We start from the raw sequence: 57,671 nt of genomic DNA, 5'->3' as shown, positions 1-57,671 counted from the left end.
AAGGTTCGGCGTCCGCAAGGACGGCTTCCCTGCTCACCAATCCGCCGAACGAATGGCCCAGCAGATGCACTCCACCAGCATGGCGGGCGAGGTCCAAGACATCGCGTCCCCAGCCGGTGAGAGAGAAGCTACGGTCTTCGGCTGGCCCGGTGCTTTGATACTGGCCGTGTTGATCGATGGCCCAACTCGACCAACCCCGTTCCGCCATCAGGGGGAGCAACGGCAAGAAATCTTCCTTGCTACCGGTGAATCCGGGCACCATTAAAATATCCGGCAGTGGGGCCTCGCCCGAGCGCAAAGCGGCCAATTCACCGGTGTGTGTCGTGACCGTTAGCGGTTCGACACCAGAAGGTAATCGCAATGAGGGTGGGATACTCATGAAAAGCAGAATATGATCAGCGATGGAGGGTTTGTCGGACCGACCCTTTTGCAGGTCCGGCGCACGTGAGGGGTAAGCAGATATGACGCGAATAATCGCTGTCGCCAACCAGAAAGGCGGGGTGGCCAAAACCACCACCGTCGCTTCCATCGGCGCCGCTTTGGCTGAGCAGGGTCAGAAGGTGCTGGTAGTGGATCTGGATCCGCAAGCATGTTTGACCTTCTCACTGGGTTTGGATCCAGAGACCCTGGATATGAGCCTGCATGACGTGCTGCTGGAGCGGGTCGGCGCCGGGATGGTGGTGACCCCCACCGATGACGGCATGGACCTGCTGCCCGCCACGATCGATCTGGCTGGTACCGAAGCGCACCTACTGACCCGAACTGGCCGGGAGCACACACTGCGGCTGGCCCTTGAGGACATTGCCAGTGACTATGGCTATGTCATTTTCGACTGCTCGCCCTCTCTCGGAGTACTCACGATCAATGCGCTGACCGCTGCAGATGAGGTCCTGATTCCGCTGCAATGCGAGACCCTGTCCCATCGCGGGGTCGGTCAACTATTAGATACCGTCAAGGACGTCCAGCGGCTCACTAACCCGAAACTGCGGGTGCTAGGGGTACTCCCGACGTTGTTTGATGCCCGCACCAATCACTCCCGTGCGGTCATTGAGGACATTGGTGAACGTTACGATTTGCCGGTGCTGGACCCGCCGATTGCGAAGTCGATTCGGTTCGCTGAGGCTCCGGCACAAGGCCGCTCGGTGCTGTCGACGGCCAAGCGTGCCCGAGGGGCGGAGGCCTACCGCACCCTAGCCCGCAATTTGATTGATTCCGAGGGGGACCGCTGATGACTGCCTCCTCCTTCGATCGAGTGCGCCGTCGTAATCTCGAAGAGCGCGACAGCCTCATCGAAAACGGTGAGGTGCGAGTACCTGATCGAGAAGGAAAGCGGGCGCTGTTTTCTGCGGCCCCGGAGCCACCCACCTTCGGGTCGGTCGCCATCACCTGTACCAAGTGCGAAGGGCGCACGGTGGTTAGCTGGAGTGGAGCGCTGAAGTTGGCGTTCCCGAGTATCCCGGCGATTGCGCCCGGATCCGGGGTGCGGATGTGGTTGAAGTGCCCAGCGTGCAAACAGCGCAGCTGGGTCAGTCTGTCACTGACCCACTGACCCACTGACCCACTGACCCACTGACCCACTCGCCGGCAGCCTACTCATCTCGGCGGCCACAGAGCAGGAGTTACTGATCCTTGGGCACCGGTGAGGATGCACTTTCCGATCCCGAGTACCGGCGGCGCCGCTTCCGGTTGCGCTTCGGCTTACTGCCCGAACCCTCACCCTGGTTACCAGCACCGCTGCTCTGAGTCGCCGACTTATTGTTACCGGACTTTTCCGAGTTCCCGTTTCCGCCTTGGCCACCGGATTTTCCGCCACCGGAGCGGTTCCGATTTCGGTTCCGGTTTCGGCCCCCCTGACCCTGGTTGCGGTTGCCCCCGCCGGAGTTGTCCGACTTCTTCGGTCCGCGTCCAGTCTCACCGAGATCCTCGATCTCTTCCGCGGCTAGGCCAGCGCGGATGCGATTCTGCTTCGGCAGCGTGCCAGTAGCTTCCTTGGGAATTCCCAGGCCGGTGAAGATGTGATCGGAGGTGGAGTAGGTCTCGATGGGCTCCGCGAACGGAAGTCGAAGCGCCCGGTCAATCATCGCCCAGCGGGCCATGTCCTCCCAATCCACCAACGTGACCGCGACCCCGGATGAGCCGGCGCGCCCGGTGCGGCCGATGCGGTGCACGTAGGTCTTTTCGTCGTCGGGACATTCGTAGTTGATGACGTGGGAGACGTTATCAATGTCGATACCGCGAGCGGCGACGTCGGTGGCAGCCAGGATGTCGATCTTGCCGCTGCGGAAGGCACGTAGCGCCTGTTCCCGAGCTCCCTGGCCGAGGTCACCATGCAGCGAGCCCACGGCGAAGCCCCGTTCGGTGAGATCGTCCACGATGCGCTGGGCCCGTCGCTTGGTTCGACTGAAGATGATCACCAACTGCCGGTCCTTCGCTTGAAGTACTCGAGCGACGACCTCCATTTTGTCCATCGGGTGAGCACGCCAGACGTGCTGCTCGATGGCGTCTACGGTGGCCGCCTCATCATGGATGTCGATCGCCCGGATGTGGGTCGGCTTATCCATGTAGCGGCGGGCCAGAGACACGATTTGGCCGGGCATGGTGGCGGAGAACAGCATTGTTTGCCGCTCCGTTGACACGTTGGACACGATCTTCTCAACGTCAGGGAGGAAGCCCATATCTAGCATTTCATCGGCCTCATCGAGAACGAGGTAGCGCACAGCCGATAGGTCGAGATGGCGCTGCTGAACCAGATCGATCAATCGCCCGGGTGTTCCCACCACGACATCGATTCCCTTGACCAAGGCTTCAATCTGCGGCTCGTATGCCCGACCACCGTAAATGGTAAGCACTCGGACGTTACGCACGCTGCCGGCCTGTTCGATGTCTTTGGCAACCTGAATCGCCAGTTCGCGAGTGGGAACGACGATCAACGCCTGTGGTCGCACCTGCGGCGCGTCACTTTCACCCGGAGCAATCAGCCCCTGCACGATCGGCACTGAGAAGCCGAGAGTCTTGCCGGTGCCGGTTTTAGCTTGACCTATCAGGTCGGCTCCGCCAAGGGCTAGCGGCAGGGTTTGCGCTTGAATGGGGAAGGCGCGCTCGATACCTGCATCTGCCAGCGCGCGCACGGTTTCTTCGCGCACGCCCAGCTCAGCAAAGGTGGGTTGTTCTTCAATGGTGGGTTTGTCTTCCGACACATGTTCTCCGAAAATCGTGGGGCGCCGGCCTGTCCGGCGAGAAGACGTCTCGCGTGGATATTTGATCCGCGGTAGCGGCGCTGTTAGGCCTAGTCTACGCCGTTCGCCATACCGGGGGCTGAGATGGCTAGGCTGCTGCCATGTCACCCACCCCAGATGACCCTGCTGTCCTCGATTTGTTGGGCCTAATTGCCTGCGGGGAGTTGTTTGCTTTCGAGAACCTGACCAAGGACTCCGCGCTGTCTGCCAGCTTGTCTGCCAAGGCCCAACTGGGAGCTATCGCCTGTGGCGAGTTCGCCCATTTCACCCAAGTGCGGGATCGCATTGTGGCGCTCGGTGGCGATCCAGATGAATTGGTTAACAGTTACATCCCGATTCTGGCGGAGTTTCACAACAACACCGCGCCCAGGGATCTGCTGGAAGGGCTGCTGAAGGTGTATGTCGGTGATGGCATCGCGGCCGACTTCGGGCGAGAGATTGCCCAGTTGGTGGACCCTGACACGAAGGCATTCATTGATGAGGTCCTGTCGGGCAACGGTCAGGGCGAGTTCGTCGTTCCCTACGTTCAGCAGGCGCTGTCGGAGGATCCTGGTGCAGCCGGCCGACTGGCGTTGTGGGGGCGACGGCTCATGGGGGAGGCGTTGGCGCAGGCGCAGCGGGTGGCGGCTGATCGGCCAGCGCTTGCGCAACTAGTGATCGGTGGCGTTGGTTCTGACGGTGCCGGGCTGGCAGATTTCAGCAACATGTTGGCGAGGCTGACGGAGCGGCACAGTGAACGGATGGTCAGTCTGGGGCTGACCCCCTGAGCGCACCCGGGAAAATGCTGCCGGTTACAGGGTTGCGCGTGGGTAGTTCTTCCGAGCTGGGCGATGGCTGACTAGCCCGCGCCAAAGCCGACGCGCGGCTTGCTGGGAGCGCCTAGTTCCACATACGCCAGTTTGTCGCCTGGAATCAGCAACTTGGCACCGTGGACGTCGGTGATTTCCACTAGTCCGCCGGCGGTCAGACCATCCTGAACCGCCTTCTCCACTCCGGCTGGGTCACCGCTTTCCAGTACGAGTTCGCGAGCGGCGTGCTGCACTCCGATGCGAACTTCGACGCGCTCGCCGGTGCTGGCTTTGGCGCTGGAACGGCTAGTGGTCCTTTTACGGGTGGTCATGAGGTTGCTCCTATTGTTCCGGGTTGGGGTTCTTGGGGAAACCAGAAATGCCACGCCAGGCGAGAGAGGCCAGCAGTGAGCCAGCGTCAGGTCGGGCGATGGTGTGTGGGTTGCGCAGCCACTGTCGGGCGGCAGTTTGCGCGAGTCCGATGAGACCGAATGCCAGCAGGGTGGATTCTTCCGCCGACAGCCCGGTGTCTTCTGCGATGACTTGGGAAACCAGCTGGGCGCACTCTGCGTTGACGCTTTCCATCCGGTCACGGACAGCGGGCAGGTTCACCAGATCGGATTCAAAGACTAGGCGATAGACGCCATCGTCGCGGGCCATGAAACCGAGGTAGGCATCCATAGTCGCCGCGACTCGGCTGCGGTTGTCCGGGCTGGACTGAAGTCCCTTACCCACCGCTGCTAGTACATCTTCCACTCCCTCGTCGAGAACGGCGAGGTACAACTCTTGTTTGGAGCTGAAGTGCTGGTAGAGCACGGGTTTGGTGACTCCGGCGCGTCGCGCGATGTCGTCCATGGCTGCTGAGTGATAGCCGGAGTCGACAAATACTTCCCGTGCGGCCTGCAGCAATGACTCGCGGCGCTCGCCGCGGGGTAGTCGAACAGCCCGTCCGGGTGTGGTGGTCACTTGGCTATCTTACTCGCCAGTAACAAGTTGTTCCGCTTTGCCGTGGCTTTGGCCCGGTTTGCTACTCCCGGAGCGGGCGATAGCGTGACCTCATGTCCGATGAGCAGTCGCTAGTCCAACCACCACCGGTCACAGAAGAGTGGCTGGCCAATCGAATGGTCTCGGTGCGACGGGTTGACCGAGGTGGTGCGCCGGCCGTCTTCGTGCATGGATTGGGCGGTTCTGCCCTGAACTGGACCGACTTGGGGCAGTTGATGGCAGGGCGGTTGGATTCCTGGGCGATCGACCTGCCTGGCTTCGGATGGTCGCCGCCACCGCGTGACGGCAACTATTCCATGCCCGGGCACGCCTCGGCGGTGCGTGACTTGATCACCGAGCGAATCGGCTCGCCCGTCCACCTGTTCGGCAACTCGATGGGTGGTGCGATATCGGTGCTGCTCGCTGCGCGTCATCCCGAGTTGATCCGTAGCCTGACGCTCATTTCACCGGCCTTGCCGGGTGGTCGGATCACCAAGAACAACGTGCACCTACCGGTAATTGCAGTTCCCGGTGCCGGGGAGCGTATCGTCTCGCGGTACTTGCAGGTGCCGGCGGATCTTCGAGCGCGCGCCACGGTAGAGGTGTGTTTCGGGGATATGGACCGGATGCATCCACAGCGCATGGACGAGGCTATTGAAGAGGTGAAGCGACGCGACAAGTTGTCCTACCCGGCCGATGCCTTCGCCCGATCCACTCGTGGCCTGGTCCAAGCCATGTTGGGTCGCAAGGGAGTTGATTTGCACGAAGCGGTCAGCAAAGTCACCGCACCCACTCTGCTGCTGTACGGCCGTCGGGACCGGCTGGTCGATCCGCGGAATTCCTCGAAACTTGCGGCCAGCTTCCGAGACGCCCGGGTCGTGGTCATCCCCGATTCTGGGCACGTCGCACAGATGGAGCATCCCGAGATGGTGGCGGGCGTGTGGCGAGATTTGATCGGATCGCCCCGTCCGCAGGTAGCGGCGGAACCGTCATAGCTGCGTCGCTGCCTGGTTGTCATTTCTGGTGTGTCGAAGATGTTTCGTACACTTTCGGTAGTTCCGCGGACCGGTGCACCGCGTACCGACTACCGGACGCCGCTGCGATCTGCGGGTCACGGGAATATTGCCGACTGCGGTGCTGTTGATCTGCAACAGGCGAGGCCGGTGCCCGACTGGAACGCAACAAGCAAGGAGAAATCGTGTCGCTGCCCCCACTGGTGGAGCCCACCGAGGAGTTGACCGTCGATGAGGTGCGTCGCTACAGCCGTCATCTGATCATTCCCGATGTTGGTATGGCTGGTCAGCGCCGACTCAAGAGCGCCAAAGTTCTATGTGTCGGTGCCGGTGGGCTGGGAAGCCCCGCCTTGATGTATCTGGCGGCAGCTGGCGTGGGCACGCTGGGCATCGTCGAGTTCGATGTGGTGGACGAGTCCAACCTGCAGCGGCAGATCATTCATGGTCAGTCCACGTTGGGTATGTCGAAGGCGGAATCGGCCAAGCAGCGCATCAAAGAGATCAACCCGTTGATCAATGTGCAGGTCCACGAGGAACGGCTCGACTCCGACAATGTGATGGAACTGTTTGGGCAGTACGACCTCATCGTGGATGGCACGGACAACTTCGCCACGCGTTACCTAGTCAACGACGCCGCTGTCCTGCTCGGCAAACCCTACGTCTGGGGTTCTATCTACCGATTCGAAGGACAAGCCTCAGTCTTTTGGGCAGAGCACGGTCCGTGCTATCGGTGCCTGTACCCAGAACCGCCGCCGCCCGGCATGGTGCCGTCCTGCGCAGAGGGTGGGGTGCTCGGCGTGCTGTGTGCCTCGATCGGGTCCATCCAGGTCACCGAGGCCATCAAGGTATTGACCGGTATTGGGGAAACCATGGTCGGGCGACTGATGTTGTACGACGGCCTCGATATGGCCTACCGCTCCGTCAAGATTCGTAAGGACCCCAACTGCGCCATTTGCGGCGAGAATCCGACCGTTACTGAGTTGATCGACTACGAAGCATTCTGTGGCGCCGTTTCCGATGAGGCGGCCGAGGCGGCCAAGGACTCCACTATCTCCGTGGTGATGCTGCAGCAGATGTTGGCGGAACGCGAGGCCGGCGAACGAGACTTCGAGTTGATCGATGTCCGCGAACCGAACGAGTACGAGATCGTGAACATCCCTGGTGCCACGCTGATCCCCAAGGGGGAGTTTCTCAACGGCACGGCGCTGTCGTCGTTGCCCAACGACAAGCAGATCGTGCTGCACTGCAAAGTAGGTGGTCGCTCGGCTGAGGTGCTGGCCGTGGTCAAGGATGCCGGTTTTGCCGACGCGATTCACGTGGGCGGCGGCGTGGTCGCCTGGGTCGATCAGATCGAACCGCACAAGCCCAGCTATTGAGCCGCCCCGCCGCGTGGGTTAGCCGCCGTGATCATCGCGCGGGTCAGAGAACTCAGCCGTACGGTGTGAGCCATCGCAAAACGGCTTGTTTTGGCTGTTGCCGCAGCGGCACAGCCACGTCTTGTCCGTGGTTTCAATGCAGCCGCCATCGTCGTCCAGGATTCGAACCGGGCCCGCTACCTCGTAGGGGCCATCGGCGGTCACCTTGATGGCAACGTCCACTTGCGCGGCGGTTGCGGGTGCCTCCGCACCGGTCGGGCGGCCTTCCTGGTTGTGCCAGGTATAGGAGATTGCTCCAGTCGGGCAGGTATCGACGGCTACGGCGATCGTTTCGGCGTCGGCGCCAGACACGTCAATCCACGGACGCTCTTTCGGACGGAACACTTTGGCCGCAGCCCGAATGCAGTTAGCCGAGTGAATACATTTACCGCTATCCCAGTGGACAGTCAGTTCGCCTTGGTCATAGTCGCGCGTTGCCATGTGCCGAGCCTCTCGCTCTCTGTGCAGCGTCGCAACCGGATCGGGGCTACAGATAGCCCTTGCGCTGCAACAGGTTGAAGGTGAGATACCCGGGAGCCACCGGCAACCAGAAGGTGATGACCCGGTACAGCAAGACCGATGAGACTGCGATGCCAGCATCGAGGCCGGCGAAGGTGAGGCCCGCGACGATAGCGGCTTCCACCGCACCCAAACCGCCGGGAGTGGGTGCCGCCTGTCCAATGACTGAGCCAGCCAGATAGGCCAGTGCTACCAGCGGCAAGCTCAGTTCACCGCCAAAAGCTTCGACGCAAGCGGCGAGGCAGAGGATGTAGCCGACATTGACCAAGGCGCTGCCGCCCACGCCCTCCACGATTTTCCAGGGTCGTTGTGCCACCGTCACCATTCGCGGCACGACTTCCTTCATCAGTGGGCCAATACGCTTCCACACCACTGTGCGGACTGGCCGCAGCATGGCCAACACCACGATGACGACCAGAACTGCGAGAACTGCTATCACCGCGACCGGTGGCAGTTCAAAGCTGAAACCGCTGCTAGCTGCCTGGGTACCGGCAGCGATACCAAAGCCGATCAGCATCAGCACATGCACCATAAACGCGCCCACCTGCGACACCCCGATGCTCGCGGTGGCGAGGACTGGATGGATACCAATCTTGGTGAGGTAGCGCATGTTGACCCCGACTGAACCAAGCGTTGGTGGGGTGATCAAGGTGACAAAGTCGCCCGCCAGTTGGACTGCGGTTGTGGGCAGCAGTTTGAGCTTCTCTGGCACGAAACCGCTGAGTTGCCAGGCTGTCGCTGGGTAGGTGAGTAGCGAGGCCGCGAAGGCGAGCCCGACCCACCACCACGAGGCGTCCCGGAACAGGCCAACCAGATCAACATTGGCCAACTGCGACAACAGTACGTATACCGCGATCGTGCCGCCAGCAATCATCAGTACCGTGCGCGGCTTGATCCGCTCCAGTTCAATCTGTTCGACGGTTGCGTCCGGTTGCACCTCAATGAGCGCATCTCGGATGTGTGCCAGCAGGTCCTTGTTCTTACGCACCGCCTTTTTGGTCTCGCTGCTGAGCGCAACTGGCTGCAGCACCGGAAGTGCCTTAGCGATGACGTCGCTGCCCAACACCCGACGTCCGGATGCGACAGCTCGATCTGCGCCGACCAGGAGCCCTAGCGAACACAGCAGTTCCGCGAGGTCAATGCGCAGGGATACATCGCTGGCGGCCACGCTGCCGTTGTCGATGCGTAGTAGCTCGACACTGCCGGCAGTGTCGAGCTGAATGTTATGGGAGTTGAGAGCGCGGTGAGCGATACCTGCAGCCCGTAGTTGTGCCACTGATTGCCAGATTTCGTCTAGCATCGCATCGGTGATTTCATCGACGGCCAGTTCCTGCAGTCGGCGGCCGGCGGTCTTTTCGTAAACCAATAAGCAGGAGTCAGCTGAGACTTCGCGAGCGGCCAACAACTGTGGTGTGGCGACACCCGCGATCTGTGCTGAGTAAGAGAGCAGCGCCCGCTGCTCCAGCGTGCGGCGCATGTTGAAACTACGACTGCCGGCATCCTCGCGCAGGCGCAGCGACCGCCAGAAATCTTGGATCAGGCCAGCGCCTTCCAAGTCGCGGTCGAGCACGATCACATTTAAGGCGGGGCCTGAGGTTCTCGTGGCCAGATACATCCGACCCATGCCGGTTCTTTCGGTGGCCCGCAACACCACTACCGGCAGGTCGGCCCGTTCGAGAGTCTGTGCGACCTTCACACCACTCGGTCGAGTGGTCGGGGTACCGAGCGCGTACCGCGTCAGCAGGCCCGCTGCCCAGCCGACCAACACCGACAGGCCGAGCCCCGCCAGAGCTGTGCTGCCCGCGGTGACAATCAGTACTCCCAGCGATACAACGACCAGAATCGAGAAGGCGTTCCAGGGTCGCCGAGCCATCAACCGTGCCACGGTGATGTAAGCCACCAAGCCGCCGAACAGCGGAATGAGTGGAGTGTCGTTGGGGCTGGTGCTGCCCGCCAGCGCGACCTGCCACCGGGACAGCTCAAAGTACTCGATGGATAGCTGCGCGCCGAGGAGTAGAACTACTGCGAGGAAAAAGCCCGCGAGGGCATCGACCAATTGCCGACCGCGGCCGCGCAGGAGCAGGTCGACGGCGGATGCCACCGGCAGCGCCAGCAATCCTAGGTTCCCGATGAGGCGTAGGAGGCCCACGAGGATTTCCGGCAGGCTGCGGGAGGCCGCGGAGACCTCCTCGCCCAGGCTTGAGGTGGCATTAGTCGCGAAGTAGGCCAGCGCAGCGACGGCGATACTGGCTGCCACCGCCGCGACCAGCCGAACCAGATCCATGGGGCGGCGTAGTCGCTTACTAATAACCCCGTCTTCGATGACCAGCGTGTTTTCGCCGGTATCACCATCTGCCGAATCGGGTGTCGGGGTGACTGCTTGGCCGGAGTTCGGCTGGGTCGCTGTCCCGCTCGGCTGGATCACTTCGGTCATCGCAGTGTCAGTTGCATCGCCGTCAGCGGGAGCCGCCAGTGCCTCATCCGCCGATCCGGAAGCCGCAGATTCTACTGAATCTGCGGGGGGTCGGGACCCCTGATCGGCGGTGGTCATTCCCTGATCTTTGCACGCTCGACTTGTGAAAGCCGAGGCGTGTCGGACCGTCGTGTTGAACTAGGGCCGTTGCGGAAGGCGGCTGAGGAAAACAACTGAGGAAAAAGCTGAGGCAGGCAACAGCGGGACGCAACCAGCGGGCAACCAAGGAAAGCCTGGCATTGGGCCATGCGGGTAGTCATTCCCCCAGGCGAAAAGCTGGCAACGGGAGGCACTGGCGTTCTAGGGTCGCAATGGTTGCTCCTAGGACAGGGCAGTGAAGCACATCACCCAGCGCGGCTAGCTCTGGGCCTGCTGTGCTGCCGCAGTGGAAGTCGTCTAGCCGGTGACCGGAGAAGTGGCTCATCGTTAGCGAGGGGCTGTCAGGACAGAGATCGGGAATGGGGTGCTAGTACTATGGCGGCAGAGCCTTCCCATCGTTCGCCGGATGAGCTGGCCCAGGCGGCGGCCGGTGGGCTCGCGACGGCCGAGATGCAATTGGATGACGTCCAACAGGCAGTTGTCGACACGACTACCTCCGTTCTACTCCTCGGCGGTGCTGGCACCGGGAAGTCCGCTACCGTGCAAGCGGCCAGCATCGGATTGACCTCGCGGCTCGGTGCAGATCGGGTACTAGGCATTACCCATGACCGATCAATGGCGCGCTCCTGGCAAGCCAGAACAGCTCAGGAACTTCCTGGGATCGCGCCGCGGATCTCGACCGTCGTCGGACTTGCGGGAACCATCCTGGCCGAAACCGGTCAGCCGCAACCAAGACTGTTGACTGCTCCGGAACAGGAGGTTCGGATCCGGGAACTTCTCGCTGGTGCAGCACCCGCGGACGCAGATCTGGGCGCAGATCCGGAGCAGCCGAGCTGGCCAGCCGAGTGGTCCACCGCCGTGGGTACCCGAGCCTTTGCCCGGCAACTGCGCCGAGCAGTGTCCCATGTGCGTTTGCGTGCGTGGGATCCTGCGGAACTGGCGCGGGTGTCAGCCGCGCAACAGGATCACGGCTGGCTCGCGGTTGCGAGATTCGTCGACGAATACCTGCAGGTGCTGGACTGGGAAGGGTCGGTCGATTACGTCGAGGCGGTGTTGCGGGCGCTGCGCTATGTGGAGTCAGGGGTGTGGCGGGGGCAACCCTTCGCCGCAGTTGTCATCGATGACGCGCAGGACCTAGCCCCGCTGGAACTGAAACTGCTGCGAGCCGTACTAGTCACGGACGGTCAGTTGATTGCCGCTGGTGATCCCGACCAGAGCATCTGGTCTTTCCGAGGCGCTGACCCGGCGGTCTTGGCGGACTTGGCCCGCAGTAGCCACTGTCAGGTGTTGTCTCGCTGCTACCGGGGACCTGCAGAATTACGGGATGCCCGAGCTCAATTGCTTGGTAATCGCTGGTATCCCGGGTTGCCGGCGGACCTAGCTCGGCCGCTTCGCAGTCCGGCCATCATTGACGAAGTGCCAGGTGAGTTGGCGCTACTGGAGTTCGATGATCCAACCTCGCAATCGGCTCATATAGCCGCTCGGCTGCGGGCGGCGCGTGCGGCCGGAGTTCCCTGGCGTGACATGGCGGTGCTGTCAGCCTCCGCCACGCAAGATCTACCCGAACTCATCCGCAGTCTGGGTCGGGCGCAGATACCGGTGAGCGTGCCAGGCGATGATCTACCGCTGGTGATGCAACCGGCAGTGGCGGCAGTTATCGCGGCCGCCCGACTCAGCTTGGATTGGGGGCGAGATTCGTTGTCTTCCCAGGAAGTCGAACACGTACTGAGTTCGGAACTAGGTGGGCTGGGGCCGGCCGATCTGCGGGCATTACGTCGCTGGCTGCGGACGCGACCTACAGATGAGGTCTTGGACGCGGATCCAGTAGCGCCAGTGACGTTGGCCCAGGTCTGCACCGATGCCGAGCTGCGGGCTGAACTGACCGAGCGGCTCCCGTATCTGTCGCATCGGATTGAGGCGTTAGTGGATCGGCTCGCGACTGCGGCCCGGTTCGAACGACAAGGTCGACCGCCAGCGGAGGTTTTGTGGGCGTTGTGGGATGGGCCCTGGCCGCGGCGACTGCGGGAACGTGCGCTGCAGTCGGGTGCCGCCGGGATAGCAGCGGATCGCGACCTGGATGCAGTGATGCAGCTGTTTCGGATGGCACAACGTGCACCGGAACGCTGGGGCGGGACCCGAGGGTTGCGAGCGTTCCTCGCTGAGGTGGAATCCCAGCAAATCGCCGCCGAACCAGACCTACAGCAGCAGTCTTATCGGGATGCAGTTGCGGTGATGTCGCTGCGCCGCAGCAAGGGTAAACAATGGCAACTGGTCATGGTGACCGGTGTGCAGGAATCGGTCTTTGGTGGCGGCCATCCGGCTGATGGACTGTTCCAATTGGGTCGATTGACGGACTCAGAGTTGCTGCCGCTGCCAGCACCGGCGCCGCTGGGGGAAGATCGGCGACTGTTGGGTATGGCGCTGGGACGCAGCAGCGCGGATGTGGTCTTATGTGCCGCAGGAGGCGTGGACGATCCACCCGCCACTCTGGTGGCTGAACTCGGTAGCGGGTGGCAGCGAGTGTCCGGACACCCTGCCGAGCCGCAAACCCCGATTGAACTCATCGCGAGGTTGCGCGATGTCGCCGCGGATCCAGCACAACGCAGCGCGGCAGCGCGGTCGCTCGCGCGACTCGCACATGCGGGCGACGGAGCGGCCGCCCTCGTGCCGGCAGCAGATGTTAATCGCTGGCCGGGAGTCAGTGATTGGACTTCTGCGCCGGCGCCGATTCGCCGTGACGACGCGCCCATGCGCTTGTCTGCCTCAGCCATCGAGGGGCTGACCGACTGTCCACTGCGGTGGTTTTTGGGTCGTGAGGCCAAAGGCGGTCGCCCGCTGGGAACACCGGCCCAGTTCGGCTTGATCGTGCACGAGGCGGTGTCTGAGCTCATCAAGGCTCGACAAGCGGGACAAGACCTCGACCCAGAGCAGTTGCTGGCGCAGTTGTGGACCGATGATGGCTATGAAGCCGAGTGGAGCGCGGCGATGCAACGAGACGAAGCGCTCGCAGCCATTCGTCGAGCCGAACTGTGGCTGACCGACCGCTGGCATTTAGTGGAATCGGAACGCGCTCTGGACAAACTTTTCACCCTGCCCGACTCCGAGTCACAAGTGCGGCTACGAGGCGCCATCGACCTGGTCGAGCGGGACGAGGATGGCACGGCCAGAGTGTGGGACTTCAAGACTCAAGGCACTGCGCACTCCAAAGCTGATACGGCCAGCAATCAACAACTAGCTACCTATCAGTTGGCGCTAGCGCTGGAACAGGATGACGGTCAACCGGTTGACGGGGCAGGTTTCGTTTATCTGCGTCTCGATGCCGGTAAGAACAATCCGCAGCCAGCCACAAGGCAGCAGGAGTCGGTGGACATCGACACGCAGCTAGCTCACACCGCCGATCTCGTCCGAATCGTGGGTGAGGAAGAGTTTCCTGCGCACCCCGGCGCCCAATGTGCCAGATGCGATTTCCGCGACAGTTGTCCAGCACAGGGAGGCCAGTAGTGACGAACCAGAATCGTGATGGTTCCGCCAGTGACGGGCCAGCACTGCAGCGACCAGAACAACTGTCCCAACTGTTCCGGTTGTCGTACAGCCAAGAGCAGTTGGCAGCGGCAACCGCGGAACTTGCGCCACAACTAATCGTGGCTGGCGCGGGTACCGGTAAAACCGCAGTCATGGCCGCACGAGTGGTTTGGCTGGTCGGTAGCGGGGCGCTGCCACCAGGGCAAGTGTTGGGGTTGACCTTCACCAATAAGGCTGCGGCAGAGTTACGCAGTCGAGTGCGGCGCGGGCTCGAACTGCTGCCAGGGAATCGAAGCGCTGACGAACTAGAACCAACGGTGCTCACCTACGACGCCTTTGCCCGCCGGGTGTTGAACGAGTTTGGTGCGCTACTGGGGGTAGAGGAAGAGGCGCAGCTGCTCACCGACGCTCAGCGCAGTCGGTTGGCCTACCGGGTTGCCTGTCAGCCCGCTGACGCTACCGGGTTGACCGGTTCGGTAGTGGGCCTCGCCGGAAAAATACTGGCGATGGACGACGCCCTAGCCAATCTGGATACCGATACTGCCGAACTGCGTGAGTTCGACCAAGAACTGCTGCAACTGATGGCGACCGGGAGCGCTCCTGACTCCATCCGTAGTTCGGTGTCGGAGGCGGCTGCGGAACGCATTCGGCTGAGTCGCTTGGTGGATCAACTACGTGACAGCAAGATTGCAGGTGAATACCTCGACTTCGCTGATATTCAACGGCTCGCGGCGGAGCTCATCCGTGCCATTCCGCTGGTGCGACAGCGGCTGCGGCAGCGATTCGGTGTGGTGCTGTTGGATGAATACCAAGACACCTCGCGGGTGCAACGCTGCTTCCTGCAAGACATCTTCGGGGAGGGGCATCCGGTCACTGCAGTCGGCGACCCCTGTCAGGCGATCTACGGTTGGCGTGGGGCTAGCGTGACCAATATCGATGAGTTCCAACATCACTTCCCGCGAGCCGATCAGCAACCCGCCGCGGCTTACAACCTGACAATCAACCGACGTTCCGGTCCGGAGGTGTTGACTGCAGCCAATCTGATTGCTGCCGAACTGCAACAGCTACATCACCAAGTGCAGCCGCTAGTGCCGGCTACCGACGCGCAGCCCGCTGCGTTGCGGTGCGCGCTGTTGGCTACTGAAGCGGACGAACTGGCGTGGGTCGGGGAGCAAATCACGGAGCAAATAACCAAACGACGCTCCGCCGATATTGCCGTGTTGTGCCGTACCAACAGTCAGGCTGCGGCAGTAACCGCTGAACTGCGGGAACGGGGTCTACCGCTGCAGATTGCCTCTAAGCAGGAACTGTTGGCCACCCCGGAAGTTGTTTGGGTGACCGACCTGTTGAAGTTGCTGGTTGACCCGTACGCGAACCCGGAGTTAGTGCATCAACTCAGCGGCCCGCGTTGGCGGGTGGGGCCGCGTGATCTGGCGCTGCTGGGTCGTCGCGCTGCGTGGCTGACCGAGCAAGCGACCGGGTCGAGTGTGGAGGTGTCGCTCCTGGACGCGGTATCCGATCCCGGCCCAGCTGACCTCTACCAGTACTCAGCGGTGGGTCGGCAGCGATTCGCCGCCTTCTTGGCAGAACTCGACTTGTTGGGGAAGTTTCGGGAGCGTCCGGTCGCTGAGATCGTCGCAGAAGTCATTGAGCTCCTAGCGCCACTGATCATTCCGCCGGGGTCTGGACGATTGCCGCAGCCGCTGATTGGGTTGTTGGAGCTGGCGCGGCAATTCCGTTCACTAAGCGGTGGTCGTTCGCTGGGGGAGTTTGTCGCCTACCTTGCGGACTGCCAGCGATTCGATGACAGTCCCGGCTCACGAGAGGTGCCCAGTGGTGACGGGGTACGAGTCATGACGGTGCATGCGGCGAAAGGTTTGGAATTCCCGGTAGTCGTATTGCCGTTCCTGCGGGATAAGCAGTTCCCCACGAGCATGCGCGGTGGTCGCTGGGCCACGAGTAGTCGTGCCATCCCGCCGGTAGCCCCCGATGAACCGGACGTGGGCCGGAAACTGGGCTTCCCCGCAGCCGATTCCACCACCGCGGATGAGAAGGACTATCGGGAGGCGTGCGCTGAGGAACATCGGCTGGATGAGGACCGGCTGGCCTACGTGGCAGTGACTCGAGCCGAACACGAGTTGATCGCCTCCAGCCACTGGTGGGGTGATCAACAGAAACCCCGAGAGCCGTCGCCGTACCTGCTCCGGATTGCTCAAGCGTGTCGCGAGACCGGCGGAGTGATTGACACATGGCAGGACGAGCCCGGTGATGATCCACGAGCTGTAGGACCGGACCAGCCATTGATTACCTGGCCGGCGACGTCGTTAGCGGACGAAGCGGTCAGTTTGGCCGACGAGGTAAATCGCACCCTCACTCAGTTGCAGCAGGATCCAGAGGTTGCGAATCAACTGCTTGCTGGTCCGTGGCAGGACGAGATCGAAGGGTTGCTGCGGCTGCGGCAAGCTGAACGAGACACAGCCGCACTCGTTCGACTCCCCGAGGTGCTGTCGGTCAGCAGGTTGCTGCAGTGGCGCAAGGATCCGGAACGATTCCTAGCGGATCTGATTCGACCGATGCCCACGCGCCCGTCAGCAGCAGCTGAGCGCGGCACCCAGTTTCATGCCTACGTCGAGCAGCGAATGGGCCAACAGGAGTTGTTCGATCTGGCCGACTGGATGGGGGATGAGACCGAAGCAGCACAGAACCGTGAGTTTGAGGAACTCTTCGCGCAGACCCGATTTGCGGAGATGGAACCAGCCGCCGTCGAGCATTCCTTTGTGATTGAAACGGCTGGAGTGGTGTTGACGGGGCGGATCGACGCGGTGTTCCGCTGTGATCATGCTGACTTTGATTGGGAAGTGGTGGACTGGAAGACCGGTTCGCTGAAGCGGGCTGACCCGCAGCAACTGTCGGTCTACCAAGCCGCCTGGGCAGCAGCTACTGGCAGTCCACCGGAGCGGATTCGAGGCGTTTTTGTACAGCTCGATGACGGCAGTGAACGAGTCTTTGACGATTTGCCGGCCGTCGATGTCCCTGAGCTGGTGTTCCCAGTCACCGAGTAGCGATGGGGTTACCCGACTCCGGGCTTCCGCGATCGCGCGCTGCTGTCTAGGCTGTGCGGATGGAAAGCCAGATCGGTTCGGTGCCGCCCGGCCCGCAGTGGGACCCGGTGGCGGACAAACGCGGTGAGACCGATTGGGTTGAACAACGCTGGCAAGACCCAGACAGCCGAATCGTTCTGATTCGCGAGGGGCAGATCGCGGTGGGAGACGATGATCGTCCCCAGTGGTTGCCGACTTCAGCCGCGCCGGACGAGCGGCTTTGCTGGGTGTTGCTGGGCGTTGACGCTGATGGGCACGCTCGCTTTGCCGTCGCCCTTCCCACCGACCCCGCCAGCGTGCTGGCCGAAGATCCAACTGCGACCGGATCGGCTGCATGGTTGCCGCTGCGGGAGCTGCAGCGCAATGATGCCGCGGAGTTGTTCGGCGCGGTCGCGCTGGCCAACTGGCATGGCAGTCATGGCTACTGTCCCCGATGTGGCACCGCTACCGAGCAGGTAGAAGCGGGCTGGCAGCGCCGCTGCCCCGCGGACGGTACTCGTCATTTTCCGCGGGTCGATCCGGCCGTGATCATGTTGGTGCATGACGGTGGCGACCAAGCGTTGTTGGGTCGCCGCAAACGCTGGCCAACGGGATGGTTTTCCACCCTGGCAGGGTTCGTGGAACCCGGCGAAACCTTGGCGGCAGCAGTGGCTCGCGAGGTTGCTGAGGAAGTGGGCTTGAAGGTTGTGGCGGTGGAACATCTGGGTAGTCAGCCGTGGCCATTTCCCAACTCATTGATGGTTGGATTCCATGCCCGAGTGGATTTCACCGAGCCGCAGCCGGATGGCGACGAAATCGAGGAAGCGGTCTGGGTCACTCGTGATGCTCTCGCGGCCGCCAGCGCAGCCGGGGACATTCGGCTACCACCAGCGTTGAGCATTTCCCGTTGGTTGATTCAGCAGTGGTACGGCGCGGAACTGCCCGGGGAGTGGTCACGGCCATGAGCGACCCAGCGGAGATCTTGAACGGGTTGAACCCAGAACAACGCGAGGCCGCCACCGCGCACGACGGGCCGGTACTGATTGTCGCCGGTCCCGGTTCCGGAAAAACCAGGACGGTCACCCGGCGTCTGGCTTACGGGGTCCGTACCGGTGCGATCGAGTCACACCGAGCAATGGCACTGACATTTACCGCACGTGCCGCTGGTGAGGTGGGAGGCCGATTGGCTGCGCTGGGGGTAACCGGGGTGGCAGCTCGAACCTTCCATGCCGCAGCGCTGCGGCAACTTCGGCACTTTTGGGGTGAGGTCATCGGCGGTGAACCAGCTCGACTGGTTGGTGATCGGTCAGTCTTGCTAGGACAGGCCATCAAGCGAGCCGGCACCGACATTCCACCAGAACTGCTCGGCGAGGAGTTGGATTGGGCGAGGGCCAGGTGCATCGACCCAGCCGATTATGCGGCTGCGGCCGCCGGCATGCAACGCGATCCAGTAAGTATCGATCCGGGCAGTATTGCTCAGGCCATGAGCGCCTATGAAGAGGCCAAGAGCGCCGCCGGAGTCATTGACTTTGCTGACGTGTTGCTCATCACCATCGGCATGCTACAAAGTCGCAGCGACGTGCGGGAAAGCGTTCGTCGGCAATATCGGTGGTTCACTGTCGATGAGTATCAGGACGTCAGCCCGCTGCAACAGCGGCTCTTGGACTTGTGGCTCGGAGACCGTGGTCAATTGTGTGCCGTAGGTGACCCGGCCCAAGCGATCTATGGTTTCGCTGGGGCTGACGCTACGTTGATTGCGTCGTTCCCGCAGCGTTACCCCGGTGCCACCGTCGTTCGCTTACCAACTACCTATCGGTGCGCACCGCAGATCGTTGAAGTAGCAAACACCGTTGGGGCCGGTATCCCTCGAGCCACGCAACTGCGCCCGGACACAAGTGATCGGGCTGGTTCAGTCCAAGTTTTGCAGTACCCCAGTGATGCGGCAGAGGCGGCTGGAGTGGCGGCAGAAATCGAAGTGCTGGGCGCCGGCGGCCACGACTATCGCGAGATGGCGGTGTTGTTTCGCACCAATGCCCAGGCCAGACCGGTGGGGGAGGCGTTGCGGGCCCGCGGAATTCCTTATGCGGTGTATGGCTCGGAGCGATTCTTCGACCGTGCGGAGGTGCGGGAAGCAATCACTCGGATTCGAGGGGAGTTGCGCACCGGGCCAGCGAAGTCTGCGGCCGAATGTTGGCAAGAAGTGGCTACAGCGATGGCGCATGGCAGTGAGCCAGTTGACGGTGCGGCGGGCCGAAAGCGGTGGGAATCGCTAGCGGCCCTAGCCGGGCTAGTGCCACAGATCGGTACCGGTGCAGAACTTGTGGCGGAACTAGAGCGACGTGGCGCTGACCGAGATCCGCCTCGACCGCCAGGCGTCTCCCTGTTGACACTGCATTCGGCCAAGGGACTGGAATGGGACACGGTTTTCCTGATTGGCGCCTGGGACGGCATGTTGCCGCTGTCGGCTGTCAACGCGGAGGAACTGGAAGAGGAGCGACGACTGGTCTACGTTGGCGTCACCCGGCCCCGTCACCGGTTGATGATTACCTGGGGTGCTGCTGGCCGACCCGCCGGACGACGTCGAATCTCGCCACTGCTTGATCGAATCGCACCAGTCGGTACTCCAGCGGACGCGGTGCTAGATCTGTCCGATCGCGTGACCCCCGCTGGTATGGACAGCCGAGCCGGTGAGCAGCGCCCACCCGCCCGCTGTCGAGTCTGTGGCAGTGCGCTGGTCACCGGAATCGAACGAGGGCTAGGGCGCTGTCGCAGTTGCCCAGGTAACGCTGATGAGTTGTTGCTCGCCCAGTTGGAGCAGTGGCGGCGGCTGACCGCGATTGCCCTAGGTGTGCCCAGTTACGCGGTGCTCAGTTCTACGGCGTTGCAAGGCATCTCAGAGACCCTGCCACAAGATGCAGCCGCACTTGCGCAGATCCCTGGGATGAATACCGACCGGATGACCCGCTACGCGGACGACTTACTGGGAATGGTGCAGGCGGTCGGTACGCAGACGCCCGAGCCACCGTCTCGATGAGTTGCCGTGGACCGATCGTTAGTCGGTAACGTCTACTGGTTCTCGAACCGGCGGCAGTTCTCCGTCGGTGAAGCCAGGTAGCCAGCGCTCCATCTCTGCCCGCATGGGGACATATGCGTCTAGTTGGCAGGCGACCCCGGTAGCTCCCACCCACACCCGATGTACTAGCGCGTAGGAGGGAGGGAGGTTCATTTTCAGGCCCACGGCGAAGTCAGGTCGGGTCGGGTCTTTCACACGATCGAACAGCCCCCGCAGCCACTCCCGAGAGTAGTGAAACTCTTCAACCTCGGCAGGTTCGATGAAGGGACTGAGGTAGTCCAGTAGGCGCTCGGAATCGATGGTGATGTGAGGTCGGATGAAGCCCTCTTCCTGCAACCCAGCCATCACCGTTTCGGCATCACCGTGCAAGGCGATGCGCAACATCCGGCCGATAGCTGGCGGCAGTCCGCCGGGCATATGGGCGACGGCACCAAAGTCGAGTACGGCCAACTTTCCGTCCGCCGTGAGTCGGAAGTTCCCGGGATGAGGATCAGCATGAAGCAAACCTGCTCGGGCCGGGCCGCACAGCAGGAAACGTTGGTACAACAGGCCCGCACGATCCCGTTCGGCTCGGGTTCCTTCCGCAATGATCCGCGACATCGGGGTGCCATCCACCCATTCGCTCACGAGTACCTGTGGCGCAGCCGCCAGTATGTGTGGCACTAAGAAGTCGGGATCGCCCTCAAAGGCCACCGCGAATTTTCGTTGGTTGTTCGACTCTGCGAGGTAGTCGAGTTCCTCCAAGACCCGTTCTCGGAGTTCCTCCAGCAGCGGTTTCATTTCGATCCCAGGAATCCATGAGCCCATCAATCGACCCATACGCACCATCTGGTTCAGATCGCTGGCTAGTGCCTTCGCGGCGCCAGGGTACTGAATCTTGACTGCCACGGTTCGGCCGTCACGATAGGTCGCGCGGTGGACCTGACCAATAGATGCAGCGGCGGCTGGATTCTCGTCGAACTCCGCGAACCGTGACTGCCAGTCCGCTCCAAGTTGATCGGTGAGTACGTCATCCACCGTGGACATCGGCAGTGGCGGTGCTGCTTCCTGCAACTTAGTCAACGTAGCCCGGTAGGGGCCCACCATTTCCTCCGGCAGCGCGGCCTCGAAGACGCTCATCGCTTGGCCGAGCTTCATCGCCCCGCCCTTAAGCTCTCCTAGGACTTTAAAAACCTGGGCCGCAGTGCGCTGCTGCATCTCCGCAGTGACCGCCTCAGCTGGCTTACCACCCAGGCGCTTACCCCAACCGGCGGCCGTACGCCCGAAGTGGCCCAACGGAAGGGCAGCCATCTTGGCGCTACGGCTGATCGCACGCTTTGGGACTTCGGCCATAGCCCATTGTTACCCAATCACGCCGGTTGCGCTCATCGTCGTGCTGCGGCGACCGGAGCGGTCATATTTGTCCTAACCAGAACAACCCGGTGGCGGCCGCTGCACCGACGAAGGGACCAACGATCGGGACCCACGAGTAGCTCCAGTTGGATGAGCCTTTGCCCTTGATCGGCAGGATCGTGTAGATGATTCGGGGGCCCAAGTCGCGGGCGGGGTTGATCGCATAGCCGGTAGCGCCACCAAGAGACGCACCGATAGCTAACACTACGAAAGCAACGGCGGCGTAGCTCAATGCCGATTGGGTGTTGTCCGCCACGATCGCGTCACCGATACCAATAGTGAACGGGGAACTTTCCAGCACCCAAATGATCAGCACGAAGGTACCGATCGCCTCAGAAACGATGTTCCACGGTGGTGAAGGTACTGATGGCCCGGTGAAGAAGATGCCACCAGTGTTCTCGGGCTCGTCGTGAGTGTCGAACTGTTTCTTGTAGACCAAGTAGGCCAGCACTGCACCGGTCATGGCACCCAGCAGTTGCGCCACTAGGAACATCGGCACCAGCGACCACTCCATGGAATCGCTCATAGCCTGTGAAATGGTCACGGCGGGGTTCAGTTGCGCCCCGGACCGCCAGGCGACACTGGCGCCGACGAAAACGCCGAACGCCCAGCCCATCGAGATAAGCAGCCAGTCGCGGCCATACCCGAACGCTTTCTTTAGCGTCGTGTTCGCGCAGACACCGACACCGATTAGCAACAGCAGTGCGGTCCCTACGAATTCGCTGAGAAACAGCACGCCGTTGGAGTACTTATCCATGGCGGCAGATTAGTGAGATTGGCACTCGTGATGCCTGTTGGCGCCATGCCTTGCTGAAACAGAATGGCCGCTTATCACGGTGGTCGGCTGAGAATGAGCGTCGGCACGCGACGTCGATGGGAATCTGACATCTTGAAGCAAAGTCGTTGAACTGCGCGACCGTCTTGCTCTGGATTGAGTATTTGGATGGCAGCAGTGTGAGGTAGGGCGATGTCGCAAAGTAAGCCGTCAGCATTGCATTCACATCGAACGCCGCAGAGCGCTATCGATGCCACAATCATGGAGGCCGATGCCGACTCCAGCGGTCTGCGCCGTTCTATCGGCACCTTCTCACTAGTCGCTATGGGGGTTGCTGCGGTGGTCGGGGCTGGCATCTTCGTCGTGACAGGTGAAGCGGCAGCGACCCGAGCTGGGCCTGCGGTGGTCATCGCTTTCTTGATTGCCGGGGTAGTGGCGGGGTTTAGCGCGCTGTCCTACGCGGAACTGGCGGGGATGATTCCGCTAGCGGGTTCAACGTACTCCTATGCCTACGCGGCGTTGGGTATTTTTGTTGCCTGGGTGATCGGTTGGGATCTGCTCGTTGAGTACCTCTTTGGTGCGGCCAACGTCGCCAGTGGTTGGTCTGCCTATTTCGCTAACCTCATGGAAGAGGTGGGACTGCCACTGCCGCAGGAACTCCTAGCTGCTCCAGTCGCGGGATCAGGTGATCAGCCCACTGGCTGGATTAATCTGCCCGCGGTACTTTTGGTGCTGCTCGTCACCTCCCTGTTAGCGTCCGGAGCCAAGGAGTCCGCCCGGGCAACGACCTTCCTGGTGTTGATCAAAGTCGGGACGCTGCTGCTGTTCATCGTCGTCGGTGCCACGGCCATCAGCGGTGACAACTATGAGCCCTTTGTTCCGGAGAACGACGGTACCTTCGGGGACTTCGGCTGGACCGGGGTGCTCTCTGCGGCTGGCCTGGTCTTCTATGGCTTCATTTCATTTGATGTGGTGTGTACCGCTGCTCAGGAAGCAAAGAACCCGCGCCGAACCGTACCCATTGGCATCCTAGGTTCGTTGGGGATCGCGACCGGGCTGTACGTCATGGTTGGTGCGGTTCTGGTTGGGCTGGTCTCCTATACGGTCCTTAACGAAGCCAATGCCCTATCTGCTGCGCTTGATGCGGTAAATCTTGGCTGGGTCGGGGACGTCGTTGATGTCGGCGCGGTCATTGGACTGGGTGCTTCAGTGTTGGCACTGCTGTACGGGCAGACCAGGATTTTGATGCGCATGTCGCAAGACCGGATGTTGCCGGCAATGTTTGGTCGGGTTAGTGGGAAAACGGGAACGCCGGTGCGAAGTATTTTGCTGTGTGGTGTGGCAGCGGCCGTGATGTCCGGAGTCTTGCCGTCAAGTGTCCTTGTCGAGTTGGTGTCCATCGGCACGTTGTTGGCATTCATCATTGTCGCAGTCGCGGTCATGGTACTTCGGCGGACTCGGCCAGATTTGCCCCGGAATTTCAAGGTTCCCGGTGGCTACACCATCCCTATCTTGGCGATCGTGAGTTCACTGCTGATTATGGCGACACTGCCGCTGAGTACCTGGCTGCGGTTGTTTGCCTGGCTCGCTATCGGGATGGTCGTCTTCTTTTCCTATTCCCGTACTCGTGCTGGTGCCCTGATGGATGAACGCGTCGCCGAGCAAGCCCTAGCTCAGACCGACGAGGTGAAGGCTGCGGAAGCGCGCGAAGAAGAAGCCTGAAACGTCAGCTCGCGACGGGAAGTGGCTGCCACCAACACGGGCATAACGGGTGACGCGCAAGCGGAGTCGCCCGATTTTCTGGGCTCCGGGTCGTCACGGTCCAGCACCGTCCGATCATGTCGGTGAGATCGTTGGGTAGTTCCCCGTCGCTGGCGCTACCCCAACTCCCGTTGCCGACCGCATCGACAGCGCGGCTGACCAATCGGGCACTTGCGAGTGACGCTTGTTCGACGAGTACCTGATCTCGTTCCACCGCCAGGTAGTTCTCCAGCCGCAGTGATACCACGGGAAAGTGCTGATCCCGCTCGGTGCGGGTCAACTGCAGGCATTGCAGACAGGCGCTTTTGCCAGGAACGACCAGCGGCCCAATTCGAATCGAGTCCGTTCGTGGCGACACCGCCAGGTGGGGCGTGCCGTTGCGCATCAACGAACTAATCTGTTGGAACCCGGTGGCACCGACGAGTACGGCAATGCTGGCGTCGGCAGCAGTCGTCGCTAAGGAGAGGTTCAAACGCTGCAAGCCGCTATGCAGGGTGTCCCAACCGGTAGGCGCGCTGACCCACACCCGGTGTTGGGATCGCGCTGCCACCAGATCGGCGGCATCGGTACTCGCCAGTGAGTTCACTAAACCACGCAGTCGCGCGCGATCGGCGTCTGGATGACGATCCCAGCCTGTTGGCCAACGTCCGGATTGTAGGGCTCCGCAGCGTTGCAGCAACGCCAATCCCGCAAGCTTTTGGTCGTCGTAGTCGCGGAGTCGTCGTTGTTGCTGCAAGGGTGGCAGGCTAGCCGTCACGGCGGCGGCTTCCGCCCCGAAGAATCGATAGCGTCGCGACCATCCCACTTGGATGACCCCGTCTGCCAATGGAATAACCGGCACGGCGGGGTTGAGGCGGGGACGACTGGGTAGAGGAGCTGCGGTGTGGAACGGTTGAGGCATGCGGCATGCTGCCACGCGATCTGCTGACACCACCAATAGATATCCACAGGTTCTGGCGCGACCAGCAGATGGCTGCTGCCGGTGAGATAGTGACGGAAAATGCCCCAGTGCGTATCACTGGTGGGTTGGTGCGTAGGATTTCAGCGGTAAAACTACCGTTTTGAGGAGGACGCATGGCTGAGGAGTACAGCGGTACCGCCTACTGCGTGAAGTGCAAGGAAAAGCGCGATTTCACTGGCCAGGTTGTCGTTAACGCCAAGGGCACCCGCATGGCCCAGGGCAAGTGCCCCGAGTGCGACACCAAAGTGAATCGGATTTTGGGCAAGGCATGAGTTCGCGCGGAGCGCTTCGGGGGTTGGCCTCGGGCGCTCCGCCGGCCCGGCCCTCGGACAGGATGCCGGACTTCGCTGCGGCTGCCGCTGTGGCTAGTCGGACGGTGGCTGATTGGCCTGCGGATCGCCCAATCCGACTGAGCAAAAAGACCTCTAACCTCTTCCGGTATCGGCGCGACGCTGAGGCAGCGCTGGACCTTTCCGCCTTCGATGGCGTTTATTGGGTTGATCCCGACATTCGGCGAGCCATGGTTGGTGGGCTCACCACCTACGAGAAACTGGTGGCTCGCACACTTCCCCACGGCGTTTCGCCCATGTGTGTGCCGCAGTTGCGCACCATCACACTCGGCGGAGCCGTGACCGGCCTCGGCATTGAATCTCCGAGCTTTCGAAACGGCTGCCCGCACGAAACCGTAGTGGCGATGGACGTGCTCACCGGAACAGGAGAGGTAGTCCGCGCAGAACCGGGCGGCGAGTACGCCGACCTGTTCTACGGCTTTCCTAACTCGTATGGCAGCTTGGGTTACGCGCTACGGCTAGAGATCGAAGTCGAGCCAGTTGCCGACTACGTCGCGCTAACGCACGTGCCCTGTACCAGTTACACCGAAGCAACCGCCGTGCTGACCCAAGTCGCCCGTGAACGGACCTGGGACGGCCTACAGGTGGACTTCATCGATGGCACCGCTTTTGGTCCAGGCGAGACCTATGTGACCTTGGGGCGGTACACGGATGATCCCGGCCCAGCGTCGGACTACACCGGAATGCAGATCTACTACCGGTCGCTGCAGCAGCGCAGCAGTGACCGGCTGACTACCCACGACTATCTGTGGCGTTGGGACACCGACTGGTTCTGGTGTTCCCGGGCGATGGGTGCGCAAAATCCGATGATCCGTCGGTTCTGGCCGAAATCGCTGTTACGCAGCGACGTCTACTGGAAATTAGTGGCGCTAGACCGACGGCTGCAGTTCTCTGCCCGATTGGACTCTCGTCGCGGCCTGCCGCCACGGGAACCGGTCGTGCAAGATGTGGAAATCCCGATCGAGGCACTACCCGAGTTCTTGGAGTTCTTCGATCGGGAAGTAGGCATCTCACCGGTATGGCTGTGCCCGTTGCAGCAACGTGATCCGGATGCCTACTGGTCGTTGTACTCCTTTGACCCCAGCAAGATCTACGTCAATGTAGGTTTCTGGTCCACAGTGCCGCGCACTGACGGTGGTGACCCCGAGGATGGTGCCATCAACCGGGCTATTGAAGCCGAGGTGACCAGACTGGGTGGCCGCAAATCGTTGTACTCAACCTCGTTCTACGACCGAGACGAGTTCTACCGAATCTACGGTGGCGACGACTATTGGAGACTCAAGCAGCGCTACGATCCAGACAGTCGGTTTGCGGAGCTGTACGACAAGTGTGTGACGCCGGTTTGAGCTAGGGATCCCGGGCGCGGCAGGATAGGCATACAAGGAGGACGATATGAAGCTAGGCGAAGTTTTTGAGTTACTCGTTGAACCCGATTGCGGAGTGCAGTTCGTTGCATATGACGGCAGCCGCGCTGGTGACCCCGACAGTGACGTCCGTGTTGTGGTCAAGTCGCCTAAGGCTGTGGGAGCGTTCATGTCCGCCCCCGGTCAACTGGGTATCGCTCGCGCCTACGTGCACGGCGACCTCGACATCGAAGGGGATGTCTACGAGGCCTTTGATCGGCTCTACACCAGCCGCCGGATGCCATCGAAGAAAGAGTCGTTGGCGCTGCTGCGCGATCTCGGCCCACACGCGTTGAAGCGGGTGCCGCCGCCGCCGGAGGAAGTGAAGTTAGGCGGCCGGTTGCATGGCCGTCGTCGCGACGCTGATGCGATCAGCCACCACTACGACGTCTCCAACACGTTCTACGAATGGCTGCTGGGCCCGACGATGGCTTACACCTGTGCGGTCTATCCCAAGCTGGATTCCACTCTGGAGGAAGCTCAGGACGAGAAGTTCGATCTGGTCTGCCGAAAACTAGGGCTGCGCTCGGGCATGAAGCTGCTGGACGTCGGCTGCGGTTGGGGTGGAATGACCCGTCACGCCGCTAAGCATTACGGCGTCGAAGTTATTGGGGTGACGTTGTCCAAGCAACAGGCGTTGTGGGGACAGCAGATGTTGGAGCGGGAAGGTCTCACCGCCACCGCACAAATCCGGGCCGGTGACTATCGCGATGTGCCAGAGACGGGCTTTGATGCGGTGTCTTCCATCGGGCTTACTGAGCACATCGGTCGGGATCAGTACGACAACTACTTCACTTACCTGCGTGGCAAGCTCAACTACGGAGCTCGTCTGCTCAACCACTGCATCACTCGTACTGATGCCAAGGCGCGGACCAAGACCTCACGTGGTTTCATCAACCGCTACATCTTCCCCGACGGAGAGCTAGTCCACGTGGGGCATCTCATCGACCGCATGGAGCACCAGAACCTGGAAGTGCGTCACGAGGAGAACCTGCGTGAGCATTACGCGATGACGTTGCGGGACTGGTCACGCAACCTCGACGATCACTGGGATGAATCCGTTGCCGAGATTGGCTTGCGCAAAGCCCGGGTATGGCGGTTGTACCTCAACGCGTCGCGCTGGGGGTTTGCCCACAACCTGATTCAGTTGCATCAGGTGCTGGCGGTGCACACGGCCCCAGACGGATCGTCTGACATGCCAGTACGCCCGGATTGGTGATCTGCGGGATTGATCGCTAGTTGCGGTCAGCCGGGTAGACCGTGGCGTAACCGCTACTGGCACCGAAGGCGATCAAAGAGTCCCACAGCAGGTTGTGCAGCGTGCAAACTTCGTCTTCGTTTTCGTTCTCGGCGTCGGCGTGAGTGGTGCGGCTACGGTGCGGGTCAGGTGACATGGTGTCCTCCAGATATGTGTGTCGCGGTGCGACATCTGGAGAATCCCCAGTCCCGGAGCGCCAGAAACGGCTAGTGGCTGCCGAAGCGGTTCGGCGCTATTTTCGCTTGATCCACTTGCAGTTGCCCATCACGGTGTCGCCCTTGTCGGCCAGCACTCGGGTCTTGCTGCCCCGACATTCCACGGTGTCATTGGGCTCACCGTCACGGGCGTTGACTCGATCGGGACCGTAGCCGCTGATCATGGTGTCTGGTCCGGGGCCCCCGATGAGCAGCGCCCGGCCGGCCTTCTTGCCGTCGGCATTCTTCGGCTTGGTGGCGGACTTGATCATGTCAGCACCGGGGCCGCCGTCCCCGGCGGTGTTGGCAGCTTTGAGGTAGACCCGATACCGGCCCAACGCGCCATATGCGGAACCCTTCTTGGCTTTCACGGTCACTTCATCCTTGCCCGGACCGGCAAAGGTGGGTCCCGCCTTCTTCTGCGTCAACTCGTCAGCCCGTACAGTGCCGAGTCGCAGTTTGCCGAGACCGGTCGGTTTTTCCGCCGGAGGCCGGCAGACCACCTGCAGATTAAGTTTGGTGCCGTCCTTGGCCTTGCCGATGTTCAGCTTGGCGCCGTTCTTGGTCCAAGTGAGGTGATCATTGTCGATGGACTTCTTGGGTGAGAAGCCTTCGACATGGATGGGGCGTTCTCCGGACTCGCAGGTGGCCTGCGGCGTCTTCGGATACTCGGTGCTGTCATTCACCACCGACATCGGCAGCGGTTTGCCGTCTGCTATCGGTGCTAGGTCGTAGGTGGGATCCAGAGCTGCGCCCTCGGTGGTAGTTGTATTCAGACCGCTATCGATAGTGACGGCGATTGTGCCGGACAGCGAGGGTAGCCAACCGCGCTGGGTTGGGATCAGGTCTTGGGGCGAAACCCGTGGATCCAGGTCCGCACCAGAGCCGCCGTAGACGGCATAGAAGGTGTAATCGCCAGCCGCGAACGGCAGGGGTGATGTGACACTCAGCGCCCCGTCGCTCAGCGCGCCTTCAGCTACACCCTTGTCGGTGGTCGGATCTGGGGTGTCGCCGAGCATCTGAAAGACGAAAGCGTCGCTACCCGCCGGGGCGTTGCCCTCGGGGGTCACAGCGATATCAAAGGTAGGAGAACCGGTGGTCTTGTTGTAGCCGACCAGAGTGACGGTCGAGGAGGTTTGCCAGAACTGGTTGGTGGGGTAGCCGCCCCAGTTGCAGGGACTGGTGGTGTATTGACTGCCAGCGACGTTGTCCGTTGCCCAGAAGATTCCCGAGCCGACGTGGCCAGTCTTGCTGAAGTCCCAGTTGGTATTGGTTTGGGTCCAGGACGAGCCCATTGCGGTCTGGGCGTAGGCCGGTGTACTGCTGATGTTCTTACCCTCGACCTGAGTGCAGGTCTTCATCCGGTAGTAGCCCTTGGCGGTATTCGAAGTGAAGGACTTGGTCTGCCACGGTTTGAGGCTGGTCTTACCTTGGCTGCGCTGGTAGGCGCAGGTGTAGCCATTTGTTGAGTTCCCACTGGTCTTGCCGGTGTACGCCAGGCTGCTCGTGCTGCCTCCGGTCGCTTTTTCACAGGAGCTTTGCGCCATAACCGCTGGGGCAGCGAGCGCGATCATTCCGGCGGCGAGACCGGTAGCGGAAAGGGTGGCAATAGCAATACGGCGCATGAGTCGCCCTCTAGTTCGTTACTTGATGAAGCTCCACATTTAGGCAAGGGAACCGAGCGCAAGCAGTCGACCAAAGTTGGGCTGGCCGGTCACGAAGTTTGCGGCGGATCCTCGTCCGTGTCAGGACCGGTACCTTCATCCTCGGAAATATCGTTCTCGGCAACTGGCCAGTCTCCGGGTTCCAACTCCGGCACTTCCAAGCCCGCGAAGAACCCATCAAGGTCATCGAGATCTTCAGACGTGGGCAGTAGGTCGGGATGCTCCCAGCGGTTATCCCGAGTCTCCACGTCGCCATCGGTCACGCGGTTCCAGTACGCCGCGGCCTCTCGCAAGCGGCGCGGGCGCATTTCCAAGCCGACCAGGTTGGCGAAGGTCTTTTCCGCAGGTCCACCAGCAGCGCGACGTCTCCGCATTGCTTCGGTCAACTGCGGTAGCGAGGGCAGTCGCTCTGCAGCAGCGCCGGCCACGGCGATCTCGACCCAGCCCTCGACCAGCGCAAGCAGCGTCTCCAGACGGGCCAAGGCAGCTTTTTGCTCCGGAGATTCTTGTGGCTTGAACATGTCTTCCGACATCAGGTTCTGCATCGACTCGGGGTTCATCGGGTCGACCTGACCCATCATCTCTTCGATCGCGCTGGTGTCGACTTTGATACCGCGTGCGTAAGCAGCAACAGCCTCTTCCAGTCGAGAACGCAGCCATGGCACGTGAGTGAACAGTCGTTGGTGAGCACATTCCCGCAAAGCGATGTACACCAGAACGTCTTGCCGCGGCAGTTCCAACTCGTCGGCGAATGCATTGATGTTGGCTGGGAGTAGCGATGGGCGACCGTCAGGAGTGAGCGGAATGCCGATGTCAGAAGAGCACAGCACCTCTCCGGACAGCATGCCCAAGCCTTGTCCCGCCTGGGTTGCGAACATCGCTGAGCCCAGCTGCTGGGTGATGCCGGACAGTGGCCCCAGGAGTGCTTGAATCTGCTCGGAGTCCATGCCCGGTATCTCACCGCCACCTGGCATTCCTTGACCGCCCATCAGGTCAGACATGGTGGAGGTCACCTGTTCCGCCACCGGCGTCACATATTGCTGCCACGCGGGCAGGGTGTTGTCCAGCCATTCACCGCGACTCCAGGCGATGGCGGCAGCGTTACTTGCGGCGAAGCTGCAGGAGTCGTCTAGCCAGTGGTTGGCCAATTGAACTGCGTCGTTGACTGCGGTGGATTCCGTCGGGCTGACACCGGGGTCTTTCCGTTGGGCTTCGTGTTGCCGCCCGACTTGTTTGGCCATCTCCCAGTTGACCGGACCAGCGGAACCGCCGGTCTGCAGCATCCGGCCCAGCGACTCTAAGGCTGCGCCTAGATTGCCCAGGTCGAATCCGCCCGGTGGCTGGTTGGGTTCTTCTCCCTCACCGGGTGGGTGGAATCCAAAGGGAAGGTTGCCGCTCATGTGACCTCCTGCTCAGCGGTTTACACCGCACTTCTCACGGTAACGGCGACATCGCGGATCTGCTAACGCGCGGCCGTGCTGTCCGCTGACAGCGGACGAACCCAAGACTTGGCCGCGCCGGATGCCAGCCGACTGGGCGCCATACGCGATACTTGCGGAGTGGAACCGGTCTTGTGGCTTGTCGCGCCCGTGCTCGTGACGGTGATTGTGGCGGCATTACTGCTATGGCGAGACCGCGCGCCGAGCCCAGCCGACGCCCAAGAATTGCAGCGGGAAAAACTGACCCGTATCGAACAGGTGCTGCGCCCGGACGAGCAAAGCGACCCAAGATGACGTCTCGGGGGAGGTTCTGGTTCTGGCTTGTCGGGGGACTGGTACTGGTGCTGGCTGCTGTGGCCGCCTTTGCCCCAGTGCCGTTTGTTGCTCGGTCGCCAGGGCCGGTGTTTGACCTGCTCGGTGAGGTGGAGGGCGAGCCGGTGCTGGAAGTCACGGGCACGACGACCTATACGGCCGACGGCGTCATGGATCTGACCACAGTCTCGGAGTACGGCGGATCAGGCGGAAGCATCACCAGCGGGCTCGCCGTACTGGGGTGGCTCAGCTCCACCACCACGGTGCTCCCCGACGAGGATCGTGGTGATGCCCAGGCGCGCGAGTTTGAAGAAGCAGTGTTCGATGCATCGCTGTCCACCGCCCAGGCTGCGGCGGCCAACTATCTGGATCGCCCGGTCACGTCGGTGCCGGTGGTCGTATCAGTCGCGTTGGACACCCCAGCCGAGGGAGTACTGCAAGCCACGGACGAGATCGTGGGCATCGACGGTAAGTCCGTCGGTAACTCTCAGCAGGTTGCGAAACGGATACAAAGCCAGCCCCCCGGAACCGAGTTTCAACTGATCATCGTCAGAGATGGTGAGGAGTCCGAGGTGACTGTCGCCTCGGAATCCGCGACTGACGAAAATGGTGATGAGGTGGCTCGCGTCGGAATCGTTGTGGAGAACGTGTACTCGTCAGACTTTGAGGTGGCCCTCAATCTAGACGGAATCGGTGGCCCCAGCGCGGGACTCATGCTCGCCGTAGCCATCATCGACAAGCTCACGCCGCAAGATTTGGTGGCAGGACGGCACATTGCCGGCACCGGCACTATTTCCTCGGAAGGTGATGTAGGGGAGATCGGTGGCATCGCGAAGAAAATGATCTCAGCGCGAGAAGATGGCGCTGAGTTATTCCTCGCTCCGGTCGGGAACTGTGACGAAGTGGTTGGGCAGATCCCGGACGGCTTGGCAGTTGCGGCCGTGGAGACTCTCGATCAGGCTATGAAGGCGATCACGGAGTGGCGGGCTGGGAAATCAGTCGCTGACTGCCCCTCTGGCTCGCCGTCAGCGGAAAGGCGTTAGGTTCAGACCATGGGCTACACCATGCCGGGAGATCCCAACGGGCCAACAGGCCCCAGCGGATCACAGGGCGGCACTGATCTACGGGAACCACCTTCGCGCGGAAGGGTATTGGTCCCCACTGTGCTGGTGCTCAGTGGGCTGGTGCTCGCATTCATCATCTTTTCCGGCATCTACAGCGACTGGTTGTGGTTTGGCTCGGTTGACAAACCGTCGGTCTTCACCACGACAGTGCTCACCCAGATCGGGCTATTCCTCACCTTCGCGGTGGTGATGTTCGCCGCCTTGGCGGCGAACGCTGGTATCGCATTCCGCGCCCGGCCGATGGTAGAACGCATCACCCCCGAACAGGCGTCGTTGGAGCGGTATCGCTCCTCTATCGAGCCTTACCGGATTCCCATAACCATCGCGCTAGCTGGACTGTTGGGGGTCATGACCGGGCTGTCGGCAAGTTCGGAATGGCAGACCTTCCAGTTGTGGCGTAGCGGCGGGGACTTTGGCACCACCGACCCGCAGTTCGGTCTTGACGCGGGCTTCTTCGTCTTCCAACTGCCCTGGCTGCGGTTCGTACTTAGCTTCCTCTTTGCGGTACTGATCCTGTCGATCCTTACTGCCGTGGTCGTGCACTACCTTTACGGCGGCATCAAGATTCAAAGCGACGTTCGCAGCGCCAGCCCAGCCGCGCAGACTCAACTCGCGGTGCTCGCTGGCTTGTTCATGTTGGCCAAAGCGGTCGCCTACTGGCTGGATCGATTCGAGCTGGCGACAGCAAGTCAGTCACTCGTGCCCGGGTTCACCGGCCTGAAATACGTCGACGTGAACGCCGTACTTCCGAGTAAGGTGATCCTCGCAGTGGCCTCGGTTGTGGTTGCGGTGTTGTTCTTCGTCACCGCTTTCCGCCGCGTCTGGGCATTGCCGCTCATCGGGTTGGCGTTGCTGCTGCTCAGCAGCATCGTGATTGGGTGGCTCTACCCAACGATCGTGCAGACCTTCCAGGTTCAGCCCACTGAAGAGGTACGTGAGCGGCCGTATATTCAGAACAACATCAACGCCACTCGAAGTGCTTACGGTCTGGATGGCGTCGAAATCCAGGAGTACAGCGGTCGCGAGGTTGCGCCCGCTTCGGTGATCAAGAACGATTCGGGAACCCTGAGCAACATTAGGTTGCTGGATCCGTCCATCGTCAGTCCAACCTTCCGGCAGCAGCAGCAGATCAGGGGCTTCTACGCCTTCCCTGATGCCTTGGACGTCGACCGGTATCAGCTGGAGGAAGGCAAGCAGCGGCAGGGTGCGGTCGTGGCCGTGCGTGAGGTTGACTTGACTGGTCTGCCAGACGGGCAGCGCAACTGGACCAACGACACCACCGTCTACACCCACGGCTACGGCTTCGTGGCCGCACGCGACAACGTGCCGAGTTCCACTGGCGCCCCGAACTACCTCGAATCCGATATCCCTCCGGAAGGGTTGCTGGATATCACTGAGCCCCGGATCTACTTCGGGCAGCTGTCACCGCCTTACTCGATTGTGGGTGCGCCAGAAGGTGAGCCACCGCGAGAGTTGGACTTCCCGGATGACACCAGCCCGACTGGTCAGCGCAACAACACCTACACCGGTGATGGTGGGATCGAAACTGGTTCCTTCCTGCATCGCTTGGTCTTTGCCACCAAGTTCCAGGACGCTAACATCCTGCTATCTGACCTGGTCAATAATGAGTCCAGGATTCTTTACGATCGAGATCCCCGCGACCGCGTTAAGAAGGTCGCCCCGTGGTTGACCCTGGATAGCGATCCCTACCCGGTGGTCGTCGACGGTCGGATCAAGTGGATCGTGGATGGTTACACCACCTCGGATCAGTTCCCGAACTCTGCTCGGACGCTGCTCAACGAGGCCACTAGCGACTCGATCACCGAGACGCGGCGATCAGTGAACGCGTTGAACCGGGATCAGGTCACCTACATCCGTAACTCCGTGAAGGCCACCGTGGATGCCTACGACGGCACCGTAGATCTGTACCTGTGGGATGAGAACGATCCGGTGGCTCGTGCCTGGGTGGAGATCTTCCCCGACACAGTGAAGCCGCGTGGGGAGATGCCGGATAGCGTCCTGCAACACGTGCGCTATCCCGAGGACCTGTTCAAGGTGCAGCGCACAGTGTTGAGTCGCTATCACGTGACCGACGCGCAGTCGTTCTACTCCGGCCAGGACTTCTGGGTGATCCCCTCTGACCCCACCAAGGCTGGGGTGGATGTTCAGCAGCCGCCATACTTCCTGACGTTGCAGATGCCAGGAACCAAAGCGCCAGCGTTTTCGCTGACCACGGCTTTCTCGCCGAGTAGGCGGCAAACCTTGGCGGCCTTCATGGCCGCAAGTTCTGCCCCAGGGGAGGACTACGGCACGATCCGGGTGTTGCAGTTACCTCGAAACACAACCATTCCGGGTCCGACTCAGGTGCAGAATAACTTCGAATCAGACCCAGTTGTTGCTCAGCAGTTGAACCTATTGCGACGGGGTGGCTCAGACGTAGTGCTCGGCAACCTGCTGTCGCTGCCTGTGGCCGATGGCATGCTCTATGTGGAACCGGTCTACGTGCGTGCTGCCGGACAAGAAGGCTTCCCACTCCTGCAGAAGGTGCTCGCCGGCTACGGGCAAGAAGTCTCGATGGAGAACACCTTGCAGGAAGCGCTGGCCAAGGTCTTTACTGGTTCGACAGATGCCGGTGGCGGCGGCGGCGGCAACAACGGCGGTGGCAATAGCGACAGCACTCCGGAAGAGCAGTTGGCTGCTGCGATTGCAGCAGCTGATGCCGCCTATCAGCGGGGCGAAAAGGCTCTGGCGGAGGGCGACTTCGCTGCCTATGGCAAGGCACAGGAAGATCTGAAGAAGGCTCTTGACCGGGCCGCAGCTGCGCAACGCCAGTTGACTGGCCAGAGTTCTGGCGGTGGGTCGAACAGTCCGCCTCCCACTATCGAAGCGCCGCCGGAGGAGAGTCCGCCCGCCGAAGAATCACCCGCTGAGGAGGTGCCGCCGGCTGAGGAGGTGCCGCCGGCCGAAGAAGCGCCGGTCGCCCAAGCCTCGGCGCGCGACTGAAGACTCGGATCGATTGAAGTTGCTATCGCGGGCCTCACGGCGCGGTAAGTTCTAGCCTTGTTTTGGTCGCGATTTGGCGCGTTCCGTGAATGGTTCGGGCGAGCGTGACCGGAGAGGTAGCTATGGAAATCGAAACAAGTACCCACGTGTCGCGGAACTCCCCAACTACTAACGCTGGCTTCATAGCCGCAGCGATGTTCAATGCGAGTACGAATGCGATTCTGCTGGCGATCATCGTCTTCGGTGATCTGTCCGAGACGCCCGTGAAGTACATGATGTTGGCAGGTGTGCTGAGCTTCAATCTGATCGGCTTCCTGTGGACGTCGGACCGGATGAAGGCGTTCGCGGACTTGTCCAAGGATCAAACGGCAGAAGAAGCGGCAACTGTTTCTGGTCAGGCGTGGTCCGAGACCCCGTTCGGTGCCTATCAAGGTGTGATTCTGCTGACCACTCTTGCGTTGGCAGGAACGGAAATCTGGGCGATCTTCTCCTAATCGGCGAGGACTTGCTTCGGGGGAATGCGCCACATGATTTGCTTCGCACCACCGCTTGAGGGTGCTACGCCCTTGGGCGAGGTAGGTAACGATCGAGCGAGTTGGGCCGAAAGCCTCTTGGCTGCTACCCTGAGGCGGTCGCAATCGCGAATGCCGCGGGGTGGAGCAGTTCGGTAGCTCGCTGGGCTCATAACCCAGAGGTCGCAGGTTCAAATCCTGCCCCCGCTACTCAAGAAAATGAGGTCCCTTCGGGGGCCTTATTTTTTTGCGTGAATTGGCTGAGGATTTTCCGAGGAGCGAGCGGTAGCGAGTGACGGTTCCTGCCCCGAGAGGACTTCAGTTACTCCTTCTCTTGCTCAGTGAGCGCGGCGAGGTCCGCGGCATCCTGTAGTGCGGCGGCGCCTTCAGCTGACTCCGCGTACTCCTGTGTGTCGAAGACTTCATGATTCAAGGGATCACTGGGGGTGGGGTCTTCGGTAAAGGCCAGGTTTCCGGTGGTGCGGTGTAGGTCCACCACGCTAGCCGGCAGATCAGCGATTGCGACAACTAGTTCGGTCTCCGTCGCCCCGGACTCCGGCGCGACTGTCTTACTGGCCTGGTCATCGGGTGCTTCGGCAACCGGTTGGCTGACCTGTTGGGGACCGCCCACGATACGCACGAAGTCCGTGCGTATGGCGAGTTCGTACTTGAATGCACGCAACAGGGAAATCATTGCAAGTGCCATGATGATGGAAATCGGAACCGCAGTCAGGATTGATGCGGTTTGTAGCGCAATCAATGCTGCGCTTCCACCCGCAATCAGCAGAACGCCGGCGGCAATACCCTCGAGCAAGGCCCAGTAGATCCTGGTCAGTCGCGGCGTATTCGTCTTGCCGCCGTGCGCCAGTATGTCAATCACCAACGAACCAGAGTCTGAAGACGTGATGAAGAACAGGCTGATGACGAGGACTGCCAAGACCGACGTCAGCGTGGTCAGTGGGATGGTTTCCAGGAGCAGGAATAAGGATAAGTTGGTGTCCACGGTCCCGTCGGGTCCCACTAGGTCCCCGATAGTCAGTTGCCTAATGATGGCGGACTCGCCAAAGACGGTGAACCAAATCGACGCCACGATTGTCGGGGCGAGCAGGACGCCAAACACGAATTGCCGGATGGTGCGCCCCCGCGAAATACGGGCGATGAACATGCCCACAAACGGGGCCCAACTCATCCACCAACCCCAGTAGAAGATGGTCCAACTGTTGAGCCAGGTGTCGTTAATGGGCTCAAGGCCATCTAGCGGCGCCATCCGCAACGAATTCTCCGGGAGGAAGGCGATGTAGCCGCCCAAGTTGTCAACCCAAGACTGCAGCAGCAGCAGAGTGGGACCGGCGAGCAGAACAAAAAGCAACAATGCGGCGGCTAGACCCATGTTGATATTCGAGAGCCATTTAAGTCCCTTATCCACACCACTGGCCACCGACAAGGTGGCGATACCGGTGATGACAGCAATCATGGCGATGATGAGGCCGGTGCTTGACCCTTCCACCCAGCCGAGGCTGGTCAGACCGCCAATGATTTGCTGAATCCCGAGCCCCAGGGACGTGGCAATGCCGAAGAGGGTTCCGACGATGGCCATAGCGTCGATTGCGTGACCGATGGGGCCCTCGACCCGGGCGCGACCCAGTAACGGTTCCAAAAGCCAACGAATCGACAGCGGCCGACCGCGCCGGTAGGTCATGAAGGCCAGCCCAAGACCCACGACCACATAGATTGCCCAGGCGTGCAGCCCCCAGTGGAACATGGTGAGGTTCATGGCGTCGTTGGCAGCGGCGATGCCTTCGGCCTGTTGCCCATCGATGCTTGGTGGACTGACCATGTGACTCAACGGTTCTGCGACGCCCCAGAACACCAGCCCGATCCCCATGCCCGCGCTGAACAGCATGGCAAACCAGGCGATCGTGCTGAATTCAGGTTTCTCGTTGTCCTGGCCCAGTCGAATTTTGCCTATTGAGCTGAAGCCACAGTAGAACGCAAAGACCACAAAGACGGTGACGATAAGGATGTACCACCATCCGACGCCTTCCGTGATCCAAGTGTTGAGCGTTCCGAAGATGCCCTCGCTATCGCTGGCGGCGAGAGCCGAAAGGGCAATCATGGCGAAGATGATGAGCGAAGCAGGGATAAAGACCGGCTTCAGAAATCCGCTCCAGACTGCTGACTCTTTGGCGTCTTCTTGGTCGGTTACGGTTCGGTCCGAGCTGGACATTCGTACCTTTCATGAAATCTGGTGTTGCATCCTAGGCAGGATACGGATCGACGGCAGATTTAGGTGGACCTTTTGGTTACGGTAGCGAGGTTGGGGTTCCTGTTGCAATCAGTGAGGACTGATCGGCTTTCTAGTCCGCGTTCGAGACTCAGAAGATTTTGGCGCCTCGCATGTGGGCGCTAAGTGGCCTAATTTTCCCATTCTGGCGCGTTGACCGGCTGGTGTGGGTTAACCCGTCGGCGTCGAAACAACGCGAAACACGGTTCTTCGTCAGATTGAAGGTGGAGGGTGGAGAGTGCGTAAAACACCTAGTCCTTGGCCCAATTGTCGCCTTCACGTCAAGTTCGCGCACCGTCAACTCCACCCCCAACAAGCCTGCTTGCCATTTCTGTAACGACGATGTCGTGGATGAGCTGCGTCATCAGATGAGACCAGCCCCGCCGCGGGAATACTGAAATCCTAAATAATCCTGCTTACGTTGAGGAGAACGATGTCGTACACCGGTCACGTGTATCCAGGCGGACCAGTTGCCGCACTTGAGTTGGATCATGTCGTACTGACGAAAATGTCAGTAGGTCCCTTAGACAACAACGTTTATGTTTTCCGGGATCGTCAGACCGGACAGCAACTGCTCATTGATGCCGCTGCCGAGCCTGAGCGCATTCTTGGCGAGGTAGATCTTGCTGCCCTCGTCGGTGTCATCACGACCCATGCTCATCCCGACCACTTCGCAGCGTTGGGATCGGTGATCGACGCCACTGAGGTCGACACTATGGCGTCCTCAGCCGATGCTGTAAAGATTTATCCTCGACCGACACGGATTGTTGCGCATGGTGAGTACATCAATTTTGGCGCAAGCAGAGTGGAGGTCATTGAACTGCGCGGACATACCGAAGCTGGCGTTGCACTGTTGTATAGCGAAGGCGAGGAGCCGCCAATCGTGATCACAGGTGATTCACTATTTCCGGGTGGTGTCGGAAAAACCAGTGGTGGGAAAGATTTTGATCAGTTGATAGATGATGTCGAGGCACGACTTTTTCGAAGGCTTCCTGATGAGACTCGAGTTTTGCCGGGTCATGGTGATGACACAACTTTGGGAGCCGAGCGACCTCAGCTAGCGTCGTGGCGTAGGCGTCGATGGTAGCCGCCTGTGTGGCGATGAATACTGAGTTCGGCAACGTGGGGATGCCGCCAACGATCGAACTTTGGGCTTGGATGGAAAGATGGGGTCATGCGAATCGGTCTGGTGTTGGGTGGCGGTGGCTTGACCGGTGGGGCCTTTCACGCTGGCGTCCTGAGCGCTTTGGCTGAAGCTGGATCGTGGGATGCGCGAGATGCCGACGTGATTGTGGGGACTTCCGTGGGATCCATTACTGCGACGTCTCTGCGGGTCGGAATGCCGCCCACCGACATGCTTCGGCGCCACCTTGGTCAGCCCCTGTCCTCAGCGGCGGAGCGACTCGTTTCGCGAATGCCCGGTGGGGCAGCGGATCCCCCGCGCGCGGAGGGAAGTCTTCGGCCTGCGGCGCCGCACCTGTTGAAAATGTTTGCGCGTTCACCAAGTTCTGCGACGTTAGGAAAGATGGCGGCGGCGACCTTACCGGAGGGCCGATCCTCCACAGCAGGTATTGAGCGCAGCATGACGGCGCTGTGTTTGGGGGAGTGGCCACATCCGATGCCGTGGATAACCGCACTGCGGCTCACTGATGGCGAGCGAGTGGTGTTCGGTCGGCAGCGGGCGGAGGCTTCTGCTGTGCCGGTTGGGTCGGCGATTGCGGCATCCTGTGCGATTCCAGGCTACTTCGCACCCGTGGTTATCGACGGTGAACGTTACGTGGATGGTGGCGTTGCGTCGGCCTGCAATGCCGACGTGCTCGCGGATGAAGATCTAGATGCGGTCATCATCAGCGCCCCGATGGCTATCCATTCGGGTCCCCGCTGGGCGGCGGATGCACTTCTTCGGCGGGCGCTGCGGCGACAGGTCAATAAAGAGATGTCGTCGTTGAAGAAGTCTGGCAAGCAGGTCTTCCTGTTCGCACCTACTGAACAAGATGCAGCCGTAATGGGGACTAATCCCATGGGTGACGGGAAAGCGGCGGCTGTCGCAGAGTCAGTGCACCGCAGTGCGCTCGTTCGAATTCAAGCCGACAGTCGCCTGCGATCGCTGCAGGGCTAGCTGCGATAGTGCCTCGCAGCCAGATACTGCTGATGACGCTCCCCGTAGTCACTCGCAGGGGTTCGACTGTCGACGAAACATTGCCTCGCGAAGATGGTCTTGGCCGATCACGTTGCTAGCCCCGGCCGGGAGGGGTGCTGGACGAGGATTCGCCTAGGTTCTGATGCGCAATGGGGGATCGCGTCTCATCAGCGTCTCGGTGTGATGCATTGTCGCCCAGCGGCAATCGGATGCTGAAAACGCAGCCGTCAGCTGAGTTGGCAACAGTCACAGATCCACCGTGGGCTTCGACCACGCTGCGGGTGATCGTCAGGCCAAGCCCGGCGCCGCCGTCACCGGGGGTCCGAGCGGTTGTTCCTCGCCACCCTGGGTCGAAGAGTCGTCCGATCTGATCTTCTGGGATGCCACCACATTGATCGACCACCTCAATGCAGGCCTCGCCAGCTTGTTGGGACACCCCCACCCTGACAAATCCTTCTGGGCGGGTATGGCGCAACGCGTTAGCAATCAGATTGCTCACGGCCCGGCTAAGTTCGCTGGGGTCCGCCTGCACATTGATGCCACTTTGCCCTACTGCCTCCAGCTGGATACCCAGCTGATCGGCCACTGGCTGACTGGAACTGACGGTGTCGGAAACCAAGTCAGACAAGTCTGTGGTTTGGCGATCCAGTTTCGCGGTGGGACTGCGAAGTCGTGACAGGGTGGCAATGTCTTCCACGATGACGGTCAGACCATCTACCTCTCGCATCATGCGGGTGCTGTAGTCGACCGGCGCCAGGCCGTCTTCCTGGGCTTCGGTAAGCGCACGCATCCGGGCCAGTGGGGTGCGTAGATCGTGGCTGAGCCAGGAAATGAGTTCCCGACGACGTTCCTCTATCTCACGATCTCGTTGCAGCGCTGCCTCATGCTCGGCTGCACGTCGCTGCAGGTCCGCCACCCGACGCCCACCGATAACTCCGAAGATCACAGCGATGGAGGTAGAGACGGCCAGGACAAGCACCATCAGCAGGACCTGCTCGGCATCCAGCAACATGGCCATACTTGCGGCAGTGACCCCCGCGGCTACCGCGACGACCGCAGTAATGGGTGCTAATCGGGCCGCCCAGGTCGGCGAAGTGCTCGACAGCCGGAAAACGACGGCTAGACCCACACCGCCGACAACAGCGGTAGTCCCAGCAGCAGCGACTAGCGCGCCGGTGGATAGTCCCATTTCCATAGTGTCAGCTCCTTCCCGTGGTCGTTGTCGGTGCTTCGGCTGTGGGCTGCGACACCACAGGCTTTGGAGATTCTTGAGACGAAGACGCAGTCAGCTGAGAAGTCGACATCGGGTTCCAGCGGTAGCCAACTCCCCACACTGTTGTCAGCCTGGTGGGCGAACCTGGGTCTGCTTCGATCTTTTCCCGGAGCCGGCGTACGTGAACGGTCACCGTGGTCTTGTCGCCGTAGTCCCAGTCCCAAACCTCAGTGAGCAACTCGTCCCGAGTGAATGCGCGATTGGGGTGCGCCATCAGGTGAGCCAGTAGATCGAACTCTCGCGAGGTCAACGACAGATCAACAGTTTCCAACCTGGCCTGATGGGAACCACGATCGAGCACAAGGTCACCGTCCTGCAGGACTTCGTTGTGTTCAGGTTCTGATGACTGTTGGTTGGCTCGGCGCAGTACTGACTGGATTCGTAGCACCAACTCACGGGGGCTGAACGGCTTCACGACGTAGTCGTCGGCTCCCGCGGTCAGACCGGCGATCCGATCCGATTCTTCGGTGCGCGCGGTCAGCATGATGATCGGTATCTTTGGATATCGGGAACGTACCTGGCCGCACAGGGTCACACCATCGCCATCGGGAAGCATCACGTCGAGGACGAGCAGGTCTGGGTTCTCGACCGACAGAAATTGTTCTGCCTCTGCCACAGCGGTGACGTGGCTGCCCTGCATACCAGCCTGCTGCAGGTACGACAGCAGTATTTCAGCGACGGTGTAATCGTCGTCCACGATCAAGATGTTGGCCACTCTCTGAGAGTAGGAGGACTGCGACACAAACGGAATCGGTGTGCGGCGGACGTAAGATAGTCGTAAGCGGCTGAGGCTGGCCTGTAAGCAGGTTGATGGGTTTCCATAGAGGAGCGGACGGATGAGCCGTCCCGGAGCACTGGAGCAACTCATGACCCACTCACTGACCAAGCGTCGTCGCCTCGCGTTGATGCTGACACCCGTCGCCACCGCTCTCGTGCTGGCCGGCTGCGCTAGTGGGAATGACACAGATGCAGCGTCGGAGTCAGCAGCTCCCTCACCTGCCACCTCGAGTCCGGCAGCTGAGGCCAGTAAGGATTCGTCGAAGAAGTCCGACTCCAAATCTCCGGCGGCACCGGCGGGCTATGTGTCTTACAGCGACTACAGCAAGAACAAGGCGCAGTACGACGATGCCGATGTAGTGCTGTTCTTCAACGCCTCGTGGTGCTCCACCTGCGCCGAAGCTGACCAGCAACTTTCGAGTGAACAGTTCCCTGACGGGCTCGTGGTGGTGTCGGTGGACTACGACGCCAACGAGGACCTCAGACAGCAATATGGTGTGACCGTCCAGCACACGTATGTGCAGGTAAACCCTGACGGATCGGAAGTCACCAAGTTCAGCGGTGCCACCAGCGTTGGTGAGATTTCGGAGCAACTCGCATGACGCTCGCACTACTTGGCGCGGTTGTTGCTGGCGCGCTGACGACCCTAGCGCCCTGCGTCTTGCCGCTGCTGCCCGTCATTGTGGGTGGGTCAGTGGCTCGCGGAGCCGAGGTGAACCGCGGCAGCACCGCATCCGCTCACACACTGGATGCTGTTGTGAGCACGTCGAGCAGCGGCTCGAGTGGGCCGCCATTGGCGGCTGAGGGCGACCCAGCCGGGGGTATACCGACGACCGTTGATCCGCAGCGCGCTCAGCAGCGCTCGGCTCGGAGAAGTGCGGTGATCATTGCCGCATCGCTGGGTCTATCCATCGTGGTGTTCACGCTGGTGCTGAAGGCATCGACTGCGTTCATCGGCATCCCCACCGCCGTTTGGCAGTGGGTATCCGGCGGCATTCTGATCCTTCTCGGTGTGGTCTCGCTGTTCCCGGGCATTTGGGAGCGGATCAGTAGCCTGCTGCAGTTGCAATCCCGCTCGACCACCCGGCTCGCCGCGGCTCGTAAACGCGACGGTGTGCTGGGAGAAGTGCTCACCGGAGCGGCTCTGGGGCCGGTGTTCACCTCGTGTAGCCCGTTATATGCCTACGTCATCGTCACAGTGCTACCGGCAGATTTCGGCCAGGGGCTGCTCTTGCTCGTCGCTTACGTCATCGGGCTTAGCGGAACTCTGTTTCTGATCTCGTTGCTAGGTCAGCGAGCCGTCCGCGGCGCCCGATGGGCATCTGATCCGCACGGCTGGTTCCGTCGCGGTTTGGGAGCGGTGTTCGTGATCATTGGGGTCCTGGTGATCACGGGTTGGCTGAAGGACTTGGAAACCTGGCTGATCGCCAACAGTCCCTGGCAGCCCTGGAACCTGGATTCGGGATTCATCCCGGAATAGGACCTCTGGCTAGGCGGTGAAAGGTCGAGCTAGTGACGTCTAGTCGGATACCAACTGGTATTTGTTAGCAGGGGAGGGAAGCCAGCGTCTAACCCACGGCGTTGTAATCGTAGATCCATCGAAAAGGGTTAACTCGATAACTATCCGGTGGACAGCCCTTCCGGAGTCAAGCCTCGATAAGTTCGGTTCGAGGTTCGAGGTTCGAGGTTCGAGGTTCGAGGATCACGGACAAGGACATCACAATGAGCGATATCAGCAGCCCTACATTTGCTGTCATCGGTGCCGGCATGATCGGAGTTCTCTACGGAGCTCAGTTGCAGCAGGCTGGCTACGACATGACGTATCTGTTTCACCACAATGCAGCTGAAGTGGCTAAGTCCGGCATCGAGGTGGACTTTGGATCAGACAAGATCGTTCTTCCTGATGTCAAGGTTACGAGCAATCACGAAGATCTTGTGCCGACCGATATCTTGTTAGTTGCACTGCGAACCAGCGACAACCATCTCTTGGGTCAACTTGTCCAGCACGCCATGAAGAAGCAGTCAGTGGTCGTTCTGTTGCAAAACGGGATCGGAAATGAAGAGGCGGTTCGGCAGGTGCTAGATGCTGAATCGCAGGATTGGTCGCACGTGCATATCTGCCGGGGGTTGCCCTTTGTTCTAGCCGAGCAATTAACCCCTGGCCGTATCAAGCATGATCAGTTTGGTCTGGTCACTTTTGGTGCTCCTGGGGAGAAGGCTCCTGGCTGGTTGATGGAGGTAGTCGATTGTTTCAAAAAGGCGGGCGTACCTACCGCGGTAACAGACGATTTGCAACTGACCCTGTGGGAAAAACTCGCACTCAACGTCCCGGCAAACGGTTTGCCAGTCCTCTTCCATGCCTCTATCGGAGAGATCTCGAGTGATCCGAATATGACCTCGCAGTGGTTGGACCTAATGGAAGAAGTGCAGAAGATGGCCGCCGCGGACGGCTATGTTCTCTCCGATGATTTCATCCAGGGCCTCTATGAAAAAAGCAAAGGTATGCCGTACTACCCCAGCATGATGCGACATTACGATGCCAAAAAGTCGATGGAAGTGAACTCCATTTATCAACGGCCATTGGCGATCGCCAAAGAACATGGAGTTGCCGTTCCCCGTACTGAATTACTTACTCGGATTCTTGAGATGTTGGACGCGCGGAATACTGCAAACCAAGCGAAGTAGCTGGAACTTGAACTTGCCCGACCTGGCGAAAGCGCTACTCGCGTTACCGGTTCGGTAGCTGTTGGATGTGACTGGCATGCCCGTCACATCCTTCTGACAGAGGCAAGAGATTGGCTCGGTGATGGAGGCACCTCTTGTCCGGCAAAAAATACTGATTATCCGGCAAAAGTCGCTGAATCCTGCTGTACTACCCGCATGCAGATCTCGCAAAGGACTTTGTCTCATCTAGCTGGCGCAGCGGTAGCTTTGCTCCTTATCGCTGGCTGTTCTTCGTCGGACTCCGACTCGACCGATGCGGCATCATCGGCTGCGCCCGAACCCGCACCCACGGAGTCGGCACCGACCACTGAGCCGACGACTGAGCCGACGTCTGAGCCGACGTCGAGCACGGACTGCACGGCGGCTGCACTGGCACCCGCGCTTGACGTGTCAGCATCGGCTGTTTTCGGGTTTGAGTGTGCAGACGGTTATGCCGGAGTTGACTTCACCGATCCAGGTGGTGACGACGCGACCGCGATCCTTTCCTCAGACGATGGGCAGTGGAACCAGGTCAGCAAATCGGTCTGCGAAGACGACGACTTCCCGCAAGACATCAAGAAGAACTATTGCGACGTGTCCTAACATTCGCGCAGGAGTCATCGGACGCATGGCGAATCCAAACCAGCAGCGCCGATGTCGCGAAGAAGGAGACGTAGGCCAACGCGATCTCAACGAAGATGTCGTAGCCGAGCGCGAGTAGGCTTACCAACTTTCCGGCGTCGTCGAAAGTGCCAGGGGTTGCGCCAAGAACTTCGATCCAGCGACTACTGATCAGTACGGATGTCGTTGTCCAGATCACTGCGAAGACGGCCATCCCGGCGTATCGGGACAGGGAACGTTGCCGAAACTCGGGCGGTCGTATTGAGAATCAGATCACTGTTCCCACCAGGAAGACCATAAGTAGCCCCAGCGTTTCCGTGTTCGGCGACCCCAGAACACTAGGGCCACCGCAACAAGAGTTATGGGCAGTTCGACCGTGAAGTTGGTTCCATACTGGGCATCGCGCACCACGTAGATGGCGAAGGCGTGAGCCGCTGTCGTGGGTAGCCTCCCCGGAGTTATCTTTACCAGGTAACAACTGCGATAGCGGCCGACCTTACGAAGACTACCGATGCTGATGTCGGCTAACCGGTGGTCTTTGATCAAGTAATGGCTCAGGACTTCACCGTCGTGCCGGTCGTTCACTTGTTACCGAGTGAGGTTCAGCTGACTTGGATAGAATCGCCGGGCTGTCCTTGTCGGCAGCTTTTGTCGCTATCGCAGCGGAGGGCTGATGTCGGATAACCCCGCCACTGCACCAAGAGCGCGGCCACTATCTCGACTCCTCAGCCAGTTCGGTAATCGTCGCGCTATTGGGGCCGATCTAGGTGCGGGGACGGTCCTGGGGGTGCAGAGTGTGCCGTCGGGTTTAGCCACCGGGCTGCTGGCGGGCGTCAACCCGCTCTACGGCCTGTACGCCTACACCTTCGGAATGGTCGGCGGCATCCTCACGTCGAGTTCGATCTACATGGTGGTGCAGGCCACTAGCGCGATGGCGGTTGTGATCGCCGACGTGGGTGAAGTACAAAACGCCGTTGACCCTGACCGGGCGCTGTTTACGCTGTCCATGATGATCGGGCTGGTCATGCTCGTTCTCGGCATCTTCAAACTGGGGTCACTGGTACGTTTTGTGCCCGCATCGGTGATCACCGGGTTCATTACTGGTACCGCGATAAATATCGTTTTGGGTCAGTTGTCGGACTTCACTGGGTACGACGGGCAGGGGCCTGGGCGAATTGTTCGAGCCATCGACACGGTGCTGCACATTGGTCAGTGGCAGTGGACGACGGTAACGGTTGGCCTGGTCACCGTGGCGTTGATTGTGGGTTTGAGCAAGACCCGGCTTGGTGCCATGGGCATGGTGGTCGCAGTGATTGTGGGTACCGCCATGGTTCCGGTGCTCGGCTGGTCATCGGTTCCCACCGTCTCCGACATCGCCAGTATTCCTTCGTCGCTACCTGCTCCTCAAATGCCAGACCTTGCCGCGGTGCCGAGCCTGCTGATCCCGGCTTTGTCTCTGACCTTCGTGGGGCTGGTGCAAGGGGCTGCTATCAGTTCGTCCATTCCTAATCCGGATGGCAAATTCCCGGAACCTTCAGGTGACTTTCGTGGCCAAGGAGTCGGCAACATCGCTGCGGGGGTTTTCCAGGGAATGCCAGTAGGTGGATCAATGTCAGCCACTGCGGTCAATATGAGCGGTGGTGCCAAGTCACGGCTCGCCCCCATCATCGCTGGCGGCGTGATGATCCTGGGCATGATCTTCTTCTCCGAACTCATCGCCATCGTCGCCATGCCGGTGCTGAGCGGAGTTTTGATCGTCGTTGGTTTTCAGATCGTGAAACCGGCGGAAATCCGCGCGATTTGGGGTACGGGGAAGACGTCGATAGTTGCCATGATGGTGACCTTCATCTTGACGTTGATCATGCCGCTGCAATACGCCGTGCTGCTTGGCGTAGGTATCTCGATCATGCTGTATGTGGTCCGCCAATCTGAGCAGGTTCGGATCAGCCGACTGGTCTTCGACGATCAACCGTGGCCCATTGAGGCTGACCCGCCGGAAACGGTGGAACCGAACGAACTAATTGTGCTGATGCCGTATGGCAGCTTGTTCTTCGCAGCTGCCCCGGTGTTTGAAGAGGCGCTTCCCGATGTCATGCCGACCAGCAATAGATCGGTCGTGGTGATCAGCCTTCACGGCAAGAAGGACCTCGGCAACACCTTCATGAGGATCTTGCGGCGCTACAACAGTCGGCTCGTCGAACAGGACTGCCGCCTGTATCTGTCCGGTGTGGGCCCCCGAGTGTTTGAGCAGCTGGTCGACACCGGGGCGTTGCCTGAAATCGGAGATGCCAATGTCTACCGCGATCAAGAGCGGATTGGTGCGGCGCTGATCGAGGCGGTGGCAGAAGCTCGGAAGTGGATTTCCGCTAATGACGATTCGAGTTCAAGTCAGGCAGCCGAGTTGGCGCCCGACTCCGATGATGAGGTCTAGTCGAACGTGACCTAGCGTCTGCCGCCAACGAGGAAGATTTGGGTTCTACGATTTTCTGGCTGCCACCTTGTCAGCGGGTGTCCCCCGAATCCATCCCAGCAGGGCCGGTATCGCTTGCGGATTCTTCACTGTTGTCTCCTCTGAGCCGCCGAACTCACTAGCTCCAACCTATGTCGTGGCTGGGGGAGTGCGCTTGGTGTACTCCGGCTGCTGCCTTCACTGGTGTGGCGAGGTGACTAGGTGGGACTCGGCTACTGCAGCCGAGGGTGTGGCGGGCTCGGCCACGACGAGACCCAGCAGTGAACTCCTAGTACCCGGCGCCTCCGGATTCCGTAGCAGAAATCTGCCAGAACGCCGGTGTGCTTATTAAATCTCCTTGTTGCTCCCGGGATTCAGTTGTAATGCTCCCTAAATATTTCTGTAACATCAGTCACTCTATGTGAATTTGACTTCCAATCTAGGTACCCTACCGCGTATCATGAAGACGTGGCAGTAAGCCATCTCCGGGCGACATCAACGCCGACGTTGGTGTCGGTTGGTAACCCGGGGGGTTGCGGTGGTCCGCGGCGCCGGAGGGGAGCGCGATCTCCGCAGGGGAGTTTCGGCGAGCGGAGGTCAATCATGGCAACGAAAGTTCTGGTTCTTGGGGGAAATTTTGCAGGCATTAATGCCGCCCTCCATGTCAAGCATGCGCTCGAAGGTGATGTGGCAGTCACCGTGGTGAGTGCCGCTGATGAGTTTCTTTTCAACCCCTCGCTGATCTGGCTGCCCTTCGGCAAGCGCAGCGCGGAAGATATTACGTTCCCGCTGGAACCACTCTTCGATGAACACAACGTCGAGTTCGTCCACCAGCCAGCCACTGATATTGATCCAACCGCGCAAGCCGTCACAGTTGGCGATGGCCGGGTGTTTACATACGACTATTTGATCATTGCAACCGGTTACAAGAACGACATGGCGGCTGTACCGGGTCTGGCTGATGGAAATGCCGTCACGATCACCACCCTGCCGGAAGCAGAGCGTGCGGGTGAGGCCTGGAAGGAATTCTTGGCAGATCCTGGGGATGTTGTGATTGGGGCTACCCAGTCGGCTGGTTGCTTTGGTGCCGCCTACGAGTATCTGTTCAATTTTTCCTACCAGTTGAACAAAGCTGGGTTGAAGGATCAGGTCAAACTGACCTACATCACGAGTGAACCGTTCCTCGGCCATTTCGGTATCGGTGGATTGCCTCATGGCGAAAAACTGTTGAACATGTTCCTGGACAAAGAAGGCATTACTGCTATCACTGACGTGGGCATGGACTACGTGGACCAGGGAATGGTCAAACTCGCCGATGGTCGTGAGCTGCCCAACCAGTACGCGATGATCATCCCGCCTTTTGTCGGTCAAGATGTTGTGGCGAAGTCACCGCTTTCTGATCCCAAGGGATATGTGAAGGTTCGGGATACCTGGCAGTCCGAGGACTACGACAACGTGTACGCCGCCGGAATTGCGGCGGCAGTCCCGGTTCCCTGGCAGACCCCAACACCCACTGGGCTACCGAAGACCGGGTTTCCGACGGAGGTGATGGCACGAATTGCAGCTCAAAACGTCGTGCACCAGATCAAAGGGGAGCAGCCGACCGAGCACAAGGAATTCGCCGACATGAAGGCGATCTGTGTGATGGATGCTGGCAATAACGGCGTCATGATCTTGGCGGACAAGATGCTGCCACCACGCAAGCACAGCGTCATGGTCCCAGGGCCACAAAATCATGCCTTCAAGTTGGCCTTCGAGAAGTACTTCATGTGGAAGATGAAGCACGGGCATGTGGCGCTGCCGTGAGTGACTTTCTGGAGCTGGTGCCTGTCGAAACGACCGGAATTAGCGTCTTCGGGGCGCGGACTGATGCAATGTGGCCGGTTTCATAGTGGGCGGAAGTGATGCAGTATCGGGTATAGACCGATGGGAGGCCTATGGCGGCGCAAGTTGAGGTTCCGGTGGGCCTAAAAACCAGTAACGAGGACGTTCTTCCCGAGCGTCGGACGAATGCCGCCTTCATCGTTGGGGGCGTCGCCGTCGCTTATTTCGTGCTCGCGATTGCCGCTCAACTGTTTCTTCATCTTCCCGGACTCGGTACCGCGATGTGGCCTGCGGCTGGTGTCGCTTTCGCTGCAGTGGCGGTCTTTGGCTGGCGCGCTCTGGTGGGTGTCGCCATCGGAGCGAGTGCGGCCAACCTGACCTGGTTAGTTGCGCTGGACGCCATGGGCGACGGAGCCTTGGCCAGTGTTGCGCTGGTCGGCATCGGTGCGGTAGCGCAGGCTTGGGTGGCAGTGCTGTTGGTCCGGCGAAATATGGGCTCCGAACTTCGCTTTGAAACACCCAAAGCAATCCTGGGCACTCTCTTGCTTGCCGGCCCCATCGCCTGCGTCATCGGAGCCACGGCTGGCGCACTTGCCCAGTTCATCACCGGTCTTTCGGGCGGCGGGCAAATGGTGGCTGCCTGGGTCACGTGGTGGGCGGGTGACGCGACGGGTGTCATTTTGTTTGCACCACTGGTTTTGCTGCTCATACCGTCGCAGCGGACCTGGTGGCGCGGGCGTCGAGCTTCCGTCGGAATCTCGTCAGTTGTCTTCGCGGTGATCGCGGTCATTGTCCTGCTGCAATCCGTCACCTTCGAACGTGAGCGAGTGAAGAGCGAGGTCGGCCGCCTGGCTACCTCGGCGGTAGGCAGTTTGGACAAGAGTATGGGTAGGCACGAGGAGGTCCTGGTTGGTCTACGGGGCCTGTTCGAAGCATCCGACCAAGTGGACGCCGATGAGTTTCGGATCTACACCGACAAATTCCTGGACCGGTTTCCGTCATTACAGGCGGTGTCCTGGAACCAGGTGGTGGCAAGCGACGAGCTCGAGGACTTCGTTGCCCAGCAGCGACTGCAGCCCGGGTTTGCTGACTTCACCGTCACCGAACGTGACGCAGAGGGCAACGTTCTTCCAGTCACGGAGCGAGACCCGCATGTGGTTGTGGCCTACATCGAACCGATGAAAACCAACGCTGGTGCGTTGGGAATAGACATTGCCTTCAATCCATCACGCGGGGAAGCGATTGCTGCGGCAGGCGCAACGGGGGAAGCCATCGGCACCGCTCCGATCGACCTGGTGCAAGACGAGGCAAAGGAGTCGGAGGCCCAGAAAGGAATGCTCGTTCTGCTGCCGCTGTATCCGAACGGTATGAATCCGGAAAACGCGGTAGCGAAAGGTGTCGAGCCAGAGGGATTCACCGTGGGTGTCTACCGACTAGGGGATTTGGTCTCGGAAACCTTCGAAGATTCCGCCTGGGACGATCTGGCTATTCAACTAGTTGATGTGACCGACGAAGAGTCGGCAATGGTCGGCGACATCCCCGCGCGGTCCGGAGTCGAAGACGAGCGAATCGTTGAGTCGCTAAGCCCGGCGCTTGTGCCGCTCAGCGCATTCGGTCGGGAATACGAACTGTCCGTTCAACCAACTGCTGGCCCATTGATCGATGGATATCGGGGTGAGTCGCTGGCTCTCTTCGTCTCGTTAGTCATTCTTGCGTTCCTCGTGGAATCGTTGGTGCTGTTGCTGACGGGATTCGCTATGCGAGCGCGACGCGATGCCGAAGAACTGTCCTATGAGGCTACCCATGATGCTTTGACGGGTTTGCGCAACCGCCGAGCCTTCATACGTGAGTTTGAACGCACGCTTCACCGTGATCCGGAAACTGAGACGGGGCCTGCCAGCGATATTTTGCTGTTCTGCGATCTAGATGGCTTCAAGAGAGTGAACGATGATGGGGGTCATCTCGCAGGCGATGAAGTTCTGCGAGCCGTCGGTGCTGACATCGGTCGACACGTGCGTGCCCGCGACGTCGTCGCGCGGATGGGTGGTGACGAAATCGCCGTATTGTTGGTTGCATGCGAGTTAGCAGATGGCCGGCGGATTGCCAGCAACATTGTGCAATCTATTCTCGATCTCCGAGTCGAAACTAATGCCGGAGTCTTCTCGGTAGGAATCAGTGCCGGATTGGCTCAAGTTGATCCGGAATCAGACAGTAGCGTCGACCAATACCTACATCGGGCAGACCTAGCCTGCTACGAAGCGAAGCGTGCTGGTAAGGGTCAGCTGGCGATATACGGCGAGGGGTCAGCCCTCGGCGTGGGTTCGAGCAGCAGTAACGAGATCTAGGTCGAGGTTTACCGCCGTCGATATCGGGTAGTACCTGGTTGTTGGAATCCGGCGACGTTGAGGAGGCAATCAGATGATGAGCACCCAGCACCCGAGGATTATCGGAGATCTCATCTCCAATGCGCATCGTGAGGTTAGCCAAACTGGCTACATCGACGGCCGACATCACACCGATCGTCTCAGCGAGGCAGTTGAGCTGATCAAGCAGCACGAGAAAGAGCAGGCTGTGGAACTGCTGGTTCGCGTCGTCGCTGCGGCTGAGGCCGAGCAGACCTACACCCGCTCACCCCATCCCGACCCCACTGGCTTCACCGTGCTGGTGCTGCTGTTGTGGGACATGGGTCGTGACGAGGAGGCCGAGGCCGTTCAGGCTCGATTCACGCGGGCTCCGCTAGCGGCCTGACGCCAACAGTTTGTGGCTATCGACGGGTGAACTAGTTAATCGCTGCCCTGAGGAATTGGATACTCGCCTGTGCGGCATACCAGCCGTCCGGCCCGATCTTTAGCGCGTAAGTATCGTTCGGTTAGAGCTACCAGCGCAGCACCGAAGAGAAGTGCACTCCCCCGGCGAAAGCTACACCGCAGGACTGCATTTCGAACGGCTGACCAGTGAAGCCAACTCTTTTCCCACGCGAAGGGCCTGTGGCGAACCGAACCGGGTGTTGGCTCATGGTTCCGCATCGCTCATGCCGATGGCCTCGTGGATACCTGAGGTGGGCGTTGCTGGATTGGTGGCAAGGAACTGGTCAAGCGCCTGCGACAGGGGTAGCACTAGCGGCCAGTTGTTGGGTGCCGCCGCTTGTGTGGTGAAAGGTGTGCTGGCCAGCGGCGACACCCATACCCAACGGGCTAGGAAGGCCAGCAGTTCAGTTGTATCGGTGACCTCCGACAACTTCGTTCGGTAGCCGTCGAAGGCCACCGGCGGAATCTGCCCGGTTGCTAACCGCACGATCGGTGTGCCGATAGGACTCCCGCGCACTAGGGTCAAGAACGTTGCGGGGTGCACTCAAACCCCGAGCCATAATGAGCAACCTTTCGGAGGTCATCATCACCGAGATTGCCACCAATCCCGGGGCAGTTGAATCACTGCCCACTGGCACGCGCATCGTCATTGGTTCATTCACCGCTTCCGGGTTGGTGCACCTGATCCGTCCGTCGGTATTCCGGGATCTGATTCCCCGTCGACTCGGGTCTCGCAACGCGTGGATCATTGGCAGCGGCATTGCGGAGTTGGTGTGCGCTGTGGGACTGGCGACTCGACAGCGATGGGCGCCCGCCGCTACCGCAGCCACCCTGGTCGTGATCTGGGTAGGTAACGGTGAGATGGCAGTGAAACTCCAGCGAAATCCCAACACCCCGCGGATGTGGCGGTTGGCGGCTTGGCTCAGGATGCCGATGCAACTACCGCTGATCTACTGGGCGTGGACCTCACCTACGAAGTAGACCCGGTGGCTTCCGTGACTTCACCCTCCGGAATCAGTAGGTTCATTAAAAGGAGCATCAGACTGATGATCTGGAGAGGCAATGATGGACCCTAAAGCGTTTCGTTTCTGGATGAGACTCCGTACTCGCGACTTAGCGGTCGGCTTCATGATGTATATCCTCGGCTCAGTGCTGTTGGTGCTCGCGCTGACGTTGGGGGCGCCAGCCATTCAGCAATTCGATGCGGTCCGGATCGCCTTCGTGATCGTGGTGCTCGCGCTCGGCATCATGTCCTGGCTGTGGATCGATGGCTGCATTGTGGATGTGAAGGCGTTAACCCAAGACGTGCCGGAGGATGAACGAGATAGCAACATCGTCGGCGAATTCACCAAGTCGCCCTTCTCTTTCTTCCGCATCCTGACCTTCGTACTCGTGCTGGCCTCGACCGCGGGCCTGATCTACGCAGCCTTCAGTTGACCGCTCGCTACCAAGTCCGGCGATTCTTTCTGATCAGCCGAGTTTGTTCGGGGGATCCAGGATGGTTGGATCAAGTAAGGAAGGATGTCCTATGACACCGGAAGATGAGCGCGAGAACCTCGCGGAAGCGGAAGACCTAGCCACAGTCGATGAGGCAGTGGCGCAAGAGCAGGCGCACGAAGAGCGGCGAGATGCTCACGCCAAGCAGGGAAACATTGAGAAGGAAACGCGGCGACATCGGCTAGACGAGGGCTAGTCATCCAGCCGACGGTGGCATCCGGGTTTTTCACAAAATACCCGCGCGGGGATTGACTCGCACTGGTCGGTGCGGGTAAACCCGCCCTTATGAAGAAACCATCACCCGCCCTAATCATTTCAATTGTCGCACTGTTTGCCTCTGTCAGCGGTGCCAGTTACGCGACCTCGCAGCTACCGGCCGCACAGGAGTTGCCAAGTAAGTCAGTGGGAACCAAGCAAATCAAGAAGAAAGCTGTCACCGGCAAGAAAATTGCCAAGCAATCTATCGGCAAAGGCAAGATCAAACCGTCTGCCGTTCGGTCAGGAAAGATCGTTGATGGCGGTGTAACCTCCAGAAAAATCGCTGACAGTGGTGTGACCTCGAGCAAGATCGCCGACGGTGCGGTCACTGGATCCAAGATCGAAGCAGGCTCCATCAACGCGGCAGCGCTAGCACCCGGCGTTTTGCCGACATACTCCGCGAATCAGCTCTACGCCTCGGTGAATGCTGACGGTACGTTGGTGGCGGATCGTTCCAGCGGGCTCGCTGCGGCCAACGTTAAGAAAGCTACACCTGCTGGCACCTACTGCATCGAATCGCCACCGATCACTGTCCTGTCCGCGCAGGCAACGGTGCTGTCGACAAGTGCAACCGAAGGCGCCGAGGCTCGCCGAGCATCAGTGTCTATCCTCGCTGCTGGTGCAGCCGTGCCGCAAGGATGCAACGCTGAAAACACCACGGTTGTGGTGTACACCGTCAAGAGTGTCGCTCTCGAAGACGGAGCATTCAGCCTGTTGCTGTTGGGTTAGGCCCAGCGCGTAGCCAAACCAGATTCAACCTCGGGATCTGCCTCAGCGGTGGATCCCGAGGTTGTTCTATTTCGGTGCAGCCACGTTGTGGATGATTCCTGCGCAGAGCAAACACTTACCGGTCAGTGAATGCCCTGACCGGGACCGAAGACCTGGTGCCGGGCAAGATCCTTGCGATAGACCAGCAACTCCACATCTTCGATCTGCCAGTCACGCTCGGGGGCCCGCTGGTAGCCGAGCGCTTCATAGAGCCGATGAGCCGCCTGTTGGGCGGGTTCGGTACTCAGCACCACAGTGGGTAGGCCACGATCTCGCGCCAGTTGCTCACAGCCGGCCAGCAGCGCCCGACCCACACCGCGGCGACGATGATCCGGTGACACTGCGATCATGCGGACTTCCAACTCGGCCAACAGCGCAATATGCGCATACGGGCTGCCCGCGATGGCCGCCGTTGCCGTCCCGAGTGCTATGCCTTCCTCTTCCGCAATGAGCACCGTGGCTTGAGCGATCCGGGTCTCACCGTCAGAAAGCGAAGCGAAGTATCCCGGGGTGCGCTGCGGGTCGGCGAACCCATCCGCGACATAGGCGGCCGCAGTAAGTGCGCCGACGAGGTCGGCGTCAGCAGGGCCTGCTACTCGAAGTGTCACCGCTGCATTCTCCCGCAAAGTTTTGTGGGGGGCCGAGAGTTGACCCGACTTCTTCGGTCGGCACAGGCTGGGCAGGCTGGGTAGCGCCGATACTGGGGTCCGGGCAGCACCTTGTTCGCTAGCGGCCACTTACCGCCGATTGAGCGAAATAGTTGGCAAATGTGTTTGGCAATCGTCTACCCGGGCATAACTGCATTTGCAGGGTAGGGCGCTGGCAAAGTGCCCCAACTGCCCAATGACCTTGGGGGAGCCAAATGGACGTGAAAATCGCTCAGCAAATGACGCCACTGGAAAAGTCGCTTGCGGCGACTGTGGGTGGAGCGATGATTGCGGCCGGGGTTGCCATGGGCACCCTGATGGGCAGTCCGGCGAGCGCCGATGAAGGCGTGGCGCAAGAGTCCAATGTTGCAGGAACGCAAGGCTCGTCGACGGCTGGCGGTAGCCCGCAAGCTGGATCGGTGTCCGTAACAGCCGTATCGACCAGTGACGGGTGGGACCGCGAACTGTATCTGCGTGCCGCCGAGATCGAGCGATCCAGCCAGAAAGCCAAGAATCAGAAGGCTGGCAAGCGAAACCCGACCAAGTCAAAGAAGCAGTCGGCCAATAAGTCTCAGCCGGATACCCAGGAGTCTCGTAATGTGATGGCTGGCCCGCCGGCTTCGTCGGGAAGCCAGGCTGAACTGGTTTGGCAGTTACTGATCGCTGAAGGGTTCTCTCCTGCGGCAGCATCCGGCATTCTTGGCAATCTGCAGCAAGAGTCGAATATCGACCCGACTGCCGTGCAAGCTGATGGTCCGGGCATGGGGTTGGCACAGTGGTCGCGTGGCGGGCGGTGGGACTCCGGGCCAAACAGTCTGCTTGCCTTTGCCAAAGAACGGGGGCTTGACCCGTGGTCGACTGAGACTCAGACGAAGTTCATGATCTATGAGATGCAGTATGGCGATCTGGGCTTCGACCTCGCCCGATATAAGAACTCCACAGATGCAGTGTCAGCTGCGGTGTATTTCCACGATGTGTTTGAGCGCTCGGCCGATACCGCCGGACATGTGACAAGCGTGCGCGGCGGCTACGCACAAGACTGGTTCGAGCGATTGGGCTAGTCGGCGCTGGCTATTTGATCCCGACCATCATGCCGCGCACCTTGGGGGAGATCAGCAGCATCAGTAATCCTAGGAGGACGGCCACCGAGCCGAGCAGCCCGAAGTAGGACGCCAAGCCCAAGCCGGAGAGCAGGTTGGCCAACTGACCGCCGATGGTGTCGCCAACGGCCGCCGCCAAGAACCACAGGGCCAGCATCTGCCCGGCCATGCCG

51 protein-coding genes and 1 tRNA gene (1 of these 52 running past the window's edge) are annotated in these 57,671 nt (G+C 60.4%); 33 read left to right on the top strand and 19 right to left on the bottom strand.

Features of this window, described 5'->3' with window-relative positions; all coding sequences use genetic code 11:
• On the bottom strand, positions 1-379 hold the beginning of the coding sequence (locus K0U62_05365) for an alpha/beta hydrolase (GenBank protein ID MCH9800954.1). The gene continues 479 nt to the left of window position 1, outside the view; 379 of the gene's 858 nt are visible here — the first part of the coding sequence; the start codon lies at positions 377-379; its stop codon lies beyond the left edge, outside the window.
• Positions 380-461: 82 nt separating this feature from the next.
• Between K0U62_05365 and K0U62_05360 the strand changes: the two genes are divergently transcribed.
• Together K0U62_05360 and K0U62_05355 are read left to right on the top strand one after the other, a co-directional pair.
• Entirely contained in the window at positions 462-1,229 is a 768-nt protein-coding gene (locus K0U62_05360) for an AAA family ATPase (protein MCH9800953.1), read from the top strand.
• Positions 1,229-1,549: a hypothetical protein gene (locus K0U62_05355; GenBank protein MCH9800952.1), complete on the top strand. Its 321-nt coding sequence runs from the start codon at positions 1,229-1,231 to the stop codon at positions 1,547-1,549. Before K0U62_05360 ends, K0U62_05355 begins: the two co-directional genes overlap by 1 nt.
• 70 nt (positions 1,550-1,619) lie before the next feature.
• On the opposite strand, the gene K0U62_05350 is transcribed toward K0U62_05355, so the two are convergent.
• A complete protein-coding gene (locus K0U62_05350; GenBank protein ID MCH9800951.1) occupies positions 1,620-3,197 on the bottom strand; it encodes a DEAD/DEAH box helicase in 1,578 nt (525 codons plus the stop codon).
• A 140-nt stretch (positions 3,198-3,337) separates the two neighbouring features.
• Here K0U62_05350 and K0U62_05345 point away from each other — a divergent pair, with 140 nt between their 5' ends.
• Positions 3,338-4,003: a ferritin-like domain-containing protein gene (locus tag K0U62_05345; protein MCH9800950.1), complete on the top strand. Its 666-nt coding sequence runs from the start codon at positions 3,338-3,340 to the stop codon at positions 4,001-4,003.
• A 71-nt stretch (positions 4,004-4,074) separates the two neighbouring features.
• On the opposite strand, the gene K0U62_05340 is transcribed toward K0U62_05345, so the two are convergent.
• On the bottom strand, positions 4,075-4,356 hold the full coding sequence (locus K0U62_05340) for a DUF3107 domain-containing protein (protein MCH9800949.1): 282 nt from the start codon (positions 4,354-4,356) through the stop codon (positions 4,075-4,077).
• A gap of 10 nt (positions 4,357-4,366) precedes the next feature.
• Positions 4,367-4,990, bottom strand: a complete 624-nt coding sequence (locus K0U62_05335; GenBank protein MCH9800948.1) for a TetR/AcrR family transcriptional regulator — start codon at positions 4,988-4,990, stop codon at positions 4,367-4,369.
• 92 nt (positions 4,991-5,082) lie between these two features.
• Here K0U62_05335 and K0U62_05330 point away from each other — a divergent pair, with 92 nt between their 5' ends.
• Together K0U62_05330 and moeZ are read left to right on the top strand one after the other, a co-directional pair.
• Positions 5,083-6,003, top strand: a complete 921-nt coding sequence (locus K0U62_05330; protein ID MCH9800947.1) for an alpha/beta hydrolase — start codon at positions 5,083-5,085, stop codon at positions 6,001-6,003.
• Between the two features lie 203 nt (positions 6,004-6,206).
• Positions 6,207-7,397 carry an adenylyltransferase/sulfurtransferase MoeZ gene (gene moeZ / locus K0U62_05325; GenBank protein ID MCH9800946.1) on the top strand — a complete coding sequence of 397 codons (1,191 nt, stop codon included), beginning with the start codon at positions 6,207-6,209 and terminating at the stop codon, positions 7,395-7,397.
• Positions 7,398-7,415: 18 nt separating this feature from the next.
• On the opposite strand, the gene K0U62_05320 is transcribed toward moeZ, so the two are convergent.
• Positions 7,416-7,877 carry a (4Fe-4S)-binding protein gene (locus K0U62_05320; protein MCH9800945.1) on the bottom strand — a complete coding sequence of 154 codons (462 nt, stop codon included), beginning with the start codon at positions 7,875-7,877 and terminating at the stop codon, positions 7,416-7,418.
• A 46-nt stretch (positions 7,878-7,923) separates the two neighbouring features.
• On the bottom strand, positions 7,924-10,506 hold the full coding sequence (locus K0U62_05315) for a lysylphosphatidylglycerol synthase domain-containing protein (GenBank protein ID MCH9800944.1): 2,583 nt from the start codon (positions 10,504-10,506) through the stop codon (positions 7,924-7,926).
• A gap of 396 nt (positions 10,507-10,902) precedes the next feature.
• On the opposite strand from K0U62_05315, the gene K0U62_05310 reads away from it, so the two are divergent.
• The 4 genes from K0U62_05310 to K0U62_05295 are packed head-to-tail and all read left to right on the top strand — an operon-like array spanning position 10,903 to position 20,163.
• Positions 10,903-14,028 (top strand): ATP-dependent helicase, encoded by a 3,126-nt coding sequence (locus K0U62_05310; protein ID MCH9800943.1) that lies wholly within the window; start codon positions 10,903-10,905, stop codon positions 14,026-14,028.
• On the top strand, positions 14,028-17,111 hold the full coding sequence (locus K0U62_05305) for an ATP-dependent helicase (GenBank protein MCH9800942.1): 3,084 nt from the start codon (positions 14,028-14,030) through the stop codon (positions 17,109-17,111). Before K0U62_05310 ends, K0U62_05305 begins: the two co-directional genes overlap by 1 nt.
• Positions 17,112-17,170: 59 nt before the next feature.
• A complete protein-coding gene (gene nudC, locus K0U62_05300) occupies positions 17,171-18,094 on the top strand; it encodes an NAD(+) diphosphatase (protein MCH9800941.1) in 924 nt (307 codons plus the stop codon).
• Complete coding sequence (locus tag K0U62_05295) at positions 18,091-20,163, top strand: ATP-dependent DNA helicase UvrD2 (protein ID MCH9800940.1); 2,073 nt, start codon at positions 18,091-18,093, stop codon at positions 20,161-20,163. Before nudC ends, K0U62_05295 begins: the two co-directional genes overlap by 4 nt.
• A gap of 18 nt (positions 20,164-20,181) precedes the next feature.
• Here K0U62_05295 and K0U62_05290 read toward each other — a convergent pair whose 3' ends face one another.
• Both K0U62_05290 and K0U62_05285 read right to left on the bottom strand, forming a co-directional pair.
• Positions 20,182-21,534, bottom strand: coding sequence for an AarF/ABC1/UbiB kinase family protein (locus K0U62_05290; GenBank protein MCH9800939.1), 1,353 nt, complete (start codon positions 21,532-21,534; stop codon positions 20,182-20,184).
• Between the two features lie 61 nt (positions 21,535-21,595).
• Entirely contained in the window at positions 21,596-22,351 is a 756-nt protein-coding gene (locus tag K0U62_05285; GenBank protein MCH9800938.1) for an aquaporin family protein, read from the bottom strand.
• Positions 22,352-22,561: 210 nt separating this feature from the next.
• Here K0U62_05285 and K0U62_05280 point away from each other — a divergent pair, with 210 nt between their 5' ends.
• Positions 22,562-24,091, top strand: a complete 1,530-nt coding sequence (locus K0U62_05280; GenBank protein ID MCH9800937.1) for an amino acid permease — start codon at positions 22,562-22,564, stop codon at positions 24,089-24,091.
• A 4-nt stretch (positions 24,092-24,095) separates the two neighbouring features.
• Here K0U62_05280 and K0U62_05275 read toward each other — a convergent pair whose 3' ends face one another.
• A complete protein-coding gene (locus tag K0U62_05275; protein ID MCH9800936.1) occupies positions 24,096-24,971 on the bottom strand; it encodes a hypothetical protein in 876 nt (291 codons plus the stop codon).
• A gap of 233 nt (positions 24,972-25,204) precedes the next feature.
• On the opposite strand from K0U62_05275, the gene K0U62_05270 reads away from it, so the two are divergent.
• The 3 genes from K0U62_05270 (at position 25,205) to K0U62_05260 (ending at position 28,063) form a co-directional block, all read left to right on the top strand.
• Positions 25,205-25,363 carry a hypothetical protein gene (locus tag K0U62_05270; GenBank protein MCH9800935.1) on the top strand — a complete coding sequence of 53 codons (159 nt, stop codon included), beginning with the start codon at positions 25,205-25,207 and terminating at the stop codon, positions 25,361-25,363.
• 62 nt (positions 25,364-25,425) lie between these two features.
• Positions 25,426-26,787, top strand: coding sequence for an FAD-binding oxidoreductase (locus tag K0U62_05265; GenBank protein MCH9800934.1), 1,362 nt, complete (start codon positions 25,426-25,428; stop codon positions 26,785-26,787).
• Between the two features lie 46 nt (positions 26,788-26,833).
• Positions 26,834-28,063 (top strand): class I SAM-dependent methyltransferase, encoded by a 1,230-nt coding sequence (locus K0U62_05260; protein ID MCH9800933.1) that lies wholly within the window; start codon positions 26,834-26,836, stop codon positions 28,061-28,063.
• Between the two features lie 16 nt (positions 28,064-28,079).
• Here K0U62_05260 and K0U62_05255 read toward each other — a convergent pair whose 3' ends face one another.
• From K0U62_05255 to K0U62_05245, 3 genes are all read right to left on the bottom strand, one after another.
• Positions 28,080-28,238, bottom strand: coding sequence for a hypothetical protein (locus tag K0U62_05255; protein ID MCH9800932.1), 159 nt, complete (start codon positions 28,236-28,238; stop codon positions 28,080-28,082).
• Positions 28,239-28,334: 96 nt separating this feature from the next.
• Positions 28,335-29,921: a hypothetical protein gene (locus K0U62_05250; protein MCH9800931.1), complete on the bottom strand. Its 1,587-nt coding sequence runs from the start codon at positions 29,919-29,921 to the stop codon at positions 28,335-28,337.
• Between the two features lie 89 nt (positions 29,922-30,010).
• Positions 30,011-31,360: a zinc-dependent metalloprotease gene (locus K0U62_05245; protein MCH9800930.1), complete on the bottom strand. Its 1,350-nt coding sequence runs from the start codon at positions 31,358-31,360 to the stop codon at positions 30,011-30,013.
• Positions 31,361-31,435: 75 nt separating this feature from the next.
• On the opposite strand from K0U62_05245, the gene K0U62_05240 reads away from it, so the two are divergent.
• The 5 genes from K0U62_05240 to K0U62_05220 all read left to right on the top strand — a co-directional run bounded on the left by K0U62_05240 (position 31,436) and on the right by K0U62_05220 (position 36,560).
• The gene (locus K0U62_05240; GenBank protein MCH9800929.1) at positions 31,436-31,693 is read left to right on the top strand and encodes a hypothetical protein; all 258 of its coding nucleotides are present in this window, start codon (positions 31,436-31,438) and stop codon (positions 31,691-31,693) included.
• Positions 31,690-32,754, top strand: coding sequence for a PDZ domain-containing protein (locus tag K0U62_05235; protein ID MCH9800928.1), 1,065 nt, complete (start codon positions 31,690-31,692; stop codon positions 32,752-32,754). Before K0U62_05240 ends, K0U62_05235 begins: the two co-directional genes overlap by 4 nt.
• Before the next feature lie 21 nt (positions 32,755-32,775).
• Entirely contained in the window at positions 32,776-35,838 is a 3,063-nt protein-coding gene (locus tag K0U62_05230) for a UPF0182 family protein (GenBank protein MCH9800927.1), read from the top strand.
• Positions 35,839-35,960: 122 nt separating this feature from the next.
• Positions 35,961-36,332 carry a hypothetical protein gene (locus K0U62_05225; GenBank protein ID MCH9800926.1) on the top strand — a complete coding sequence of 124 codons (372 nt, stop codon included), beginning with the start codon at positions 35,961-35,963 and terminating at the stop codon, positions 36,330-36,332.
• Between the two features lie 154 nt (positions 36,333-36,486).
• Positions 36,487-36,560: transfer RNA gene (locus K0U62_05220), tRNA-Met, on the top strand.
• A gap of 112 nt (positions 36,561-36,672) precedes the next feature.
• On the opposite strand, the gene K0U62_05215 is transcribed toward K0U62_05220, so the two are convergent.
• Positions 36,673-38,577 carry a BCCT family transporter gene (locus K0U62_05215; GenBank protein ID MCH9800925.1) on the bottom strand — a complete coding sequence of 635 codons (1,905 nt, stop codon included), beginning with the start codon at positions 38,575-38,577 and terminating at the stop codon, positions 36,673-36,675.
• 490 nt (positions 38,578-39,067) lie between these two features.
• On the opposite strand from K0U62_05215, the gene K0U62_05210 reads away from it, so the two are divergent.
• Together K0U62_05210 and K0U62_05205 are read left to right on the top strand one after the other, a co-directional pair.
• Positions 39,068-39,721: an MBL fold metallo-hydrolase gene (locus tag K0U62_05210; GenBank protein ID MCH9800924.1), complete on the top strand. Its 654-nt coding sequence runs from the start codon at positions 39,068-39,070 to the stop codon at positions 39,719-39,721.
• A gap of 87 nt (positions 39,722-39,808) precedes the next feature.
• A complete protein-coding gene (locus tag K0U62_05205; protein ID MCH9800923.1) occupies positions 39,809-40,753 on the top strand; it encodes a patatin-like phospholipase family protein in 945 nt (314 codons plus the stop codon).
• 115 nt (positions 40,754-40,868) lie between these two features.
• Here K0U62_05205 and K0U62_05200 read toward each other — a convergent pair whose 3' ends face one another.
• Complete coding sequence (locus tag K0U62_05200; protein ID MCH9800922.1) at positions 40,869-41,969, bottom strand: HAMP domain-containing histidine kinase; 1,101 nt, start codon at positions 41,967-41,969, stop codon at positions 40,869-40,871.
• A gap of 4 nt (positions 41,970-41,973) precedes the next feature.
• Positions 41,974-42,915, bottom strand: coding sequence for a response regulator transcription factor (locus tag K0U62_05195; protein MCH9800921.1), 942 nt, complete (start codon positions 42,913-42,915; stop codon positions 41,974-41,976).
• On the opposite strand from K0U62_05195, the gene K0U62_05190 reads away from it, so the two are divergent.
• The 4 genes from K0U62_05190 (at position 42,884) to K0U62_05175 (ending at position 46,130) form a co-directional block, all read left to right on the top strand.
• Positions 42,884-43,426 carry a thioredoxin family protein gene (locus tag K0U62_05190; protein ID MCH9800920.1) on the top strand — a complete coding sequence of 181 codons (543 nt, stop codon included), beginning with the start codon at positions 42,884-42,886 and terminating at the stop codon, positions 43,424-43,426. The two genes, K0U62_05195 and K0U62_05190, sit on opposite strands and share 32 nt — an antisense overlap.
• Before the next feature lie 143 nt (positions 43,427-43,569).
• Positions 43,570-44,304, top strand: coding sequence for a sulfite exporter TauE/SafE family protein (locus tag K0U62_05185; protein ID MCH9800919.1), 735 nt, complete (start codon positions 43,570-43,572; stop codon positions 44,302-44,304).
• Between the two features lie 242 nt (positions 44,305-44,546).
• The gene (locus K0U62_05180; GenBank protein MCH9800918.1) at positions 44,547-45,509 is read left to right on the top strand and encodes a 2-dehydropantoate 2-reductase; all 963 of its coding nucleotides are present in this window, start codon (positions 44,547-44,549) and stop codon (positions 45,507-45,509) included.
• A gap of 195 nt (positions 45,510-45,704) precedes the next feature.
• Positions 45,705-46,130: a hypothetical protein gene (locus K0U62_05175; protein ID MCH9800917.1), complete on the top strand. Its 426-nt coding sequence runs from the start codon at positions 45,705-45,707 to the stop codon at positions 46,128-46,130.
• On the opposite strand, the gene K0U62_05170 is transcribed toward K0U62_05175, so the two are convergent.
• Entirely contained in the window at positions 46,102-46,362 is a 261-nt protein-coding gene (locus K0U62_05170; GenBank protein MCH9800916.1) for a hypothetical protein, read from the bottom strand. The two genes, K0U62_05175 and K0U62_05170, sit on opposite strands and share 29 nt — an antisense overlap.
• 459 nt (positions 46,363-46,821) lie before the next feature.
• On the opposite strand from K0U62_05170, the gene K0U62_05165 reads away from it, so the two are divergent.
• From K0U62_05165 to K0U62_05150, 4 genes are all read left to right on the top strand, one after another.
• Positions 46,822-48,579: a SulP family inorganic anion transporter gene (locus K0U62_05165; protein MCH9800915.1), complete on the top strand. Its 1,758-nt coding sequence runs from the start codon at positions 46,822-46,824 to the stop codon at positions 48,577-48,579.
• A gap of 621 nt (positions 48,580-49,200) precedes the next feature.
• The gene (locus K0U62_05160) at positions 49,201-50,403 is read left to right on the top strand and encodes an FAD-dependent oxidoreductase (GenBank protein MCH9800914.1); all 1,203 of its coding nucleotides are present in this window, start codon (positions 49,201-49,203) and stop codon (positions 50,401-50,403) included.
• A gap of 131 nt (positions 50,404-50,534) precedes the next feature.
• On the top strand, positions 50,535-52,766 hold the full coding sequence (locus tag K0U62_05155; GenBank protein ID MCH9800913.1) for a CHASE domain-containing protein: 2,232 nt from the start codon (positions 50,535-50,537) through the stop codon (positions 52,764-52,766).
• Between the two features lie 76 nt (positions 52,767-52,842).
• Positions 52,843-53,169, top strand: coding sequence for a hypothetical protein (locus tag K0U62_05150; GenBank protein ID MCH9800912.1), 327 nt, complete (start codon positions 52,843-52,845; stop codon positions 53,167-53,169).
• 264 nt (positions 53,170-53,433) lie between these two features.
• Here K0U62_05150 and K0U62_05145 read toward each other — a convergent pair whose 3' ends face one another.
• Positions 53,434-53,745, bottom strand: a complete 312-nt coding sequence (locus K0U62_05145) for a hypothetical protein (GenBank protein MCH9800911.1) — start codon at positions 53,743-53,745, stop codon at positions 53,434-53,436.
• A gap of 125 nt (positions 53,746-53,870) precedes the next feature.
• Here K0U62_05145 and K0U62_05140 point away from each other — a divergent pair, with 125 nt between their 5' ends.
• The 4 genes from K0U62_05140 (at position 53,871) to K0U62_05125 (ending at position 55,712) form a co-directional block, all read left to right on the top strand.
• The gene (locus K0U62_05140) at positions 53,871-54,209 is read left to right on the top strand and encodes a DoxX family protein (protein MCH9800910.1); all 339 of its coding nucleotides are present in this window, start codon (positions 53,871-53,873) and stop codon (positions 54,207-54,209) included.
• A gap of 81 nt (positions 54,210-54,290) precedes the next feature.
• Positions 54,291-54,665: a hypothetical protein gene (locus tag K0U62_05135; protein MCH9800909.1), complete on the top strand. Its 375-nt coding sequence runs from the start codon at positions 54,291-54,293 to the stop codon at positions 54,663-54,665.
• A 91-nt stretch (positions 54,666-54,756) separates the two neighbouring features.
• The gene (locus tag K0U62_05130) at positions 54,757-54,921 is read left to right on the top strand and encodes a hypothetical protein (protein MCH9800908.1); all 165 of its coding nucleotides are present in this window, start codon (positions 54,757-54,759) and stop codon (positions 54,919-54,921) included.
• A gap of 89 nt (positions 54,922-55,010) precedes the next feature.
• Entirely contained in the window at positions 55,011-55,712 is a 702-nt protein-coding gene (locus tag K0U62_05125; GenBank protein MCH9800907.1) for a hypothetical protein, read from the top strand.
• Positions 55,713-55,834: 122 nt separating this feature from the next.
• Here K0U62_05125 and K0U62_05120 read toward each other — a convergent pair whose 3' ends face one another.
• On the bottom strand, positions 55,835-56,359 hold the full coding sequence (locus tag K0U62_05120; GenBank protein ID MCH9800906.1) for a GNAT family N-acetyltransferase: 525 nt from the start codon (positions 56,357-56,359) through the stop codon (positions 55,835-55,837).
• Between the two features lie 254 nt (positions 56,360-56,613).
• Between K0U62_05120 and K0U62_05115 the strand changes: the two genes are divergently transcribed.
• Complete coding sequence (locus tag K0U62_05115; protein ID MCH9800905.1) at positions 56,614-57,459, top strand: hypothetical protein; 846 nt, start codon at positions 56,614-56,616, stop codon at positions 57,457-57,459.
• Between the two features lie 10 nt (positions 57,460-57,469).
• Here the strand turns inward: K0U62_05115 and K0U62_05110 are convergent.
• A partial coding sequence (locus K0U62_05110) for an MFS transporter (protein ID MCH9800904.1) occupies positions 57,470-57,671 on the bottom strand: 202 nt, incomplete at its 5' end.

It is taken from the genome of Actinomycetes bacterium (assembly GCA_022599915.1).
Classification (GTDB): domain Bacteria; phylum Actinomycetota; class Actinomycetes; order S36-B12.
This window is presented reverse-complemented; position numbering and strand designations above follow the sequence as displayed.

What these genes read in the sequence shown, in the direction of transcription:
- K0U62_05360 (MCH9800953.1), top strand. Translation starts at nt 462, where the DNA reads ATGACGCGAATAATCGCTGTCGCCAACCAGAAAGGCGGGGTGGCCAAA.
- K0U62_05355 (MCH9800952.1), top strand. Translation starts at nt 1,229, where the DNA reads ATGACTGCCTCCTCCTTCGATCGAGTGCGCCGTCGTAATCTCGAAGAG.
- K0U62_05345 (MCH9800950.1), top strand. Translation starts at nt 3,338, where the DNA reads ATGTCACCCACCCCAGATGACCCTGCTGTCCTCGATTTGTTGGGCCTA.
- K0U62_05340 (MCH9800949.1), bottom strand. Translation starts at nt 4,356, where the DNA reads ATGACCACCCGTAAAAGGACCACTAGCCGTTCCAGCGCCAAAGCCAGC.
- K0U62_05330 (MCH9800947.1), top strand. Translation starts at nt 5,083, where the DNA reads ATGTCCGATGAGCAGTCGCTAGTCCAACCACCACCGGTCACAGAAGAG.
- K0U62_05320 (MCH9800945.1), bottom strand. Translation starts at nt 7,877, where the DNA reads ATGGCAACGCGCGACTATGACCAAGGCGAACTGACTGTCCACTGGGAT.
- K0U62_05315 (MCH9800944.1), bottom strand. Translation starts at nt 10,506, where the DNA reads ATGACCACCGCCGATCAGGGGTCCCGACCCCCCGCAGATTCAGTAGAA.
- K0U62_05310 (MCH9800943.1), top strand. Translation starts at nt 10,903, where the DNA reads ATGGCGGCAGAGCCTTCCCATCGTTCGCCGGATGAGCTGGCCCAGGCG.
- nudC (MCH9800941.1), top strand. Translation starts at nt 17,171, where the DNA reads ATGGAAAGCCAGATCGGTTCGGTGCCGCCCGGCCCGCAGTGGGACCCG.
- K0U62_05295 (MCH9800940.1), top strand. Translation starts at nt 18,091, where the DNA reads ATGAGCGACCCAGCGGAGATCTTGAACGGGTTGAACCCAGAACAACGC.
- K0U62_05290 (MCH9800939.1), bottom strand. Translation starts at nt 21,534, where the DNA reads ATGGCCGAAGTCCCAAAGCGTGCGATCAGCCGTAGCGCCAAGATGGCT.
- K0U62_05285 (MCH9800938.1), bottom strand. Translation starts at nt 22,351, where the DNA reads ATGGATAAGTACTCCAACGGCGTGCTGTTTCTCAGCGAATTCGTAGGG.
- K0U62_05280 (MCH9800937.1), top strand. Translation starts at nt 22,562, where the DNA reads ATGTCGCAAAGTAAGCCGTCAGCATTGCATTCACATCGAACGCCGCAG.
- K0U62_05270 (MCH9800935.1), top strand. Translation starts at nt 25,205, where the DNA reads ATGGCTGAGGAGTACAGCGGTACCGCCTACTGCGTGAAGTGCAAGGAA.
- K0U62_05265 (MCH9800934.1), top strand. Translation starts at nt 25,426, where the DNA reads ATGCCGGACTTCGCTGCGGCTGCCGCTGTGGCTAGTCGGACGGTGGCT.
- K0U62_05260 (MCH9800933.1), top strand. Translation starts at nt 26,834, where the DNA reads ATGAAGCTAGGCGAAGTTTTTGAGTTACTCGTTGAACCCGATTGCGGA.
- K0U62_05255 (MCH9800932.1), bottom strand. Translation starts at nt 28,238, where the DNA reads ATGTCACCTGACCCGCACCGTAGCCGCACCACTCACGCCGACGCCGAG.
- K0U62_05250 (MCH9800931.1), bottom strand. Translation starts at nt 29,921, where the DNA reads ATGCGCCGTATTGCTATTGCCACCCTTTCCGCTACCGGTCTCGCCGCC.
- K0U62_05245 (MCH9800930.1), bottom strand. Translation starts at nt 31,360, where the DNA reads ATGAGCGGCAACCTTCCCTTTGGATTCCACCCACCCGGTGAGGGAGAA.
- K0U62_05235 (MCH9800928.1), top strand. Translation starts at nt 31,690, where the DNA reads ATGACGTCTCGGGGGAGGTTCTGGTTCTGGCTTGTCGGGGGACTGGTA.
- K0U62_05230 (MCH9800927.1), top strand. Translation starts at nt 32,776, where the DNA reads ATGCCGGGAGATCCCAACGGGCCAACAGGCCCCAGCGGATCACAGGGC.
- K0U62_05225 (MCH9800926.1), top strand. Translation starts at nt 35,961, where the DNA reads ATGGAAATCGAAACAAGTACCCACGTGTCGCGGAACTCCCCAACTACT.
- K0U62_05215 (MCH9800925.1), bottom strand. Translation starts at nt 38,577, where the DNA reads ATGTCCAGCTCGGACCGAACCGTAACCGACCAAGAAGACGCCAAAGAG.
- K0U62_05210 (MCH9800924.1), top strand. Translation starts at nt 39,068, where the DNA reads ATGTCGTACACCGGTCACGTGTATCCAGGCGGACCAGTTGCCGCACTT.
- K0U62_05205 (MCH9800923.1), top strand. Translation starts at nt 39,809, where the DNA reads ATGCGAATCGGTCTGGTGTTGGGTGGCGGTGGCTTGACCGGTGGGGCC.
- K0U62_05200 (MCH9800922.1), bottom strand. Translation starts at nt 41,969, where the DNA reads ATGGAAATGGGACTATCCACCGGCGCGCTAGTCGCTGCTGCTGGGACT.
- K0U62_05190 (MCH9800920.1), top strand. Translation starts at nt 42,884, where the DNA reads ATGAGCCGTCCCGGAGCACTGGAGCAACTCATGACCCACTCACTGACC.
- K0U62_05195 (MCH9800921.1), bottom strand. Translation starts at nt 42,915, where the DNA reads ATGAGTTGCTCCAGTGCTCCGGGACGGCTCATCCGTCCGCTCCTCTAT.
- K0U62_05180 (MCH9800918.1), top strand. Translation starts at nt 44,547, where the DNA reads ATGAGCGATATCAGCAGCCCTACATTTGCTGTCATCGGTGCCGGCATG.
- K0U62_05175 (MCH9800917.1), top strand. Translation starts at nt 45,705, where the DNA reads ATGCAGATCTCGCAAAGGACTTTGTCTCATCTAGCTGGCGCAGCGGTA.
- K0U62_05170 (MCH9800916.1), bottom strand. Translation starts at nt 46,362, where the DNA reads ATGGCCGTCTTCGCAGTGATCTGGACAACGACATCCGTACTGATCAGT.
- K0U62_05165 (MCH9800915.1), top strand. Translation starts at nt 46,822, where the DNA reads ATGTCGGATAACCCCGCCACTGCACCAAGAGCGCGGCCACTATCTCGA.
- K0U62_05160 (MCH9800914.1), top strand. Translation starts at nt 49,201, where the DNA reads ATGGCAACGAAAGTTCTGGTTCTTGGGGGAAATTTTGCAGGCATTAAT.
- K0U62_05155 (MCH9800913.1), top strand. Translation starts at nt 50,535, where the DNA reads ATGGCGGCGCAAGTTGAGGTTCCGGTGGGCCTAAAAACCAGTAACGAG.
- K0U62_05150 (MCH9800912.1), top strand. Translation starts at nt 52,843, where the DNA reads ATGAGCACCCAGCACCCGAGGATTATCGGAGATCTCATCTCCAATGCG.
- K0U62_05135 (MCH9800909.1), top strand. Translation starts at nt 54,291, where the DNA reads ATGATGGACCCTAAAGCGTTTCGTTTCTGGATGAGACTCCGTACTCGC.
- K0U62_05130 (MCH9800908.1), top strand. Translation starts at nt 54,757, where the DNA reads ATGACACCGGAAGATGAGCGCGAGAACCTCGCGGAAGCGGAAGACCTA.
- K0U62_05125 (MCH9800907.1), top strand. Translation starts at nt 55,011, where the DNA reads ATGAAGAAACCATCACCCGCCCTAATCATTTCAATTGTCGCACTGTTT.
- K0U62_05115 (MCH9800905.1), top strand. Translation starts at nt 56,614, where the DNA reads ATGGACGTGAAAATCGCTCAGCAAATGACGCCACTGGAAAAGTCGCTT.